This window comes from Kitasatospora sp. NPDC096204 (assembly GCF_044763205.1).
In the GTDB taxonomy this organism is placed as follows: domain Bacteria; phylum Actinomycetota; class Actinomycetes; order Streptomycetales; family Streptomycetaceae; genus Kitasatospora.
Map to the genome: position 1 here is coordinate 1 of NZ_JBIWFT010000003.1, position 57671 is coordinate 57671.

The window sequence follows — 57671 nt, forward strand, 5'->3', positions numbered from 1 at the left end:
CCCGTCATCACCCTCGACGCCCGCCGCCGCGACAGCGCCAAGAGCGCCCTCATCACCCTCGTCGAACACGCCCTCCTCGCCCGACTCCGCTGAACCGGCGGTGCTCGGACAGGGCGGTGGCCCGCGGGACTTCCTCCGAAGTCCCGCGGGCCACCGGTGCGTTCGGGCCGGCTACTCGGTGGGCTCCAGGCCGGCCCGGATGAGGCCGTAGGTGTACGCGTCCTCCAGCGCCAGCCAGGAGGCGGCGACCACGTTGTCGGCCACGCCCACCGTCGACCAGGTGGCGGCGCCGTCGGTGGACTCGATCAGCACCCGGGTCTTGGAGCCCGTGCCGTGCTGGCCCTCCAGGATGCGGACCTTGTAGTCCACCAGCTCGAAGGTGGCCAGCGGCGGGTAGATGCCCTCCAGGGCCGTGCGCAGCGCCTGGTCCAGCGCGTTGACCGGGCCGTTGCCCTCGCCGGTGGCGATCCGGCGCTCGCCCTTGGCCCACAGCTTGACGGTGGCCTCGTTGCCGGTGAACCCGTTCGGGCCCTGCTCGCTGATGGTCCGCCAGGACTCCAGGGTGTAGAAGCGGTCCCGGCTGCCGCGCACCTCGTCGCGCAGCAGCAGCTCGAAGGAGGCGTCGGCGGACTCGTAGGTGTAGCCGAGGTTCTCCTGCTCCTTGACCTTGGCCACCACCCGGCCGGCCAGGTCCCGGTCGCTGGAGAGGTCGTAGCCGAGCTCCTTGCCCTTGAGCTCGACGGAGGCCCGGCCGGCCATGTCGGAGACCAGCATCCGCATGGTGTTGCCGACCCGCTCGGGGTCGATGTGCTGGTACAGGTCCGGGTCGACCTTGATCGCGGAGGCGTGCAGGCCCGCCTTGTGGGCGAAGGCCGAGTAGCCGACGTACGGCTGGTGGGTGGAGGGGGTCAGGTTGACCAGCTCGGCGATCGCGTGCGAGATCCGGGTCATCTCGGCCAGCCGGCCGGCGGGCAGCACCCGGCGGTCGTACTTGATCTCCAGCGCGCCGACCACCGGGAACAGGTTGGCGTTGCCGACCCGCTCGCCGTAGCCGTTGGCGGTGCACTGGACGTGGGTCGCGCCGGCGTCCACCGCGGCCAGGGTGTTGGCCACCGCGCAGCCGGTGTCGTCCTGGGCGTGGATGCCGAGCCGGGCGCCCGTCCTGGCGAGCACGTCGGCGACGATCTCCCGGACCCCGCCGGGCAGCATCCCGCCGTTGGTGTCGCAGAGCACCACCACGTCCGCGCCGGCCTCGTGCGCGGTGCGGACCACCGACACGGCGTACTCGGGGTTGGCCTTGTAGCCGTCGAAGAAGTGCTCGCAGTCGATGAACACCCGCCGGTCCTGGGAGCGCAGGAACTCGACGCTGTCCCGGACCATCTCCAGGTTCTCGTCCAGGGTGGTGCGCAGCGCGAGCTCCACGTGCCGGTCGTGCGCCTTGGCGACCAGGGTGATCACCGGGGCGCCGGAGGTGACCAGCGCGGCCAGCTGCGGGTCCTCCGCGGCCTTGCCGCCGGCCCGGCGGGTGGCGCCGAAGGCGACCAGCTGGGCGTGCTCCAGCTCCAGCTCGGCGGCGGCGCGGGCGAAGAACTCGGTGTCGCGGGGGTTGGCTCCCGGCCAGCCGCCCTCGATGAAGCCGACCCCGAACTCGTCCAGGTACCGGGCGATGGCCAGCTTGTCCGCCACCGTCAGGTTGATGCCCTCCCGCTGCGCTCCGTCGCGCAGCGTGGTGTCGAACACGTGGAAACTGTCATCGGTACGGGTGACCTCGGTCATGACCCCTGGTTCTCCGTTTCGGGGAGGTTGGGTACTGCTCTGCCGGACTTTCCGTCCCGGCTCCACTGTCCATGATCCCGCGCGCGGTCCCGGTGTCCCCGGGCCCCTTGTGGGGGCCGCCGGCCGGTCCGGGAGAAACAAAAAGACCCCTCGCGGGTGCGAGAGGTCTGCGCGCGGGTCTGGACGCTCGTGGTCGCTCCGCATCGGGTCGTGCGGGAAGCGGTCACTGCGGACCGGCGCGCCTGCCGCTAATAATCAGCGAAAGCGAGGACACGTCCGCAGTCTGGCACAGCTGCCCGGGATCCGGCCCACCCGTCTCGCGATGCGAAACGGGGCGGGCCGGACGGGCCGGGCCGGCGGACCGGACGGGCCGTGCGTGATCAGACGATCTTGTGCAGCCACCGGTGGGTGTCCGGGGTCTGGCCGCCCTGGATCGACAGCAGCGCCTTGCGCAGCTCCATGGTGACCGGGCCGGGCTCGCCGGCGCCGACGGTCCAGTCGGCGGCGGCGGACTTCACCGAGCCGACCGGGGTGATGACGGCGGCGGTACCGCAGGCGAAGACCTCGGTGAGGCTGCCGTCGGCGTTGGCCTGCTGCCACTCGTCGGTGGAGATCCGGCGCTCCTCGACCGCGTAGCCGAGGTCGGTGGCCAGCTGCAGCAGCGAGTCGCGGGTGATGCCGGGCAGCAGGGCGCCGGACAGCTCCGGGGTGACGATCTTCGCGTCCTTGCCCTCGCCGAAGACGAAGTACAGGTTCATACCGCCCATCTCCTCGACCCACCGGTGCTCGGCGGCGTCGAGCCAGACCACCTGGTCGCAGCCCTTCTCGGCGGCCTGGGCCTGGGCGACCAGCGAGGCGGCGTAGTTGCCCGCGCACTTGGCGGCGCCGGTGCCGCCGGGGGCGGCCCGGACGTACTCCTTGGACAGCCAGACCGAGACCGGCTTGATGCCGCCCTGGAAGTAGGCGCCGGCCGGCGAGGCGATGATCATGAAGAGGTAGGAGTTCGCCGGGCGGACGCCCAGGCCGACCTCGGTGGCGAACATGAACGGGCGCAGGTAGAGGCTCTGCTCCGGCTCGTTCGGCACCCAGTCCTGCTCCTGGCGGACCAGCAGCTCGACGGCCTCGACGAAGGTCTCCACCGGCAGCTCCGGCATCGCCAGGCGGCGGGCCGAGGCCTGGAAGCGGGCGGCGTTGGCCTCCGGGCGGAAGGTGGCGATGGAGCCGTCGGCCTGGCGGTAGGCCTTCAGGCCCTCGAAGATCGCCTGGCCGTAGTGCAGGGTCATGTTCGCCGGGTCGATCTCCAGCGGCGCGTACGGCGCCAGCTGGGCGTCGTGCCAGCCCACGCCCTCGGTCCAGCGGATGGTGACCATGTGGTCGGTGAAGACCCGGCCGAAGCCGGGGTTGGTCAGCCGGGCCTCGCGCTCCGCTGCGGGCAGCGGGTGGGCGGAGGGCTTGAGGTCGAACGTGATGGGCGCCTGGGTGGCCGTGCTCATGGCTGTTTCCTTCACCGTGGGTTGGTAAGGGCCGCCACCGCCGCGGATACGTTTCGGCGAAATTCACCGGAATGAACGCACAACGGCACGGCCCACTGTCGATACTCGCATCCAGAGGGCCGTGCCGAACAGCTGTCCGCCCCGTTACCGGGGCTGCAGGCTGCGGTTGTGCGCGGTCCGGCCCGCAGGCCGGAGTTCCGCTTCGGGATCCGGCCCCTCAGCCGGAACCTCGTTCTCGGATCCGGCCCGCTAGCCGGATACTCGGGCGGCGAGCGCGTCGCCGACCTGGGAGGTGCTGCGGGTGCCGGAGCGCTCGGCCAGGTCCGCCGCGACGGCGGCCTCGACCGTGGCGGCCTCGGCGGCGAAGCCGAGGTGCTCCAGCAGCATCGCGACCGACAGCACCGTGGCGGTCGGGTCGGCCTTGCCCTGGCCGGCGATGTCCGGCGCCGAGCCGTGCACCGGCTCGAACATGGACGGGAACTCGCCGCTCGGGTTGATGTTGCCGCTCGCGGCCAGGCCGATCCCGCCCGTGACGGCGGCGGCCAGGTCGGTCAGGATGTCGCCGAAGAGGTTGTCCGTGACGATGACGTCGAACCGCTCCGGCTGGGTGACGAAGAAGATGGTCGCCGCGTCGACGTGCAGGTAGTCGGTGGTGACCTCGGGGAACTCCTCGCCGACCTCGGCGAAGATCCGCGTCCACAGGTGCCCGGCGTGCACCAGCACGTTGTTCTTGTGCACCAGGGTGAGCTTCTTGCGCGGCCGCGCCTGCGCCCGGCGGTAGGCGTCGCGCACCACGCGCTCGATGCCGTACGCGGTGTTCAGGCTGACCTCGGTGGCCACCTCCTGCGGAGTCCCGGTGCGCAGCGTGCCGCCGTTGCCGACGTACGGGCCCTCGGTGCCCTCGCGGACGACCACGAAGTCGATCTCCGGCTGACCTGCCAGCGGACCCTTCACCCCGGGGAAGAGCCGGCCCGGACGCAGGTTGATGTGGTGGTCGAAGGCGAACCGCAGCTTGAGCAGCAGCCCCCGCTCCAGCACGCCCGACGGCACGCTCGGGTCGCCGATGGCGCCCAGCAGGATCGCGTCGTGCGACTTCAGCTCCGCCAGCACGCCGTCCGGCAGCGTCTCCCCGGTCCGGTGGTAGCGCCGGGCCCCGAGGTCGTACTCGGTGGTCTCCAGCTTCACGTCGGCGGGAAGCGCGGCACCCAGGACCTTGAGGCCTTCGGCCACCACTTCCTGGCCGATGCCGTCACCGGGGACTACTGCGAGACGAATGGTGCGAGACATGCTCGGACCCTACTCCGCCGTCCCAGGTACTGACACCTCGCGTCCACCATGCGGACGGTCAGGTCGGGTCGATCTCGGCCTCGAACGGCTGGTCGACCGTACTTCCGAGGCTTGGTGTCCCGGTCCCGCACCATGGTTCCTCCCACAGGGGCATCCTGGCGGCCCTCTCGGGCTGCTCGGCCGCGCTTCCCCGAGCGCCACCCTTTCGAGCGAGCGCGTGTGACACGGGGGCGCCGACGGCCTGCTTAGGGTGGCGGGATGCGGATGGGCGAGCGGCGGCGGGAGGTGCTGGTCTGCGGGGGCGCCGCGGGGCTGGCGATGGTCGGGTACGGGCTGGCGGCGGCGCTGCGCGGGCGCTGGCCGGCCGGGGCGGAGGCGGTGGCCGTGCCGTACCACGCCCACCTGTGGGACCTGCTGCACGGACAGGCCGCCGGGGACCTGCTGCTCAACTGGAACAGCGGCTACGGCACCCCGTTCCTGGCGGACTTCTTCGCCTACCTGATGAATCCCTTCTCCTGGCCCGCCGCGCTTCTCCCCCGCGACCAGGGCCGGCTCGCCGTCCTGCTGGTCACCCTGGCCACCATCGGCCTCGGCACGGCCCTGATGACCCGGCTGCTCGGCCGCCTCCACCCCGGCCCGCGCCGGCTGCGGGCGCTCGCCGCCGTCGGGTACGGGCTGTGCGCCTGGGTGCTGGACGTCGGCGCGGCCGCCCCGATGTGGCTCTGGGGCCTGGTGTCGCTGCCCCTGCTCGGCCTGGCCGCCGACTGGTGCCTGCGCGAGCGGCACTGGGTGGCCGGCACGCTGTGCGTCGCGCTCGCCTGGGCCGGCAACCTGTACACCGCCGCGCTGGCCACCCTGGCGGCCGGACTCCTGTTCGCCGTCCGGCTGTTCGCCGCCCCGCTCCCGCTGCGCCGGCGGGTCCGGGCCACCGGCCGGGCGGTCACCATGGCCGCCGCCGGGGTGCTGCTCGCCTCCCCCGTGCTGTTCGTCGCGGTGCTGGCCGCCCGCCGGGCGCAGCCGGAGTCCCCGGTCCAGCCGCTCGGCCCGTCCGGTGTCGGCGGCCACCTCGCCCGGCTGCTGCCCGCCACCCACGGCGGGCAGCAGCTGCCGGACGTGGCGATCGGCGTCTTCGGGCTGCTGGTGGTCTGCGGGCTGCCGTTCAACCGGCGGGTACGGCTCCGGGAGCGCGCCCTGTGGTGCGCGGCGCTGCTGCTGGTCGTGGCCGGCTTCCTCTGGACCCCGACCGTGCTGGTCTGGCACGGCCTGGCGATCCCGGCCGGCGGGCCGTACCGGGTGGCCTTCGTGCTCAGCGGGCTGCTGGTGCTGGCCGGCTGGGTCTCGCTGGCGCACCGCCCGGACCGGCTGACCGTGCTGGGCGGCGCCGCCGTGGTGGCGGTGATCGCCGGCCTGGCGGCGGGCCGGCACTCGGTGCGCCCGGCCACCTGGGTGCTGCTGGCCGTCGGCGGCGCCGTCCTGTCGGCGGCGCTGTGGCTGCTGGACCGCCGGCACGCCGACCGGCGGGCGAACGCCCTCGCCACCTGGGTGATCGGCGGCGCCGTACTGGGCAACGCCGTCTGGTCCGGGTACGCGGCGCTGGGCGCGGCCCCCTCCGCCGGCGTCTCCCCGGCGGCCGTCCGGGCCGGACACGCGGCGCTGCGCGCGGCCGCCGACTGGCCGCGCGGCCGCAGCGACCCGGGCCCGCACGCCTTCACCCCGAACGACCCGCTGCTGCTGAACGGCCAGGGCGGCGGCTACTTCAGCGGCTACCTGCCGACCGTCACCGCCCTGCTGCTGCACGACCTCGGCGCGGGCTGGACGGCCGGCGGGCGGCAGACCGCGAGCGTCACCGACCCGGTCGGGCAGGCGCTGTTCGGCGTCCGCACCCACCTCGACGACGGACCGCCGCCGTACGGCTTCGCCCCCGTCCGGGCGGCCGCCGCGCCGCCGCTGGTCACCGTGCTGCCCCCGGGTGCCCGGACGGAGACCTCCTCGGTCTGGGCCCGGCAGGAGTCGCTGCTGGGCAGCCAGGTGTACGACGCCCCGCTGCCGGTCCCGGCGGGCGGGGCGGTGCCCACGCTGCACGGCACCAGCGGCTGGTCGGTGCCGGGCGGCGCGGAGGGCACGGTGTTCACGGCCGCCTGCACACCGGGCGGGACGGCCTACTTCCACGGGCTCTGGTACCGGGGCACGGTCAGCGGCCTCGGCACCGACTACCGCAGCGACGGCGAGCAGCCCACCACCGCCGTACCGATCCACCGGCTGGGGACCGTCCCGGCGGACGGGGTGGTCCGGGTGACGCTGCGGTCGGACGTGGTGAGCCAGGTCCCCGCCCGCCCGGTCGGCTGTCTGCGGGCCGGCGCCCTGGAGGCCGCCGTCGCCCGGCTCACCGCGACCGGTGCCACCCGGGTGGAGGCCGGCGGGCACACCCTGACGGCGACGCTCCCCGCCGGGTCCACCGGCACCGCGTTGCTCTCCGTGCCGGCCACCGACGGCTGGACCTGCGCGGTGGACGGCGGCCGGTACGCGGCCCCCGTCCCCGTGCTCGGCATGATCGGTGTCCCGCTGGGCGGGGGCGCCTCCCGGGTGGCCTGCGCGTTCCGTCCGCCCGGCCTCACCGAGGGCCTCACCGTCACCTCCGCCATCGCCGCCGTCCTGGCCCTGGTGGCCGTCTTCGCCCGGCTGTCCCGCCGCCCCGCCCGCCTCCCGCGCGGCGACCGCCGCCGGGCGGCCGAGGCTGCGAAGACCTGAACGTTCGCACACGAGGGGGCGGCCCACCGCGGTACCCGGTGGGCCGCCCCTCCCGCCGGGCGCTCAGGGCAGGTCGACCACCTGGGCCCGCCGCTCGGCCGGGTTACGGTGGTACAGCAGCAGGAGCCGCGAGGCGTCGCCCGGCGCCCGGCGCACGTCGAGGACGGTGCCGGGGCCCGTCGGGGCCGCCACCGCGGCCGGACCGTCGGGGCCGGCCCGTGCGGTGAGCGCCGGCCGCAGGACGTCCAGCGGGACGGACGGGGTGGTGCCGTTCAGCCCGATGGCCGAGAAGGCCTCGGCGACGTCCGGCGTGCCGCCGCCGGTGTAGCCGGTCCACACGCCGTAGCGGACGGTGCTGTGCCCGGGCGCGACGCCGGGCAGGGCGCTCAGCCGCACGGGCAGCACCAGGACGTCGCTGTCCAGCAGCCCGGTGTCGGTGTCGCCCCAGTGGGCGTTGAGCGGCTGGACGTCCAGCTCGGCCCCGGTGCGGGCGTCCAGCGCGCGGGAGACCAGGACGTCGCTGCCGGACAGCCGGTCGGCCTTGAGGACGACGTCGGTGCTGCCGTCCCCGTCGGTGTCCAGCGCCACCCGCACCCCGTACAGCCCCACCGGGGTGGCCGCGGGCGCCCACAACCACGCACCCACGTACAGCAGTCGGTCGTCGACGGCGGCACCGGCCGCACGCAGGTCGGCGGACCGCTCGCCCGGGTGCTCGACGCAGACCTCGTCCGCCGGGTCGGTCTGCGCCCCGGTGAGTTCGGGCCGCACGCCCACGCCCGGCGCGACGGCCGCGTCGCTGCCGCCGGGCGGGCAGTCCGGCCAGCGGGCCCCCTCGCCGCCGAGCGCGAAGGCGCTGACCAGCCCCGGCTGTTCGCCGGGCGCGGCGCGGCCGCCGAGGGCGACCAGGGTGGCGCCGCTCGCGGTGCGCACGGCAGCCGTCGCCGCGAGGTCGCCGGTCGGGCGCGGGGCGGCCAGCACCGGGATCCGCAGCTGCGGCAGCGTGCCGTCCCCGACCGGGGTGAGCAGCACCCGCCCGGAGAGCTCGCCCCGGTAGCTGCGGGCGTGGTCGCCCTGCACGGTGTCGATGGTCGGGTCGGGCGCGCGCCCCAGCTCACCGGGTACGGACAGCGTCACCCGCACCCGCGCGGTGCCGCCCGCCGGGACGTCCACCCTGGCCGGCGTCACCCGGTAGGAGGCGCCGGGCAGTCGGGTGGCCGCCGCGTACGAGGTGCGGTAGGCGAGCGGCGAGCCGGAGGTGTTGCGCACCTCGATCTCCCGGGTCCGCGCCGTCGGCCCGGCCACCTCGACCGGTCCGAAGGAGACCCCGACGGCGCCCGCCACGGCGCCCTCCCCCGCCGCGTAGGCGACGGCGGGGGTGCGGACCGCCCCGTCCACCCGGACCCGCCCGGCCCCGGTGCGCTCGGGCCCGTAGGCCGGCCCGCTGCGGTCGTCGCCGAGGAAGGTGTCCACGGTGGTGTTCATCAGCGCGGCCTTGACCTGCTCGACCGGCCAGTCCGGGTGCGCGGCGCGGACCAGGGCGGCGAGCCCGGCCACGTGCGGGGTGGCCATCGAGGTGCCGCTCTCGCGCCGGCCGCCGGTGCCGCTGCCGACCAGGGCGGACCGGATGCTCTCGCCGGGGGCCGCCAGGTCGGGCTTGACCACGCCCGGGACGCCGATGCCGCGTGAGGTGAAGTCGGTCAGGGTGTCGACCCGTTCCGGCTGGTCCTGGGCGACGGAGGCGTGCAGGGTGTTGCCGGGCGCGGCGAGCCGGACCCGCACCGGCCCGGCGACCGCGGCCCGGCGCAGCCGTTCGCCGTCGGCGCGGGCCAGCAGCGCGGCCGGGATCCGGTCGTTGCCGGAGATCTCGGCGAGGTGGTCGGAGTCGGCGGCGTACAGCGCCCCGATCGCGCCCGCGTCGGCGGCGCGGTCGGCGCGCGGGCCGGAGTTGCAGGCCCGGTCGGCTTCGCGGGTGCGCCAGGTGAGCAGCGCGATCTTCCCCTTCAGCCGCTGCCGGTCGGCCTCGCCGAAGTCCGCGCAGCCGTCCGACTGGTCGACGGGCAGGGCGAGTTCACCGCTGACGTCGGCGGTGGACCAGCCCTGGTAGCGCTCGCTCCAGTGCGCCGGGACGACCCCGGCCTGCGGGGCGGGGGCGAGCACGGTGACGCCGTCCACGTCGGCGTGGCCGTGCACCGAGGCGGCGACGGTGATCGCCCGGGCGGCGGTGCCGGGGCTGCCGCCGATGCCGTACACGTCGCCGTCGTTGCCGGCCGCCGCGACCACGGCGGTGCCCAGTTCGGCGAGCCGGTCGACGGCCAGGGCGTCGGTGTCGTCGGTGCTGCCGAAGTGGCTGCCGAGCGAGAGGTTCACGACGTCCAGCCGGTCGCTCAGGTCGCCGTCCCCGTTCGGGTCGGCGACCAGGTCGAGCGCCTCGGTGACCCGGTCGGTGGAGCCGTCGCAGCCGAACACCCGGATCGCGTACAGCTGCGCGCCGGGGGCGGTACCGGGGCCGATCCGGAAGCCGGCCGGGTCGAGCCCGGGCCCGTACGGACCGGTGTACGGGCGGCCGTCGGCGGTGACGCCGTACCCGGCGGCGGTGCCGGCCACGTGGGTGCCGTGCCCGTTGCGGACGCAGTCGATCGGGTTGTCGCTGGGGTGCGGCACCGGCTGGTGGTGCGGGGAGGCCGGGTCGGGGTCGTAGTCGTCGCCGACCAGGTCCCGGCCGCCGACCACCTTGGCGTTGGGGAACAGCGCGGGCGGCGCGGGCTTGCCGCGCTCCACCGAGCGGAAGGCCTCCTCGGTGCCGGGGCCGCCGAAGTCGGCGTGGGTGTAGTCGATGCCGCTGTCGATGATCCCGATCCGCGTGCCCTGCCCGGTGCCGGCCGCCCGGTCGCCCGCCCAGACCTGCGGGGCGCCGGTCAGCGGGACGGAGTGGGCGTTGTCGCGCCGCTTGGCGACGATCGGGTGGACGGCGCGGACGCCCGGCAGCGCCCGCAGCGCGGGCAGCCGGTCGGCGGGCGCGCTGACCGCGAGGCCGGTCAGCACGGTGCGGGTGCGGTAGAGCTCGCGGGCGGCGGGTGCCGCCCGGTGGACGGCGCCGGCCAGCCGGTCGAGCGCGTCCCCGGCCCGGGCGCGCTGGTCCGCGCCGGCTCGCGCGGCCTCCCGGCGGACGGCCTCCGGGGAGCGCTGGGCCCGCCGGGCGCCGTCGGCGGCGCGCCGCCAGGCGGAGCCGGCCGTCTCGGTGGTGAGTTCGAGCAGCACGGAGGCCGTTCGGCCCGGCCCCGGCGGTCCGGCGGAAGGCGGTCCGGCGGAAGGCGGTCCGGCGGAAGGCGGTCCGGCGGCGGGTGGCCCCGCGGTCGGTGGGCCGCCCGCCGCCGGGGTGGCGGCGAGGACGGCGCTTCCGGCCAGCAGGGCCAGGGTGAGGCCGATCCGGGCGGCGGGTCGGCGGACGGATGGCAGACGCACTGGGCCCTCTCCCCCGGCAGGGGGACTGATCCGCACACCGTGTCGCTGACGCCCGCCCACGCGAACGTCGATCACCCCTCCGAGGGCCCCAAATTAGGATGATCGCGCCGCCGGGGACGAGCAACTTCCCTCGGACGGACCGGGGTTGCACTCTACTGGGTGACGTCCTGACGACCCGTACGGCCCAATCGGCGGATGAACGCCACCGTCGGCCGCTCCGCCGGACCTCAGTGGTGGCCGGTCACGCCGCCGTTGTCCCGGCGGTCCAGCGAGCGCTGCAGCGCGGCCGCCGCGAAGGGGTTCCGCTCGGTGGCCCGCCGGCGGCGCGGGGCGCGGACGGGGGCGGCGGCGGGGGCGGACGTGGCGTGACGGTCGGCGGTCGGCGACATACCGGGCTCCTTGGAAGCGGCGCCGCGGGAGGCGGGCGCGAAGAGGGGAAGGGAGCGCGGGAGCAGGGATCGCCTGCTCGTGAAGGCGCACGCCTACACGGGCCGCAGGCCCTGGCTACAGGGGCGGCACACCGTATGGCCCTTCCACGGTAAGGCCACGCCCCGGCCGTGTCTGCACGAATACTTGGATTTCCTACTATCTGAGACGGGTGTCACCCGGGAGAACGCAGCGGGGCCCGGACCACCGTTCGAACGGTGGTCCGGGCCCCGCCGGAGCCGGTGGATCAGCCCAGGTCGACCGAGCGCGCGAAGCGGGCGCCGATCTCGGCGGCGATGGCCGACAGCACCTCCTGCGGGATCTCGGTGTCCACGGTGATGGAGGCCAGCGCGCTGCCGCCGTCGCGGGCGACCTGCATGCCGGCGATGTTGATGCCCGCGTCGCCCAGGTGTCGGCCGAGCACGCCGACCACGCCGGGGCGGTCCTCGTACTTGAAGAAGGCCATGTGGTCGGTGAGCGCCACGTCCACGTCGAAGGCGTCCACGCCGACGATCTTCTGGGTCTGCTTGGGGCCGGCCAGCGTGCCGGAGATGGCGATCTCCTCGCCGCCCGCGAGCGTGCCGCGGACGGTGATCACGTTGCGGTGCTCGGGGCTCTCGCTGGAGGTGGTCAGGCGGACCTCGACGCCGCGCTCCTGGGCGAACAGCGGGGCGTTGACGTAGGACACCGTCTCCGCCACCACGTCCTCGAACACGCCCTTCAGCGCGGACAGTTCGAGCACCTTGACGTCGTGCTGGGTGATCTCGCCGCGGACCTCGACGTCGAGGCGGACGGCCACCTCGCCGGCCAGCGCGGTGAAGATCCGGCCGAGCTTCTCGGCCAGCGGCAGGCCCGGGCGGACGTCCTCGGCGATCACGCCGCCCTGGACGTTCACCGCGTCCGGCACCAGCTCGCCGGCCAGCGCGAGGCGCACCGACCTGGCGACGGCGATGCCGGCCTTCTCCTGCGCCTCGTCGGTGGAGGCGCCCAGGTGCGGGGTGGCGACCACGTTGTCGAAGGCGAACAGCGGGGAGTCGGTGCACGGCTCCTTGGCGTACACGTCCAGGCCGGCGCCGGCCACCCGGCCGTCGCGCAGCGCGTTCGCCAGCGCCTCCTCGTCCACGATGCCGCCGCGGGCGGCGTTCACGATGCGGACGGTCGGCTTGACCTTGTGCAGCGCGTCGTCGCCGATCAGGCCGATGGTCTCCGGGGTCTTGGGGAGGTGGACGGTGATGAAGTCCGAGACCTCCAGCAGCTCCTCCAGCGAGACCAGCTTGACGCCCATCTGCGCGGCGCGGGCCGCCTGGATGTAGGGGTCGTACGCGACGATCTTCATCCCGAACGCGGACATCCGCTGGGCGACCAGGACGCCGATCCGGCCGAGGCCGACGACGCCGAGGGTCTTCTCGCTCAGCTCGACGCCGGTGTACTTGTTGCGCTTCCACTCGCCCTGCTTGAGCGCGGCGTTGGCCGGCGCGATGTTGCGGGCGACGGAGATCAGCAGGCCGCAGGCGAGCTCGGCGGCGGTGACGATGTTGGAGGTCGGCGCGTTGACGACCATCACGCCGGCCTTGGTGGCGGCGGAGACGTCCACGTTGTCCAGGCCGACGCCGGCCCGGGCGACGACCTTGAGCTTGCGGGCGGCGGCCAGCGCCTCGGCGTCGACCTTGGTGGCGGAGCGGATCAGGATCGCGTCGACGTCGGCGATCGCGGTGAGCAGCTCGGTGCGGTCCGCGCCGTTGCAGTGGCGGATCTCGAAGTCGGGGCCGAGGGCGTCGACGGTGGCGGGCGAGAGCTCTTCGGCGATCAGAACTACGCCGGTCTTCGCAGTGGTCACAGTGCTCACGACAGTGGGTCCTTAACTGTCCGGTTCCCCCGGGCACGTGGGTGGCGTGGAGGGCGGGGGAAGGTGGCATGCCGCGTGAGTAGACGCACGACGCTGTGGGCCTGACGCGCACTCGGAGTGTATCGACGGGCTGGGTGGCGGGCTGCTCCCGTCCGGCGAAATCACCCGGACGGGAGCAGCCTACTTGTACAAGCGAGTTACAAAATCAGGGCCCGGAAGGGCCTTGACGAGGTCAGGCCTTCTCGTTGACCCAGCTCATCAGCGAGCGCAGCTTCTTGCCGGTGGTCTCCAGCAGGTGGTCCTCGTCGGCCTTCTTGTACTCGTTGTACTTGGGCAGACCCGCCTTGTACTCGGCGATCCAGGTGTTGGCGAAGGTGCCGTCCTGGATCTCGGCGAGGACCTGCTTCATCGCGGCCTTGGTGTCCGCGGTGATGATCCGCGGGCCGGTGACGTAGTCGCCCCACTCGGCGGTCTCGGAGACCGACCAGCGCATCTTCTCCAGGCCGCCCTCGTACATCAGGTCGACGATGAGCTTCAGCTCGTGCAGGCACTCGAAGTAGGCGATCTCCGGCTGGTAGCCGGCCTCGACCAGGGTCTCGAACCCGGCCTTCACCAGGGCGGCGGTGCCACCGCAGAGGACGGCCTGCTCACCGAACAGGTCGGTCTCGGTCTCCTCGGTGAAGGTGGTCTTGATGACGCCGGCCTTGGTGGCGCCCAGGCCCTTGGCGTACGACAGCGCCAGGGCGAAGGCGTTGCCCGAGGCGTCCTGCTCGACCGCGACGATCGCGGGGACGCCACGGCCCTCCTCGTACTGGCGGCGGACCAGGTGGCCCGGGCCCTTCGGGGCGACCATGCAGACGTCGACGTCCGCCGGGGGCTTGATGAAGCCGAAGCGGATGTTCAGGCCGTGGCCGAAGAACAGGGCGTCGCCGGCCTTCAGGTGCGGGGCGATGTCCGCCTCGTAGACGTCGGCCTGGATCGGGTCCGGCACCAGGATCATGATGACGTCGGCCTCGGCCGCCGCCTCGGCCGGGGTGACGACGCGCAGGCCGGCCTCCTCCGCCTTGGCGCGGGACGTGGACTCCGGCTTCAGGCCGACCCGGACGTCGGCGCCGGAGTCGCGCAGCGACAGCGCGTGGGCGTGGCCCTGGCTGCCGTAGCCGATGACCGCGACCTTGCGGCCCTGGATGATGGACAGGTCGGCGTCGTCTTCGTAGAACAGCTCGGCCACGGGGGCACATCTCCTTGCGTGATGGTTGCCGGGTACGCGGTGTTCACCGTATGCGCACCGGCGGGGGGTTTGGGTCGTTGCTTCGAGGTTTGAGACGGTCGTGGTCTCGCGCTGTTTACGCGCTGCGGTCCAGGGCGCGCAGCGAGCGGTCCGTGATGGAGCGCGCGCCGCGGCCGATGGCGACCAGGCCGGACTGGACCAACTCCTTGATGCCGTAAGGCTCCAGCATCCGGAGCATGGCCTCCAGCTTGTCCGAGCTGCCGGTGGCCTCGATGGTCACCGCTTCCGGCGACACGTCGACGGTCTTGGCACGGAACAGCTGGACGATCTCGACGATCTGCGACCGGGTCTCGTTGTCGGCGCGGACCTTCACCAGGACCAGTTCCCGCTGGATCGCAGCGGACTGGTCGAGTTCGACGATCTTTATCACGTTCACGAGCTTGTTGAGCTGCTTGGTGACCTGTTCCAGCGGGAGGTCCTCGACGTTGACCACGATCGTCATCCGGGACACGTCCGGGTGCTCGGTCGAGCCGACGGCGAGGGAGTCGATGTTGAAGCCCCGCCGGGAGAACAGTGCGGCGATGCGGGCGAGCACGCCGGGCTTGTTCTCGACCAGGACGGAGAGGGTGTGCTTGGACATGGGGTTCCTCAGTCGTTCTGGATAACGGGCAGGGACATCAGTCGAGATCGTCGCCGAAGTCGGGGCGCACGCCCCGGGCGAACTGGATCTCGTCGTTGCTGGTGCCGGCCGCGACCATCGGCCAGACCATGGCGTCCTGGTGGACGATGAAGTCGATGACGACCGGGCGGTCGTTGATCTCCATCGCCTGCTTGATGACGGCGTCGAGGTCCTCGGGGCGCTCGCAGCGCAGGCCGACGCAGCCCATCGCCTCGGACAGCCGGACGAAGTCGGGGATCCGGGTGCCCTGGGCCGGCGGCTCGACACCGTCGTGGCCGGGGCCGGAGTGCAGCACGGTGTTGGAGTAGCGCTGGTTGTAGAACAGCGTCTGCCACTGCCGGACCATGCCCAGCGAGCCGTTGTTGATGACCGCGACCTTGATCGGGATGTCGTTCAGGGCGCAGGTGACCAGCTCCTGGTTGGTCATCTGGAAGCAGCCGTCGCCGTCGATGGCCCAGACCGCGGTCTCCGGCCGGCCGGCCTTGGCGCCCATCGCCGCGGGGACGGCGTAGCCCATCGTCCCCGCGCCGCCCGAGTTGAGCCAGGTGCCCGGCTTCTCGAACCGGATGAACTGCGAGCTCCACATCTGGTGCTGGCCCACGCCGGCGGCGTAGATCGCGTCGGAGCCGACCATCCTGCCGATCCGCTCGATGACCTGCTGCGGCGAGAGCTGCCCGTTCGGGGCCGGCTCGTAGCCGAGCGGGTAGGTCTTCTTCCACTCGTCGAGCCGCTCCCACCATTCGGTGTAGTCGCCCTTGTGGCCGGCGTCGAACTCGGCCTGGACGGCGACGATCAGGTCGGCGAGGACCTCGCGGGCGTCGCCGACGATCGGCACGTCCGCCGGGCGGTTCTTGCCGATCTCGGCCGGGTCGATGTCGGCGTGGACGACCTTGGCGTTGGGGGCGAAGCCGTCCAGCTTGCCGGTGACGCGGTCGTCGAAGCGGGCGCCGAGGGTGAACAGCAGGTCGGACTTCTGGAGCGCGGTGACGGCGGGGACGGAGCCGTGCATGCCGGGCATGCCCAGGTGCTGCGGGTGGCTGTCCGGGAAGGCGCCGAGCGCCATCAGGGTGGTGACGACCGGGGCGCCGGTCAGCTCGGCGAGGATCCGCAGCTCGGCGGTGGCCTGCGCCTTGAGCACACCGCCACCGACGTACAGCACCGGGCGCTTGGCGCCGACCAGCAGCTTCGCGGCCTCGCGGATCTGCTTGGCGTGCGGCTTGGTCACCGGGCGGTAGCCGGGCAGCGCGGTCTCGACCGGCCAGCGGAAGGTGGTGGTCGCCTGGAGCGCGTCCTTGGCGATGTCGACCAGGACCGGGCCGGGGCGGCCGGTGGCGGCGATGTGGAAGGCCTCGGCGATCACCCGGGGGATCTCGGCCGGGTCGGTGACCAGGTAGTTGTGCTTGGTGATCGGCATCGTGATGCCGCAGATGTCCGCCTCCTGGAAGGCGTCGGTGCCGATCGCCTTGGAGGAGACCTGGCCGGTGATGGCGACGACCGGCACCGAGTCCATGTAGGCGTCGGCGATCGGGGTGACCAGGTTGGTCGCACCCGGCCCCGAGGTCGCCATGCAGACCCCGACCCGGCCGGTGGCCTGGGCGTAGCCGGTGGCGGCGTGACCGGCGCCCTGCTCGTGACGGACGAGGATGTGGCGCACCTTGACGGAGTCCATCAGGGGGTCGTACGCGGGAAGGATGGCCCCGCCCGGAATGCCGAAGACGGTGTCCGCGCCCACGGCCTCCAGGGAGCGGATGAGCGACTGGGCGCCGGTCATGGTCTCGACGACGTGCTGGGGAGCGGGAGCGTTGGCGGCCGGGTTGTCCCCGCGGCGGGGGGATGCGGCGTGCTCGGTCATCTGCCTGTCTCTTCTCGGGTTTTGCCGACCCGGTGTGCGGGCCCCGGTGCTGCGAGGGTGGGGTCCCGGTCCGGGTCGATCGCCGGCTCTGCCTCAATCGTCCCGCTTGATCCGACAAGTCGGACTTGCTCGGCGGTCGAGGCCAGGGGTCTTGCGGAGGTGGAACAGCGTCAGTGCAACAAAAAACCCCTCGTGCCCAAGGGCATGCGAGGGGTGGCGCGTCGGTCTGTCACGAGCAGGGCGTACGAGCCCACTCAGCCGACGCGCCCGCCAAGTACGAGAATTCGGGTGCGCATGGCAACGACCTTCCTCCCGTGCGGGGCAACGTGTCAAGCAGGTGGGACGACCGTCTCGCCATGCGGACCCCCCGACGGACCAGTAACGGCACGGTGTCCGGGCAGGTCAGAGCCGCCATGGTGATGTGCGCCACGTCCCGGCGTGGCGTCCGTCCGGCCGTTCGGGCGGCCACCCGTCCGGGTGTCGTCGACGGCCGGCGGGTACGGGCGGCGGACCGGGAGCGGACCCGTCGACGCGGGCAGCGGGTAGTCCCGGCGGGCCAGCGCACGGCGCAGCCGGGGCTCGTCCAGCGGCGGGGCGAAGGCCGAGCCCTGGGCCTGTCCGCAGCCCAGCTCGCGCAGCGCGGCGACCTGGCGCGGCAGGTCCACCCCCTCGGCGGCGGTGACCATCCCGAGGTCGCGGCCGAGCCGCAGCGCGTGCCCGGCGAGGGTGCGGCTGAGCGGGGACTCGCCGAGGTCCTGGACGAGGGTGCGGTCGAGCTTGAGCCCGTCCAGCGGCAGCCGGGCGAGGGCGCCGAGCGAGCCGCCGCCGGCGCCGTACCCGGCCAGCCAGGTGGAGACGCCGAGGCCGCGCAGGGCGGAGAGCCGGCGGCCGAGCTCGTCGGCGAGCGAGTCCGGGCCCATCCGGGCCACCTCGATCACCAGTTCGTCGGCGGGCAGCCCGCTGTCACGCAGCGCCGCGGCCACCGTCTCGTACAGGCCGGGCGAGCAGAGCCGCTCGACGGACAGCCGGACGGCCACCGGGACGGGCTCGGGCAGCCCGCGTCCCCGGCCCGGCAGGCCGCGCCGCTCGGCGGCCGCGCTGACCGCCTCCAGGACCAGCCAGCGGGAGAACCTGGTCGCCGCGTCGCCGTGCTCGGTCGAGCGCAGGAACTCGGCCGGGGTGAGCAGCAGGCCGCCCACCGAGCGCCAGCGGGCCTGGGCCTCCACGCCGGTCACCGCGCCGCTGCCGAGGTCCACCACGGGCTGGTGGAGCAGCGTGAAGCCGCCCTCCCGGACGGCCAGCCGCAGCCGTTCCTCCAGTTCGGTGCGGCGCTCCAGGTCGGCCCGCATGGCGGGGGTGTAGAGCACCACCCGGCCCTTGCCCTCGGACTTGGCCCGGTACATCGCGAGGTCGGCGTTGCGCATCAGCTCGTCGGCGGCGGCCCTGGGGTCGGCCGCCGGGCCGCGCTCGGGGGTGCCGAAGGCGATGCCGATGCTGGCGGCGACGCTGAGTTCGGCGCCGCCGATCCAGTACGGCTCGGAGAGCGCGAGGCGCAGCCGCTCGGCCAGCTCCTGGACCTGGAGGCGGCCGAGCGGGCCGCAGACCAGCGCGGCGAACTCGTCGCCGCCGAACCGGGCGACGGTGTACCCGCAGCGGACGGCGCCCTGGAGCCGGCGGGCGGCCTGCACCAGCAGCTCGTCCCCGACCTGGTGCCCGGCGGTGTCGTTGACCGCCTTGAAGCCGTCCAGGTCGAGGAAGAGCACCGCGATCCCGGCGCCGGTCTCGCCCTGCTGGCCGCGGGCCCCGAGGGCGGCCCGCAGCTGCTGGGTGAACAGCGCCCGGTTGGGCAGGTCGGTGAGCGGGTCGTGGAAGGCGTTGTGGTGCAACTGGGCCTGGAGCATGACGCGTTCGGTGACGTCCCGGCTGTTGAGCAGCAGGCCGTCGCGATGTCTGCTGACGCTGGACTCGACGTGCAGCCACTCCCCCGCGCCGGAGCTGATCCGGCACTCGACCCGGGCGGAGGGCACGGCGGTGCCGGGGCTGCGGTGGGTGGCGAGCCGGACCCTGGCGAGGTAGCGGCGGACCTCGGAGAGCACCCGGCCGACGTCCTCGGGGTGCACCAGGTCCAGCAGGTTGCCGCCGACCAGCTCCTCCGGGTCCCGCCCGTAGACGCCGAGCGCGGCCGGGGAGACGTAGGAGAGCACGCCGTTGGCGCCGGCGATCATGATGACGTCGCTGGAGCCCTGCACCAGGGAGCGGAAGTGCGCCTCCTTGTGGGCGAGCTCCTGGGCCAGCGACAGGTTGTCGAGCAGCATCACGCCCTGCCGCAGGATCAGCGCCAGCCCGACGGTGCAGGCCGCGGCGGCCACCACCCGGTCCAACTCCCGCCCGCCGAGGGCGTTGTAGAGGATACCGGCGGTGCAGACCGCGGCGGCCGCGTACGGGGTCAGCGCACTGAAGGTGGTGGCCACCCGGCGGTGCGGCAGGCCGCCGGCCGAGGGGTGGTCGCGCAGCGGACGGCGCCAGCGCGGCGACCACGGCGCCCAGCCCAGCAGCAGACTTCCGGCGAACCAGCCGGCGTCCAGCAGTTCGCCCGAGTGGTAGCTGCTGCGCAGTTCCGGGGAGGTGAACAGGGCGTCGCAGGTGACGGTGACGGCGAGCGCCAGCATGGCCGTGTGCACCGCCGCCCGGTTGCCGTCCCGACCCCGGAAGCGCAGCCCGACCACCAGGCTGACCAGCAGGATGTCCAGCACCGGGTAGGCCAGGTTGAGGGCCAGGCGCAGCGGTGAGCCGTCCTCCCCGGCCGCGATCCGGCCGAGCGCCAGGCTCCAGCTGAGGGTGAACAGCGAGCCGGCGATCAGCCAGCCGTCGAGCAGCAGGCAGAGCCAGCCGGCCGCCGTGCGCGGGTGCTGGGCGAGCACCAGGACGCCGGTGATGGCGAGCGGGGCGAACAGCAGGAAGGCGTACTCGGCGAGCGAGTCCTGGGGCAGCGGGGAGCGCAGGACCAGCTCGTACCAGCCCCAGGTGCCGTTGCCGAAGGCGACCATGAGCGAGGAGAGGCCGAACAGCAGCCAGGCCGGGCGGGCGTGCCCGCCGACGGTGCAGCCGTACACCAGGCAGGACAGCGCGGCCGCCAGGGCCGCCGCGGCCAGCCCGAAGTCTCCCATGAAGACGGACAGTTGGTGCGATCCCCAGCCCGCGGCGGCGCCCGCGGCGTAGGCCACGCAGAGCGCGCCCAGGACGAAGCCGGGCAGCGTGCGGCTGTCCCGGATCCGGCACAGCCGTCTACAGCGGACGGCCGCGGGCACGTCGACGGCGGACGTGTCGGCGCGCGGTGCGTCCGGCCGTCCGGTTCCGGGCAGCACCGTTTCGGTGGAGCTCACTCGGCCTCTCCCCCTCCGGCCCGGGGCCTCGCGCCCCGGCCACGGACCACCGGCCGCGCACCTCTCGGACGTACGCGGTGGCCTGGTGCCCCGTCAGGACGGCGGCCCAGGGGGCGGGCGGCCTGCCGGACGCCACACCGTACCGATGCTCCCAAAATGGACCCTACACCAATTCCGTCACTCAATGACACACACACTCAACTTAGAGTAATGGCGGAAGGGTGGGGAAATGCCCCCGATTCCTACAGATCGGCCCGGTTGGCGGCGGCGCGCGGGCGGGGGCTCACGCGGCGCGCACGGGAGCACGGGGAGGCGCCCGAACACCGGTGCCAGGGTGGACGAACGGCGGGCCCGGACCGGCCGGAGCCGGTCCGGGCCCGTGCCGGCGCCCCGCTCAACGGCCGGAGGGGGCCAGGTCGTCCGGGAACAGCCGCAGCCGGTGCGCCAGCGCCGCCGCCTCGCCCCGGCCGCCGACCGCGAGCTTGCCGAGGATGTTGGAGACGTGCACGCTCGCGGTCTTCGGAGAGATGTACAGCTCCTCGGCGATCTGCCGGTTGGTCCAGCCGCGGGCCAGCAGTCGCAGCACGTCCCGCTCACGGGGGGTGAGGTTGAAGGAGTCCCCGGCGGCCTGGGCCGGCACCGCGGCCGCCCGCTCGGCCGGGGCGAGGCTCAGCCCGGCCCGCTCGGCCAGCGCGGCGATCTGCCCGCCGAGCGGCCGGTCGTCCCGGACGGCCGCCAGTTCGGCCGCCTCGCGCAGCAGTTCGGCGCCGGCCTCGCGCCGGCCGGCCTGCACCTCGGCCTCGCCGGCCCGCAGCAGGGCGAGCGCCAGCGGGTACGGCAGGCCGGTCGGCCGCAGCGCCTCGACCGCGGCGGCCCACTCCCGCGGGGTGTCGGTGCCCTCGGCCCGGGCCAGTTCGGCCTCCAGCAGCCGGGCCCAGCCGTGGTGCAGCGGCGCCCGGGGCCGCAGCTCGGCGGCGGCCCCGGCGATCGCGGCCAGCGCCCCGGGCCGGCCCGCCTCGGCCTGCGGCAGGCCCCGGCTGTCCGCCTCCACCGCGGCCGCCTCGGCCAGCAACGGGTAGACGTCGGACTCGTTGCCGGTCCTGCCGTCCTCCACGAGCGCGGCGAGCAGTTCGTCCCGGGCCTCCAGCGGCCGCCCGCCGAGCGCCGCGATCCGGATCGCGAGGCGGCTGATCGGCACGCTGTGCTGGACCTGGCCGATCCGGTTGGCGGCCCGGGCCTGCGCCAGCATGGTCGCCGCGGTCGCGAGGTCCCCGGCCAGCACGGCGAGGTCGCCGCGCATCCGGTCCAGGAACTCGGCGTGGGTGCCGGTCAGGCTGGTCGACTCGTAGCCGGCCAGCACCTCGGTGGCCTCCCGCACCCGTCCGAGGTCGGTCAGCGCCTCGACCAGGTTGCCGGTCAGGATGGCGCCGATGTTGCGCAGCAGGCCGTTGCCGTCCGCGAACTCCAGCCCCTCCCGGGCCAGCCGGACGGCCGCCTCGGGCCGGCCCAGCCCGCGCTGCATGCTGGCCAGGTTGTTGATGCCGCGCAGCAGGAGGTCGGGCACGCCCAGCAGGCGGGCCCGCTCGACCGCGCCGGCGAGTTCGGCCAGCCCGCCCTCGGCGTCGCCCTGCACGTCGTAGCGCAGGCCGCCGAGGGTCATCCGGGCGTGCACCTCGACCGAGTGGGCGCCGACCTCCTGGGCGATCCGGATCGCCCGCTCGGCCAGCTCGACGTGCTCGGGGCCCGGGGTCTTGAGCATGGCGGAGTTGGCGCTGAGCGCGAACACCTCGGCCTGTACGGCGGACGGCGGCAGGTGCTCCACCAGCCGGTGGGCGTGGGCGATCTCCTCCTCGTCCCCGGAGCGGCGCAGGCTGCCCAGCATCCGGGCCCGGTTGATCCGGAACCAGGCCGCCCGCACCGGGTGCTCCACCTCGTCGACCAGCCGGATGCCGCGCTTGGCCAGGCTCAGGCCGCGCTCGCGGTCGCCGCTGCGCCGGGCCGCGACCACCGCCTCGGCCAGTACGTCCTCCAGCTGGATCCGGTCGCAGTCCTCGTCGGCGGCGTCGTGGTCCCGGGAGCCGGGCGGGTAGGTCTCGGCCCAGTCGTACGGGCGCGTGTGCGCCAGCACCTCCTCGGAGACCAGGTCCCACAGTTCCAGGGCCCGTTCCAGCATGCCGAGTTGCTCGGCGAAGGCGTTGCGGCGGCGGGCCGCGCGGGCGGCGTCCAGGGCCGTCGGCAGGGCGCGGGCCGGATCGTGCGCGTGGTACCAGTAGTTGGCCAGCCGGGCGGCCAGCGCGTCGCCGGGGACCAGCTGCGGCTGGGCCTCCACGGCGAGCGCGAACTTGCGGTTGATCCGGTGCCGTTCGCCGGGCAGCAGGTCGTCCGAGACCGCCTCGCGGACCAGCGCGTGCCGGAACCGGTAGCCCTCGCCCTCGCTGTCCGGGCGCAGGATGTTGGCGCCGACGGCCACCCGCAGCGCCTCGATCAGCGCCTCCTCGTCGTCCAGGACGGCGGCCAGCAGGGCGTGTTCGACGTGCGAGCCGCCCTCGGCGGCGATCCGCACCACCCGCTGGGCCTCCTCGTCCAGGCCCTCGACCCGCACCAGCAGGATGTCCCGCAGCGAGTCGGTCAGCCCGGCGCCGAAGCCGTCCTCGAAGGCGGTGGCCAGCTCCTCGACGAAGAACGGGTTCCCCTCCGAGCGGCGGTGGATGCGGTCCACCAGCTGGCGGTCGGGGGCGGCGGTGCCGAGGATGCCGGCCAGCTGGGCGGCCACCTCGCGCCGGCCGAACCGCGCCAGCTCCAGCCGCTGGACGGTGCGCAGCCGTTCGAGCTCGGCCAGGAAGGGGCGCAACGGGTGCCGGCGGTGCAGGTCGTCGGTGCGGTACGTGGCGACCAGCAGCACCCGGGAGCGGTGCAGGGTGCGCACCAGGAAGGCGAGCAGCTCGCGGGTGGAGCGGTCGGCCCAGTGGAGGTCCTCGACGGCGAGGACGAGGGTACGCTCCGCGCCGAGCCGCTCGAACAGCCTCGCGGTGTGCTCGAACAGCCGGGCCCGGCTGTACTCGTCGTTGGGTTCGCCGTCCACCTCGCCGAGTTCGGACAGCAGCAGGGCGAGATGGCTCTCGCTGCCGGCCGCGGCGGCCTCCAGTTCGGGGCCGAACGAGCGGTGCAGCCGTCGCAGCGCGGCGGCCAGCGGCGCGTACGGCAGGCCCTCGGCGCCGACCTCCAGACAGCTGCCGAGCGTGGTGACCGCCCCCTGGGCCGCGGCCCGCTCCAGGAACTCCTCCAGCAGCCTGGTCTTGCCGACCCCCGCCTCGCCGCCGACCAGGACGGCCTGCGGACTGCCGGTGCCCGCGCGGCGCAGCGCGTCGGTCAGCTCGGTGATCTCGCTGCCGCGGCCGACGAAGACGGGGCTGACCGATGTCTGCTGCATGGAGGCGAGCATGCCATAGCCGGTGGGGCCCGGCCGAGGGGATATCTCCCGAGGCGAACGGGGTTCCGGGCCCGAACGCCCGGAGGGGGAGACGCCCGTTCGCGGCGTCTCCCCCTCCGGAGCTCCTTCGGCACCGTCGTGGTGCCGGACCGTCAGCATTCGGGCCGACGCACGGGGCGCCGCTGGAAGCGGGCGGCCACCGGGCGCTGCCGCAGTCGGCGGGCCTCCTTGGCCTCGCGCACCAGGCGCTCGTGCTCGGCGCGGGCCACGAGCTCGTGGGCCTGTTGCTGGAAGGTCTGGTACTCGATCATTTCCGGTTCCCCCTCGGGTTCTCACTCCGTCTTGCTGACAGGTAAGAGCTTCCTCCGCCAGTGGGGGGTGCCGCATCGGGAGCCTGCCGCATCTTCCGGGGCCCAGCTGCCTTAGATCGGTCGCCAAGAAAGGTTTAAGGCCCCGCCTCACCTAGATACATAGGTGAGGCGGGGCCTTAGGCCTTACTTAGAGGGCCTTAGATGCCTTAGATGCCTTAGGAAGGCAGGCTTGACAGCCCAGGCGATGCTCAGGCGGAGACGCCCAGCTTCTCCAGGATCAGGTCCTTCACCCGGGCGGCGTCGGCCTGGCCACGGGTCGCCTTCATGACCGCGCCCACCAGCGCGCCCACGGCCTGGACCTTGCCGTCGCGGATCTTGGCGGCGATCGCCTCGTTCTCGGCGATGGCCTGGTCGACGGCGGCGCCCAGCGCGGAGTCGTCCGAGACCACGGCCAGGCCGCGCTTCTCGACGATCTCGTCCGGCTCGCCCTCGCCGGCCAGCACGCCCTCGATGACCTGGCGGGCCAGCTTGTCGTTCAGCTTGCCCTCGGCGACCAGCGCGGCGACCCGGGCGACCTGCACCGGGGTGATCGGCTGCTCGCTCAGCTCGGTGCCGGTCTCGTTGGCGCGGCGGGCCAGCTCGCCCATCCACCACTTGCGGGCCTGGTCGGCCGGGGCACCGGCCGCGATGGTCTCCTGGATCGGGCCCACCGCACCGGCGTTGAGCACCGACTGCATGTCCTTGTCGGACAGGCCCCACTCGGCCTGCAGCCGGGCGCGGCGCACCCGCGGCAGCTCGGGCAGGGCGGCGCGCAGCTCCTCGACCCACTCGCGGGCGGGGGCCACCGGCACCAGGTCCGGCTCGGGGAAGTAGCGGTAGTCCTCGGCGTTGTCCTTGATGCGGCCCGAGGTGGTGGTGCCGTTGTCCTCGTGGAAGTGGCGGGTCTCCTGGATGATGGTGCCGCCGTCGGTCAGCACCGTCGCGTGCCGCTGGATCTCGAACCGGGCGGCCCGCTCCACGCTGCGCAGCGAGTTGACGTTCTTGGTCTCCGAGCGGGTGCCGAAGGTCTCGGTGCCGTTCGGGCGCAGCGACAGGTTGACGTCGCAGCGCATCTGGCCCTTGTCCATCCGGGCCTCGGAGACGTCGAGCGAGCGGATGACCTCGCGCAGCTCGGCGACGTACGCCTTGGCGACCTCGGGGGCGCGCTCGCCGGCGCCGACGATCGGCTTGGTGACGATCTCGATCAGCGGGATGCCGGCCCGGTTGTAGTCGAGCAGCGAGTGGGTGGCGCCGTGGATGCGGCCGGTGGCCCCGCCGACGTGGCTGGACTTGCCGGTGTCCTCCTCCATGTGGGCGCGCTCGATCTCCACCCGGAAGGTCGAGCCGTCCTCCAGCTGCACATCGAGGTAGCCGTTGAAGGCGATCGGCTCGTCGTACTGCGAGGTCTGGAAGTTCTTGGGCATGTCCGGGTAGAAGTAGTTCTTCCGCGCGAACCGGCACCACTCGGCGATCTCGCAGTTCAGCGCCAGGCCGATCTTGACGGCCGACTCCACGCCGACCGCGTTGACCACCGGCAGCGAACCCGGCAGGCCCAGGCAGGTCGGGCAGGTCTGGCTGTTCGGCTCGGCACCCAGCTCGGTCGAGCAACCGCAGAACATCTTGGTCTTGGTACCCAGCTCGACGTGGACCTCAAGGCCCATCACCGGGTCGTACGACGCGAGAGCGTCCTCGTAGGAGACCAGGTTCATGACGCTCACAGCGTCCCTTCTCACTTGAAGCTTGGGAGGTACGGGCCCGGCCGCCGCATCGCGCGGGGCCGGGCCGGGGCGCTCAGCTCGGCTCAGCCCAGCAGCACGTCGTCGGAGCCCAGCCGGCGCAGCTCGCGCACCAGCAGGGCCGTGCCGGTGACCAGCGCGGCCGCGCCGACCAGGGCGTTGACCAGCTTGAGGGTGTCGCTCTCCTCGCGGGCCCTGCGGACGTCCTTGACGACGGAGATCGCGCCGAACGCGCTGGTGCCGATGGACAGCCACAGGCCGGGCTTGCTGTGCTTGAAGCCCTTGAGCGACGTGGACTGGGCCTTGGCCTTCTCGATCTTGCTCACAGTGCCGGTGCCTCCTCCAGCAGGGTGTGCCCCCACTTGTCGTTGAGCGCGGCCTCGACGGCACCGCCCACGCGGTACAGGCGGTCGTCCGCCATCGCGGGTGCGATGATCTGCAGGCCGACCGGGAGATTGTCCTCCGGCGCCAGGCCGACCGGCAGCGACATGGCCGCGTTGCCCGCGAGGTTCGACGGAATCGTGCACAGGTCGGCCAGGTACATCGCCATCGGGTCGTCGGCGCGCTCGCCGATCGGGAAGGCGGTGGTCGGCGTGGTCGGCGAGACCAGGACGTCCACGCCCGCGAAGGCGGCGTCGAAGTCGCGCGAGATGAGCGTGCGGACCTTCTGGGCCGAGCCGTAGTAGGCGTCGTAGTAGCCCGAGGACAGCGCGTAGGTGCCCAGGATGATGCGGCGCTTGACCTCGGGGCCGAAGCCGGCCTCGCGGGTCAGGGAGGTGACCTCCTCGGCCGAGCGGCTGCCGTCGTCGCCGACCCGCAGGCCGTAGCGCATCGCGTCGAAGCGGGCCAGGTTGGAGGAGCACTCGCTCGGCGCGATCAGGTAGTACGCCGGCAGCGCCAGGGTGAACGACGGGCAGGAGACCTCGACGACCTCGGCGCCCAGCTCGCGCAGCAGCTCCACCGACTCGTTGAAGCGCTGCATCACGCCGGCCTGGTAGCCCTCGCCGGCGAACTCCTTGACGACGCCGATCCGCATGCCGCGGATGTCGCGCATCTTCGCCGCCTCGACCACGGCCGGGACGGGCGCGTCGATCGAGGTGGAGTCCAGCGGGTCGTGCCCGGCGATGGCCTCGTGCAGCAGGGCCGCGTCCAGCACGGTGCGGGCGCACGGGCCGCCCTGGTCCAGGCTGCTGGAGAACGCCACCAGGCCGTAGCGGGACACCGAGCCGTAGGTCGGCTTGACGCCGACGGTGCCGGTGACGGCGCCGGGCTGGCGGATCGAGCCGCCGGTGTCGGTGCCGATCGCCAGCGGGGCCTCGAAGGCGGCCAGCGCGGCGGCCGAACCGCCGCCGGAGCCGCCGGGGATGCGGGAGAGGTCCCACGGGTTGCCGGTCACGCCGTACGCGGAGTTCTCGGTGGAGGAGCCCATCGCGAACTCGTCCATGTTGGTCTTGCCGAGGATGACGACGTCGGCGGCCTTGAGACGGCTCGTCAGCGTGGCGTCGTACGGCGGGATCCAGCCCTCGAGCATCTTCGAACCACAGGTGGTCGGGATGCCCTTGGTGGTGAAGACGTCCTTGAGCGCGAGCGGGACGCCGGCCAGCGGGCCCAGCTCCTCGCCCCTGGCGCGCTTCTCGTCGACGGCCCTGGCCGCGGCCAGCGCGCCCTCGGTGTCGACGTGCAGGAAGGCGTTGACCTTCTGGTCGACGGCCTCGATGCGGTCCAGGTGGGCCTGCGCGACCTCGACGGCGGACACCTCGCCCTTGGCGACGGCGCTCGCGGTCTCGGCGGCGGTGAAACGGATCAGCTCGGTCATCTCGGTCAGTCCTCCCCGAGGATCTGCGGCACACGGAAACGCTGCTCCTCGGCGGCGGGGGCGCCGGACAGCGCCTGCTCCGGGGTGAGCGACGGCCGCACCTCGTCCGCACGCATGACGTTGGTCAGCGGCAGCGGGTGGGAGGTCGGCGGGACGTCCTGTCCGGCGACCTCGGAAACGCGGGCGACCGCGCCGATGATCACGTCGAGCTGCTCGGCGAAGTGGTCCAGCTCTTCGGGCTTCAGCTCAAGACGCGACAGCCGGGCGAGGTGGGCGACCTCCTCGCGCGTGATGCCAGGCATGCAGCGATCCTCAGGGTGAGTTCTGGTGAGACCCGGCGGTGCCTTGCGGGCGGTGCCGGGCCCGGGCAGGAGCAGCCGGGTTCGGCGCTCCGTCCTCGTGGTCTTTGGACCCCATCCTATGGGGCCCGTCCCCCACCCCGGCCAACGAGTGAGCCGAGGCGCCCGTCACCGGTCGCCCACCGGGTCGCCCACCGGGCCGTCCACCGGTCGCTCCACCCGTTCGTCCACCGCCTCCGCCACCGGTCCGTCCACCGGTCGCCGTCACCGCCGGACGGCGGCGTCCGGCGGGCGCTGCTGCGGCTGCGGGAGGGCGGCGGCGCACCCCTGCTGCTCGACCTCCCGGTGCGCGGCCTGCACCATCTGCGCCACCGGCGGCAGCGGGGGCGGCGTGACCGGCGGCCGGACGGGCGGGAGCGTCGGCGGCAGCACCGGCGGCCCGGCCGGCTGGGCGACCGGCTTGGCGCCCTGGCCCGGCCGGAAGCCGGCGTGCAGCTGGGGCGGCACGCCGAGCCGCTCCACCGGCGGGGCGCCGGTGCGGTGCACCCGCAGCCAGGCGGTGGCCTGCTCGGCCGGCAGCGCGGCCGACACCAGCCAGCCCTGGACGGCGTCCACGCCCATGCAGTGCAGCCGCTCCCAGGTCTCGTCGTCCTCGACGCCCTCGGCGACCACCGTCAGGCCCAGCGAGTGGGCGAGCTCCACCGAGCACCGGACCACGGCCGCGTCGTGGTCGTCGGCGACCATCCGGGAGACGAAGGAGCGGTCGATCTTCAGCTCGCCGACCGGCAGGCTGCGCAGCCGTACCAGCGAGGAGTGCCCGGTGCCGAAGTCGTCCAGGGACATCCCGACGCCGTAGCCGCGCAGCTCGGCCAGGGTGTCGGCGGCCCGCCGGGAGTCGTCCAGCAGCAGCCGCTCGGTGATCTCCAGCTGGAGCGCGTGGGCCGGCACCTGGTGGCGCACCAGGTGGCCGGCCACCCGCTGGGCGAAGCCCGGGTTGAGCACGTCGCGCGGCGAGACGTTGACCGCGACCTGCACCTGGAGGCCCTGGTCGCGCCAGTACGCGAGCTGGCCGACGGCGGCCTCCAGCACGTAGTCGGTGAGCCGGGGCATCAGTCCGCTGGACTCGGCGAGCCCGACGAACTCGTCCGGCGAGACCTTCCCCTGGCCGGGCCGCTCCCAGCGCAGCAGCGCCTCCAGGCCGACCACCCGGCCGTCGAAGGCCACCTTCGGCTGGTAGTGCAGCTGCACCTCCCCGGTCTCCAGCGCCCGGCGCAGGTCCCCCAGCAGTCCGATCCGGTACGGCGTGTCGGCGTCCTGGGTCTCGTCGTACTGGGCCACGCCGCTGCACCCGCGCTGGGCGTGGCCCATCGCGACGTCGGCCCGGCGCAGCAGCGCCTCGGCGTCCTGGGCGTGCTGCGGGTAGACGCAGACGCCGGCGCTGGCCTCCAGGACGAGCAGCAGCCCGTCCAGCCGGATCGGGGCGGCCAGTTCGGCGATCAGCGCCTTGGCGACCCGCTCCAGGCTGTCCGGGCAGTTGATGCCGGGCAGCAGGACGGCGAACTCGTCGCCGCCCATCCGGGCCACCATCGGGCGGCCGCGGCGGTAGTGCCGGGGCAGCCCGGCGAAGACGTCGTCGATGGACTCCCGGGTGGCGCTGCCGGCCGGGCCGCCGGAGCGCAGGGCCCGGTGCAGCCGGCGGGAGATGTGAACCAGCAGCCGGTCACCAGCCGTATGACCGAGTGTGTCGTTGAGTGATCGGAAGCGATCGAGGTCGAGCAGGATGAGACCGACGCTATAGCCCTGCTCACACTCCGCGATCGCCTCCTGGGCGGCCAGCAGCAGGGCCTGACGGTTGGGCAGATCCGTCAGCGGGTCGCTCAGCTGGTCCCGGGCCCGGTCCCGGGCGATCCGCCAGGCCGCCACCAGCACCGCCAGGGGCACGGCGAACAGCGGCAGCAACTCGGGTTCGTACCGGTAGACCAGGACGGCCAGCGGGATGAGCGGCGCTGCTCCGGCCAGCAGCACGCCGAGCAGCAGGACCGCACCCGCCACCCCCTGCGGCGGGCGTGTGGGCGCACCGCCGGTCGTACGATCCATAAGCCCTGTCCTCCGTCGGGCCCGCCCCCGTCAGGCCGCCGTACGGTGAGGCACCGTGCCGGTACCGACAGCTGCCGGGCATGGAGCGACCCCCGGGAGCACCGGCCCAGCCGGTGCCCCCACCCCTGCTGACACTCTGTTGCGCTCCAGGGTATGCCGGGCTGCACCCGGTGGGCAGACTTTCGGACAACCGGAAACGCGCCACCACACTCGGGTGTCACACAGTGACACAATGCCCGCTTTCACTGTGTGGCACCCGGTGACGCTGCATCAGGACGATAACAACACCGATCCGGTCACGGACCGCTCGGGTCGGCTCGGGATCAGTCCTCGACGGGCTTCTTCTCCGCCTCCACGGCCCCCTCCGGCTCCGGAAGTCCCAGGTGGGCACGGGCGGCGGCCGGCCCGTCGGCGAGCAGCACGGCGAACCCGGCGTCGTCCAGGACGGGCAGGCCGAGCTGAACGGCCTTGTCGTACTTGGACCCTGGGTTGTCACCGGCGACCACGAAATCGGTCTTCTTCGAAACCGAACCGGTCACCTTCGCTCCGCGCGTGGTCAGCGCCTCCTTGGCGCCGTCCCGGGTGTGGCCGGCCAGGGTGCCGGTCACCACCACGGTCAGGCCCTCCAGCGGGCGCTCCGCCTCGTCCTCGTCGGCGAACTCCTCGGTGAAGCGGACGCCGGCGGCGCGCCACTTCTCCAGGATCTCCCGGTGCCAGTCGACCTGGTACCACTCCCTGATCGAGCGGGCGATGGTCGGGCCGACCCCCTCCGCGGCGGCCAGTTCCTCCTCGGTGGCCGCGAAGATCCGGTCCAGGTCGCGGAACTCCCGGGCCAGCACCTGCGCCGCGACCGGGCCGACGTGTCGGATGGACAGCCCGTTGAGGTAGCGCCAGAGCGGCCGGTCCTTGGCCTTGTCGAGGTTCTCCAGCAGCAGCCCGGTGGTCTTCTTCGCCGCGCCCGTGGTGGTCGCGAAGAAGAACACCTCCTTCTCCTCGCCGGTGACGTCGTCCAGCTTCGGCATGCCCGTCTTCTGGTCGCGCACCAGCACCTTGATCGGCAGGAGCTGCTCCTCGGACAGCCCGAAGATGTCCCCCTCGTTCCGCACCGGCGCCTCGGCCGGCTCCAGCGGCTGGGTCAGCGCGGTGGCCGCGACGTAGCCGAGCCCCTCGATGTCCAGGCAGGACCGGCCGCCGAGGAAGGCGATCCGCTCCCGGATCTGGGCCGGGCAGAACTGCGCGTTCGGGCAGCGCAGATCGATGTCCCCCTCGGACATCGGCCGCAGCTCGGTGCCGCACTCCGGGCAGTGCGAGGGCATCACGAAGGCCTGCTCGGTGCCGTCCCGCAGGTCGTACACCGGGCCGAGGATCTCCGGGATGACGTCGCCGGCCTTGCGCAGCACGATGGTGTCGCCGAGCAGCACGTCCTTGGCCTTGACGACGTCCTGGTTGTGCAGCGTCGCGTACTGCACCATCGAGCCGGCCACCTTCACCGGCTCGGCCAGCACCGCGTACGGGGTGGCCCGGCCGGTGCGGCCGACGCCGACCTTGATCTCGGCCAGCGTCCCGGTGACCTCCTCCGGCGGGTACTTCCAGGCGATCGCCCAGCGCGGGGACTTGGAGGTGGCGCCGAGCCGGCCCTGCAGGGCGATCTCGTCCACCTTGACGACCACGCCGTCGATCTCGTGCTCGACCGAGTGCCGCTGCTCGCCGAACTGCTTGATGAAGGCCCGCACCTCGGCGAGCGTCCCCACCACCTTGTTGTGCCGGGCGGTCGGCAGACCCCAGTCGTGCAGCAACCGGTAGGCGTGCGACTGGTTGTCGATGTCGAAGCCGACCCGGGCGCCGATGCCGTGCACCACCATGTGCAGCGGGCGGGAGGCGGTGACGTGCGGGTCCTTCTGGCGCAGCGAACCGGCGGCGGCGTTGCGGGGGTTCATGAACAGCCGGATCATCGCCCGGGGCCGCTTGCCCTCCTTGGCGCGCTCCTCGTTCTCCTGCCGGCGGCGCTCGTTCTCCTCCGCGAAGGACGCGTTGAGCGCGTCGAAGGCCTCGGTCGGGAAGTAGACCTCGCCGCGGATCTCCACCAGCTCCGGGATGTTCTCGCCCTTGAGCTGGTGCGGGATCTCCCTGATGGTGCGGACGTTGGCGGTGATGTCCTCGCCGACCCGGCCGTCGCCGCGCGTCGCCGCCTGCACCAACTGGCCGTTCTCGTAGGTGAGGTTGACGGCCAGGCCGTCCACCTTGAGCTCGCACAGGTAGTGGTAGTCGATGCCGTGCAGCTCGGTGGCGACCCGCTCGGCCCAGGCGGCCAGCTCCTCGTCGTCCATCGCGTTGTCCAGGCTGAGCAGCCGCTCGCGGTGCTCGACCTCGGCGAACAGCCCGGTGGCGGCCCCGCCGACCTTCTGGCTCGGCGAGTCCGGGGTGACCAGGGCCGGGTGCTCGGCCTCGATCGCCTCCAGCTCCCGCATCAGCGCGTCGAACTCGGCGTCGCTGACGACCGGCGCGTCCTGCTCGTAGTACCGGGCCCGGTGGTCGGTGATCTCCTTCGACAGCTCGGCGTGCCGCCTGCGCACCTCCGCCGGGACGTCCTCCCAGCCCTCGACAGCCGTCACCGCAAGCCTCCTACGTTCTCATTCCGGGTTGTCCACCAGGCTCTGCGCCGCCCGCACCGCGGACGACAGCGCCCTGCGCGCGTACGCCGGGGAGGCCCCGGCCAGCCCGCAGGTCGGCGTCACCAGTACGCGACGGCCCAGCAGCTCCGGGGCGAACCCGAGCCTGCGCCACAGGGTCCTGACCCCCTGGACACTACCGGCAGGGTCGGACACTGCCTGGTCAGTGGCGGGGACGACACCAGCGAGGATCATCGTGCCGCCCTCCACGGCCTCGCCGAGGTCGTCGTCCTGGCGCTCGGTGAGGAGGGAGAAGTCGAGGGAGATCCCGGCGACCCCGGCCCGTCGCAGCAGCGGAACCGGGACGTCCGGCGCGCAGCTGTGCACCACCACGGGCGCGTCCACACCGCGGACGGTCTCCCGCAGGACCTCCTCGGCGACCTGCCGGTCGACGGCGCGCAGCCGCTGGAAGCCGCTGGCGGTCTTCACCGACCCGGCCAGCACGGCGGGCAGCGAGGGCTCGTCCAGCTGCAGCACGACCTCGGCACCGGGCACCCGCTTGCGGACGTCCGCGAGATGGCGGCGCAGGCCCTCGGTGAGCGAGCCGGCGATGTCGCGGCAGGCGCCGGGGTCGGAGAGCGCCTTCTCGCCGTACTTGAGCTCGATGCTCGCGGCGAGCGTCCAGGGGCCGACGGCCTGGACCTTGAGCGCGCCCTGGTAGCCCTGGGTGAACTCCTCCAGCGCGTCCAGGTCCTCGCCGAGCCAGGAGTGGGCGCGCCGGGTGTCCCGGCCGGGGCGGTCGGTGAACCGCCAGCCGCTCGGCTCGGTCTGCGCGAACAGCTCGACCAGCAGGCCGGCGCCGCGGCCGATCATGTCGGCGCCCGGCCCGCGCGCGGGCAGCTCGGGCAGGAACGGCAGGTACTCCAGGGCACCGGTGGAGGTCTTGGCGGCCTCCCGGGCGTCGGTGCCGGGCAGCGAGCCGACGCCGGTGGCGGCGCCGCGCAGGTCGGGGAAGGGGTGTGGGGTGCTCACCCGCCCGAGCCTACTCAGTCGGACGGCCCCGGCTGAACGCGTGGGAAGTCGGCCGGGCCGACTTCCCACGCGGCGGCCTACCGCCCGGGGCGGACGGTGATGTCGGTGATCTCCGCGTCCCGCGAGGCGTCCAGGGCGGCGAGGATCGCCTTGACGACGGACTGCGGCTCGATCCAGCGGTCGGCGTCGTACTCCTTGCCCTCCTGCTGGTGCACCTTGACCTGCATCGCGGTGGCGGTGCGGCCGGGGTAGACGGAGGTGACCCGGACCCCGTTGGCGTGCTCCTCCTGGCGCAGCGAGTCGGCGAGCGCCTTCAGGCCGTGCTTGCTGGCCGCGTAGGCCGACCACTCGGCGTGGGCGTTCAGGCCGGCGCCGGAGTTGACGAACAGGACGTGACCCTTGGCGAGCCGCAGGGACGGCAGCAGCAGCCGGGTGAGCTCGGCGGGGGCGATCAGGTTGACGTTGAGCGTCTCCTGCCAGGCCTTCGGGGTCAGGTCGCCGACCGTGCCGAGTTCGACCATGCCCGCGACGTGCAGCAGCGAGTCCAGCCGGACGGGCAGCTGCTGGTGCCCGAGGGCCCAGGACAGCTTGCCCGGGTCCCCCAGGTCGCCCGCCAGGGTCTTCGCCCCGGGGAAGCGCTCCCGCAGCGCGGCGGCCCGACGGGCGTCGCGGGCCAGCAGCCAGAGCTCGTCCCCGCGCTCGGCGAGCTTCTCGGTCAGGACGGCGCCGATGCCGGAGCCGGCGCCGGTGATCAGATGTGCAGCCATGGTCTTGATCTAATCAGGCCTTGAGCTGGGCGAAGACCTCGGCGGGCGTGTCCGCGAAGGTGATCAGCTCGGCGAGCGGGCGGGGCAGGAAGCCCTCGGCGTCCATCCGCTCCATCTGGGTGCGCAGGCCCGCGTAGAAGCCCTCGGTGTCCAGGACGACCACCGGCTTGTCGAAGCGGCCGTGCTTCTTGAGCTCCAGCACCTCGGTGACCTCGTCCATGGTGCCCAGCCCGCCGACCAGCACGACGATCGCGTCCGCCCGCGAGGCCAACTCCGCCTTGCGCTCGGAGAGGTCGGCGGTCCACACCAGCTCGTCGGCGCCGACGTACGCCTTGTGCCGCAGCATCTCGACCATCACCCCGACGGTCCGGCCGCCGGCGGCCTTCACCTCGTCGGCGAGGAGGCCCATCAGCCCGGCGTTCGAGCCGCCCCAGACAAGGGTGTGCCCGCCCTCCCCGAGGAGCCGGGCGAACTCCGCGGCGGGAGCGGAGTAGCGGTCGTCGAGGGAGTACGCGGAGCAGAAGACACAGATATTCATGATGTCGTCTGGTCTATCACGCCCCGCGGCACCACTTCACCGGCATTACGGTCCGGCGGCCTACGAACACGGCAGGTCGAGGACCATCACGTCGTGCCGGGCGGCACCCTCCCACGGGATCGCCGCGCCGACGCGCCGGTAGCCCCAGGCCCGGTAGGAGGCCTGGGCCGCAGTCGCTTCTGGTCGGCTGTTCAGCATCACCCGCTCGTTGTCGAGCCCTTCGACGAGGGTGCGGTGCATGCAGGTGGCAATGCCCCGGCGACGCCAGGGAGGCCGGACGGCCAGCTCGAAGAGACCGAAGGTGCGCCGGCCGTCCTCATGACGGAGGTCGTCGGGGACGGGATCGATCAAGGTGCCCCACCACCCGGTGTCGGCCGAGAGCGGATAGCCGTACGCCATGCCGACGACGGTGTCGCCATCGAAGGCGACCGCTGCCCGGAACCCCCGCCGCCGCGCCTGCGAACGGAACCGCCGAAACGCCCGCGCCACGTCATCCGGCCCGTCGCCATACGGAGGCTCCGCGAACGCCTCGGCGAACACCTCCCGCAACTGGCCTTCCAGGGCTGCCGTCCGCTCACCGGTCAGGGCGAAAGTCCTCACCGAAGCGTGCCCCTAACGTCGACAGACGAGAATTCCACCCAAGCAGGTGATCTTGAATGAGCCCTGGTTCGAGATGGCCTCAACAGCGATCTCACGTGCCCTGTGCACAGTCTCCTGAAACGGGACGCCACACTGTTCGGCCCACGCCTCATAGGAAGCCAGATGAGCAACCAGCGGGGCCGGATCACGGAGTTCGATGATCCCGGGCAGTTCCCGGATCCGGACCCCGCCGAACGCCGCCCCGAGATAGTCGGCTGCCTTCTCCAGGGAGAAGCGTGCGCTGAGGGAGACCCGCGGCGGCCCCTCAGGGATACCCAGAACGTCGCCGGCCGCCCTCCTCCAGAGCTGGTCGAGTTCGTGCTTGTCGGTGTCACTGTTGGTGGAGGCGAGGAGCACACCGTCCGGGCGCAGGACCCGGGCGAGATCCTTGATCGTGGCCTCGATGTCACCCACGTGGTATAGCATGTGCAGGGCCAGCACGGCGTCGGCGCTGTCATCCGCGAAGGGCAACGACTGGGCGTCGGCGACCAGCACCGGCTTCTCCACCTCGGCGAGGATGCCCGCCGAGATGTCCACCCCCACGACTCGAAGGTCCGGACGGTCCTGGCGCAGCCGGTCGGTGAACTTGCCGTTCCCACAGCCGATGTCGAGCACGGTGCCGGTGGTGCCGGCCAGTTCTTCGAGGACGATTCCCGGCATGTCGTAGTGCGGCTGCTGCCATCGGTAGATCGACTGGCGAGCGGCCAGGTGCCGCCCGTCGGCGTAAGCACTTTGGGCAAGTACTGCCCTGTCGGTGACTGCAGCGTCCTGCTGCGCGGTGTTGCTCGTCATGCAGCTGACTCCGAACGGCTCGTGAGGGCAGGCGACAACTCAAGATCAGCGGGGCTCTCGATGCCCGGCGGCCTGCTCGACGAGCAGGCCGCCGGGTCAGAGCAGGTGCCGGCCGTCGTGGGCGCGCAGGGCCGGTGTCGTGTCGTCCCGGAGCGCATCCAGCACGCGCACGGCGCAAACGTCGGCCATCAGGTCGGAGACCTCGGCCGGGGTGAGCCAGGCCACTTCGGCTGACTCGTCCGAGAGTTGTTCGGCGCCGCCCTCCGGTCGGCAGCGGAAGACCAGCGCGACGATTCCGCGGCTCATGTTCTTGTACACGCCGGTCAGCCGCTCCACGCCGACCTTGATCCCGGTCTCCTCGTAGACCTCCCGGCGCACGCCGTCCTCGACGGCCTCCGCCAGTTCGAGGACCCCACCCGGCGGCTCCCAAGTCCCGTTGTCGACTCGGCGGATCGCCAACACCCGCCCGTCCTCACGGACCACTACCCCGGCGACGGACACCGAGTGGAGCGCGGCTCGCCCAGCGCTGTCACTCACGGACCGGACCGTCCTTCTGCCGCAGCGCCGGGCGAAGCAGATCGAGGACGTGAGTCCAGTTGTACTTGTCGCGGCCGCCGCCGGACTTGGGCTTGTGCGGTACGTAGTCGCCGATCAGGACGCCCATCGAGCGGAGGCGGGCCAGGCTCTCCGGGTAGGCCGGTGGGCGGCCGCGATCAACTCGCCCACTCCGTCGGCGATCCCAGAGGCGCAGACGACGATGCAGAGGAACGACTCCCGGTGCTCGGTCAATCCGAACTCCCAACCCCTAGCGGAAGCGATGCTCCGGTGCGCTTCCACCGCCACCTTCGGCGAGTATCGTCCGCAGTGGTCGCTACGAACGGAGTCTCCGTATGCCCAGGCACACCTCCGAGCACACCGGCGAACGCATCGCCCAGTATCGCAAGCTTCGCCACCTGACGCAGCGTGAACTGGCTGCTCGCGCACACATTTCGTACAGCATGCTCACGAAGGTCGAGCAGGGAGCCAAGCCGGCCACACCCGCCGTGCTCGCCGCAGTCGCGCGGGTCCTCTCCGTGCAGACCGTCGACCTCACCGGCCAGCCGTACCTGACCGAGCTGCGGCAGGACGAGCTCGATGTGCTGATCCAGCCGATCCGCGAAGCACTCGACCTGTACGACCTCGGAGCCGACCCCGATGTCGCCGCCCGCCCGATGAGCGAACTCCACACCAATGCTGAACAGTTGTGTGCCCTGGTCCGCGAGACACGCATCAAGGACGCTGCCCGCGCGCTGCCTGCCCTGATTGCCGAGGCGACGACGGCCGCACACCTGGCGCCCTCCGAGAAGGCGTGGCAGGTGCTGGCCAGCACCTATCGCACGGCCTATGACATCACCACGAAGCTGGGTTTCGCAGATCTGTGCGTGGTGGCCCTGGACCGGATGGCCTGGGCGGCCGAGCGCGGATCCGACCCGGTGCTCGCGGGAGTTCGCCAGTATCTCCGCTCGCTGGTCTACCTGCGCTCGGGCCAGTACGAGATGGGGGAGCGACTCGTCGCGGTCGGCGCCCACACCCTCGAACAGGCAGACTCCGGACGAGTCCGGGACGTGGCGGTGGGCCAACTCCACCTCGGCGCGGCTGTCCTGGCCGCACGATCCGGGGATGGCGACACGGCCGCAGGACACATCTCGGAGGCGGCGCGGATCGCCGAGATCACGGGCGAGGCCACACGGGTGCACTGGCTCTCGTTCGGTCCGACCAATGTGGCCGTGCACCAGGTGGCGACGCTCTCCGAGCAGTACCGCTACGCGGAAGCCGTACGGGCCGCAGAGCAGATCCAGATGCCTGCGGAGTGGCCGGCTTCACGGATCGCCGCCCACATCGCCGAGGTGGCCCGAGCCCAGCTGTGGATCGGCCGCTCCGACGAGTCGCTGAAGTCCTTGCAGCACGCACGGGAACTCGCACCCCAGCAGATGCGCTACCACCCGATGGTGCGGGAGACGGTCGCCGGGCTCGTCTCCGCACGCCGGTCGACGCCGGGCACGCTCAGCAGCATGGCGCACTGGGTCGGCATCTGATCATCACTTATTGGAGCCGGACTATCACCAGAGAGTGACAGTCCGGCTCTCCTGCTGTGGCGATGCTCTCCGTAGCGAGATGACTACGCCAAGGAGAAGTACTGATGACCCTCCTCTCCAACGTCGCGAGGGGCAACGCCGCCCTCCCGCCCCCGGAGCCGGCGACCATCTGCCTTCCCTACCTGCCGGAATCGGTGGGCGTTGCCCGCCGCTTCGTCTCCGGCAAGCTGCGGGAGTGGGGGCTGGACGACCTCGTGGACGACGCCTCTGTGGTCGTCAGTGAACTCGCCACCAACGCTCTCAAGACCGGCTGCCAAACCCGCATGGTCATTGCCGTGCGCCGCCCCGCCTCCCGCACCCTCCGCATCCTCGTCGGGGACGGCTCCCGTGCGATGCCGGTGCTGGTCAAGTCCCCGCCCGGAGCCACCTCCGGGCGGGGACTCTCCATGATCCACCGGCTCACCGACGGCCGGTGGGGTGTCACGCCCCTCCCCTTCGGCAAGGTCGTTCACGCCGACCTCTCGACACCCCACTGACCCCGCCCGCCCGCGCCGCCGGGCCGGCGGCGCGGGCGGGACCACCAACCCCACCTCTCCCCACGCGAAGGAGCACCGCCATGCCCAGCCGCGAACCGAAGCCTCCCCCTTCCAGACCGCCGCACCCGCCCACGCCCAGGCCGCCGGACCGGTAGCCACCAACCACCAAGGAGCACCCATGACATGGGGAACCGACAAGCCCAGCGACGGCAAGCACGGCGGCAAGAAGGACCCGGGCACCACCAAGCCCTCCCCCGACAGCGCCCGCCCCGCACCTGAGCCGAAGCACCAGAAGAAGGACGAGAACAACAAGTGACGCATCGACCGGAGCAGGCCGCGAACAGCGCCCTGCTCCGGGCCGTCGAGGCTTCCCTCGACGGCCCGGTCCCCCGCGAGTGGCAGGCGGCCATCACCGCCGTCCCCCGCCACCACTTCCTCCCCCACCGCATCTGGCTGCAGAACCCCCAAGGCGACTACGAGCCCTGCGACCTCTCCACCGACCACGACCGCTGGTTCGAGGCCGCCTACGCCGACGTCCCGATCGTCACCCAGGTCAACGACGGCGACCCGCCCCCCGACCCCGCCGACGCCTGGCCGTCCTCCTCCGCCTCCGCCCCCTCCATCGTCGTCCGCATGCTCAGCGACCTCGACGTCCGCCCCGGCATGAACGTTCTGGAGATCGGCACCGGCACCGGCTGGAACGCCGCTCTCCTGGCCCACCGTCTCGGCGCCGGCCACGTCGCCTCCGTCGAGGTCGACTCCGACATCGCCCGTACGGCCTGGGCGTCCCTCAACGCATCGGGCCGCAACGTCGAGGTGATCTGCGGGGACGGCGCCGACGGCTGGCCCCTCCGCCAGCCCTACGACCGGGTCGTCTCCACCTGCTCCGTCCGCCGCGTCCCGTGGGCCTGGATCGAGCAGACCCGCCCCGGCGGCACCGTCCTCACCCCCTGGGACAACCCCATGCTCTGCTGGGGCCTGCTCAAGCTCACCGTCGAACCCGGCCGGGCCCTCGGCCGGTTCAGCCCGCACTCCGCCTTCATGCTCATGCGCGGCCAGCGGCAGGACCTGCGGATCTTCCGCGACGTCGTCCGTGACGAACACGTTCCGGACGAGTCCCGGACAACGCTCTCCCCGCACGACATCACCGGCGACAACTGGGAGGCCCGGTTCGCCCTCGGCCTGCACCTCGGCGACGCCTGGACCGCCTGGAACGCCGACGACGACCGGCTCTGGGTCGCGACCACCGACACCCGCTCCTGGGCCGCCGTCGACACCGACGGCGACCACCCCACCGTCTGGCAGTACGGCCCGCGCCGCCTCTGGAACGAGGTCGAGGCCGCCCACCGCTGGTGGGAGGAGCACGGCTGCCCCGGCCCCGAGCGCTTCGGGCTGACCGTCACCGAGGAAGCACAGTGGGCCTGGCTGGACCGGCCCGCCCAGGTGCTCCCGCTCAGGCGGTGACGGCCGGACGCTCCGTCGTGGCGATGGTGGCCGAGCCGACGACCCGGGTGCCGTCGTACAGCACCACGGCCTGGCCGGGGGCGATGCCCCGCACCGGGGTGTCCAGCCGGACCCGCAGCTCGCCGTCGACCACCGAGGCGCTCACCGGCACCTCCTCGCCGTGGGCCCGCAGCTGGGCGGTGTAGCGGCCGTCGGCCAGCGCTTCGGTGCCGCACCAGCGGGGGCGGATGGCGGTCAGCCCGGTGACGTCGAGGCCCTCGACCGGGCCGACCGTCACGGTGTTGTTCACCGGGGAGATGTCCAGGACGTACCGCGGCTTGCCGTCGGCCGCCGGGCGGCCGATCCGCAGGCCCTTGCGCTGGCCGATGGTGAAGCCGTACGCACCGTCGTGCTCGCCGAGCTTGGTGCCGTCGACGTCGAGGATGTCGCCGGTCGCGGTGCCGAGGTGCTTGGCCAGGAAGCCCTGGGTGTCGCCGTCGGCGATGAAGCAGATGTCGTGGCTGTCGGGCTTCTTCGCGACGGCCAGACCGCGGCGCTCGGCCTCCTCGCGGATGGCTTCCTTGGTGGTGTCGCCGAGCGGGAAGAGCGAGTGGGCGAGCTGGTCGGCGTCGAGGACGCCGAGCACGTAGGACTGGTCCTTGGCGGCGTCGACGGCGCGGTGCAGCTCGCGCGAGCCGTCGGGCAGGTCGACGATCCGGGCGTAGTGGCCGGTGCAGACGGCGTCGAAGCCCAGCGCGATCGCCTTGTCCAGCAGCGCCGCGAACTTGATCTTCTCGTTGCAGCGCAGGCACGGGTTGGGGGTGCGCCCGGCCGCGTACTCGGCGACGAAGTCGTCGATCACGTCCTCGCGGAAGCGCTCGGCCAGGTCCCAGACGTAGAAGGGGATGCCGATCACGTCGGCCGCCCGCCAGGCGTCCCGGGAGTCCTCGATGGTGCAGCAGCCGCGGGCGCCGGTCCGGAAGGACTGCGGGTTGGCGGAGAGCGCCAGGTGGACGCCGGTCACCTCGTGCCCGGCTTCGACGGCGCGGGCGGCGGCGACGGCGGAGTCGACTCCGCCGGACATCGCCGCGAGCACGCGCAGGCGGCCGGTGGACGGAGTGGTCGGGGCACCAGGGAAGTCAGTCATGGTGACTACAAGCGTACGGGGCTCCCGTACATGCCCTACCGCCGGACCGAGGCCAGCCCCGCGTTGCGCGCCCGCTGCACCGCGGGCCCGATGGCCTGCGCCAGCGCCGTGACGTCCTCCCGCACCGAGGTGTGCCCGAGCGAGAACCGCAGCGAGGCGCGCGCCAGCAGCGGGTCGACGCCCATCGCGAGCAGCACGTGGCTGGGCTGCGGCACCCCGGCCGAGCAGGCCGAGCCGGTGGAGCACTCGATGCCCTGGGCGTCCAGCAGCATCAGCAGCGCGTCGCCCTCGCAGCCGGGGAAGGAGAAGTGCGCGTTGGCGGGCAGCCGGCCCTCGGCCGTCGGGTCGCCGTTGAGGATCGCGTCCGGGACGGCGGCCAGCACCGAGGCCACCAGCTCGTCGCGCAGCGCGCCCAGCGTGACGGCGTGCTCGGCCCGCCGCTCCACGGCGAGCGCCGCGGCGGCCGCGAAGCCGGCCGCGCCGGGGGCGTCCAGGGTGCCGGAGCGCACGTCGCGCTCCTGCCCGCCGCCGTGCAGCAGCGGTACGGGCGAGGCGCCCCGGGAGAGCAGCAGCGCGCCGATGCCGAACGGGCCGCCGATCTTGTGCCCGGTGACGGTGAGCGCGGTGAGGCCGGACTCGGCGAAGGAGACCGGGACCTGACCGAGCGCCTGCACCGCGTCGGCGTGCACCGGGATGCCGTACTCGGCCGCCACGGCGGTCAGTTCGCGCACCGGCTGGACGGTGCCGACCTCGTTGTTGGCCCACATCACGGTGACCAGCGCCACGGCGGCCGGATCCCGTTCGATCGCCTCGCGCAGCGCCTCGGGGTGCACCCGCCCGTACTCGTCCACCGGCAGGTACTCGACGTCGGCGCCCTCGTGCTCGGAGAGCCAGTGCACCGCGTCCAGCACCGCGTGGTGCTCGACCGGGCTGCACAGCACCCGGGTGCGGGCCGGGTCGGCGTCCCGGCGGGCCCAGTACAGGCCCTTGACCGCCAGGTTGTCGGACTCGGTGCCGCCGCCGGTGAACACGATCTCGCTGGGGCGGGCGCCCAGCGAATCGGCCAGCGATTCCCGGGACTCCTCGACCACCCGGCGGGCCCGGCGGCCGGCCGCGTGCAGGGCCGAGGCGTTGCCGACCACCCCCAGGTGCGCCGTCATCGCGGCGATCGCCTCGGGCAGCATCGGCGTGGTCGCCGCATGGTCCAGGTATGGCATAACCATCCGATTGTAGAGCGCCCCGTGGCGCGCTCCTCCAGCCCTACGGACCGATCAGGCCACCGGCCGCGAACGCCCCTGGCCGGGGCCGGCGCACCGCTGCCGGACGGCCGCGTCCGGCACGGGTTTGCACCACTGCGCCACCCAGCGGTTAGCCTGACGCCACCAGTCAGCCGGATCCACGGGAAACGCCATGTCGCAGTCGGTCGACCGCGCGCTGACCCTGCTCGACGCACTCGGCGACGCGCCGCTCTCGCTGGAGCAGGCAGCCAGCAGCCTCGGGGTGCACAAGTCCACCGCCCTGCGGCTGCTGCGCACCCTGGAGGAGCACGGCTTCGCCCGCCGCCAGCCGGACCGGCGCTACCGGATCGGCGGCCGGGTGCTCTCCCTGGCCCACCGCGCGCTGGAGGACTTCGACGTCCGGCAGGTCGCCGCGCCGTACCTGGCCGCGCTCAACGCCCGCTGCGGCTACACCGTCAGGCTGGCCGTGCTGCACGACGGCGAGGTGCTCTACCTGGACGAGGTGGCCGGGCCGCCGGGTGCCGAGCCGTCCCGGATCGGGCGCCGGGCCCCGGTCGACGGGACGGCGGTCGGCCGGGTGCTGCTCGCCGGCCTGTCCGCGGACGGCGAGCGCGAGGAGCCCGAGCTGGCGGCGGTGCGCCGCCGGGGCTGGGCGGCCGAGTCCTTCGAGCACCGGGAGCCGGTGACCTGCGTGGCCGCGCCGGTCGCGGGCAGCGGTGGGCGGACGGTGGCGGCCTGCGCGCTGAGCGCCCCGGCGAGCGAGGTGCCGCCGGCCGAACTGGCCCGGATGGTGCCGGAACTGCTCTGCACCGCCGAGGCGATCTCGCTCGCGTACGGCGGCTCGCCTACTCCTCGCTGGTGCGAGAACCGTTGCGGTGCCACGCCCGCGGGGCACGCCAGCCGTACTTCAGCGCGAGCATCCGCAGCCCGAAGGCGGTGAGCGCGGCCGCGGTGCCGGTCACGCCGGTGAGCCGGTTCGCGCCGATCAGCAGCGCGACCACGGTGGCGCCGACCAGGGCCGGGACGGCGTAGATCTCGCGGTCCCAGCGCAGCAGCGAGGGGATCTCCCCGGCCAGGACGTCGCGGATCACGCCGCCGCCGGCCGCGGTCACCATGCCGAGCGCGATCGCCGCGACCGCGCCGAGGCCGTAGTCGTGCGCCTTGGCGGTGCCGGTCACGCAGAACAGCCCGAGCCCGAGCGCGTCCAGGGTCTGCACGGCCCGGTTGATCCGCTCGACCTCCGGGTGCAGGAAGAACACCACCAGTCCGGCGGCGAGCGGGGTCAGGAAGTAGCCGAGGTTGGTGAACGCGGCGACCGGGGTCGCGCCGATGACCAGGTCGCGCATCACCCCGCCGCCGAGGGCGGTGGCCTCGGCCAGTACACAGATTCCGAAGATGTCCATGTTCTTGCGGACGGCGAGCAGGCCCCCGGAGAGGGCGAAGACGAAGATGCCGACGAGGTCCAGCGACTGCTGCACGTCGGACGGGAAGAGCTGGGATGTCACCGTCCATGTGTACCCGATGTCCCGGAGTGCTCCGGTTGGCGCTCATGATCCGGATACGCACGTCTCGACGAAGAGGCCGCCCGGCCCGGGAACCCGGGTGGGCGGCCTCTTTCGAACCGGGGCCTCAGGCCGGAACAACCGGGGCCTCAGGCCGGAGCGTTCTCCGGGAAGTGGCACGCCACCTGGTGCCCGGTCCCAAGCGTCACCAGCGGCGGCTCCTGGCTCGCGCACACGTCCTGCGCCTTCCAGCACCGGGTGCGGAAGCGGCAGCCGCTGGGCGGGTTGATCGGCGAGGGGACGTCGCCCTTGAGCAGGATCCGCTCGCGGCCCGCGCGCTGGCGGCGGCGCGGGTCGGGGACGGGCACGGCGGACATCAGCGCGGTGGTGTACGGGTGCTTCGGGCTGCGGTAGAGCGAGTCCCGGTCGGCGATCTCCACGATCTTGCCGAGGTACATCACCGCGACCCGGTCCGAGACGTGCCGGACCACCGAGAGGTCGTGCGCGATGATCAGGTAGGTCAGCCCGAGCTCCGCCTGGAGGTCGTCCAGCAGGTTGACCACCTGCGCCTGGATCGAGACGTCCAGCGCGGAGACCGGCTCGTCCGCGACGATCATCTTCGGCTTCAGGGCGAGCGCCCGGGCGATGCCGATGCGCTGGCGCTGGCCGCCGGAGAACTCGTGCGGGTAGCGGTTGTAGTGCTCGGGGCTGAGCCCGCACAGGTCCAGCAGCTCCTGGACGGCCTTCTTGAGTCCGCCCTCCGGCACCGCGTCCTGGAGCCTGAACGGCGCGCCGACGATGGTGCCGACGGTGTGCCGGGGGTTCAGCGAGGAGTACGGGTCCTGGAAGATCATCTGGATGTCGCGGCGCAGCGGCCGCATCGCCCCGGCGCCCAGGTGGGTGATGTCGGTGCCCTCGAACTCGATGGTCCCGCCGGTCGGTTCGTCGAGCCGGGTGACGAGTCGGCCCATGGTCGACTTGCCGCAGCCGGACTCGCCCACGACGCCCAGGGTCTCGCCGGCGTTGACCGTGAAGTCGATGCCGTCGACGGCCCGCACCGCGCCGGTCTGGCGCAGCATCAGCCCGCTGCGGATCGGGAAGTGCCGGGTCAGACCGGCCACCTTCAGCAGCGGCTCGCGGCCGGGGGCGGGGGTCGGCGACGGGATCGAAGCGGCCTGAGTGTCCGTCATCGGTTCTCTCCAGAAAGGTGGTACGAGGCCGGGCTCACAGCCGGGGCGCGATCTCTTCGGCGAAGATGCGGTGCCGCTCGCCGGCCGCCAGGTGGCAGGCCGCGAAGTGCCCGGGCGCGGCCTCGGCCAGCACCGGGACCTCGCTCGTGGAGCGCCCGTCGGTCAGGGCGGCGTACGGGCAGCGCGGGTGGAACGCGCAGCCGGACGGCACGTTGATCAGGCTGGGCGGGGTGCCCTTGACCGGCACCAGGCGGTCCTGGAGCTCCCGGTCCAGTCGCGGCATCGAGCCCAGCAGGCCCCAGGTGTAGGGGTGTTCGGGAGCGTCGAAGAGGGTCTCGGCCGGGCCGCGCTCGACGCACTTGCCGCCGTACATGACCAGGATGTCGTCGGCCAGTTCGGCGACCACCCCGAGGTCGTGGGTGATGATGATGACGGCGGAGCCGAACTCCTCCTGGAGGTCGCGGATGAGGTCCAGGATCTGCGCCTGGACGGTGACGTCCAGGGCGGTGGTGGGCTCGTCGGCGATCAGCAGCGAGGGGTCGTTGACCAGCGCCATGGCGATCATCGCGCGCTGGCGCATGCCGCCGGAGAACTGGTGCGGGTAGTCGTCCACCCGGCGGTCGGGCTGCGGGATGCCGACCCGGTCGAGCATCTCGACGGCGCGGGCCCTGGCCTGCTTCTTGGAGGCCTGGGGGTGGTGCACCCGGTAGGCCTCGACGATCTGCTGCCCCACCGTGTAGTAGGGGTGCATCGCGGTCAGCGGGTCCTGGAAGATCATCGCCAGTTCGCGGCCGCGCAGTTGGCGCACCCGGTCCGGGCCGGCCGCGATCAGGTCCTCGCCGTTCAGCCGGATCTCGCCGCTGATCCGGGCCCGCTTGGAGCGGTGCAGGCCCATGATGCCCAGCGAGGTGACGGACTTGCCGGAGCCGGACTCGCCGACGATGCCGAGGGTGCGCCCCTTGTGCAGGTCGAAACTGACCCCGTCCACCGAGCGGACCAGGCCGTCGTCGGTGTCGAAGTGGATCCGCAGGTCGCGCACGGAGAGGAAGGGGTCGCCGGACGGGCCCTGCGCGGTGTCCGCCGGGGTCTTCTGGAGGTCGGTCACGAGATCCTCACCCGGGGGTCGACGAGCGCGTACAGGAGGTCGACCACGAGGTTGCAGACGACGATGAAGAAGGCGGCGAGCAGGGTGACGCCGAGGATCTTGGGCAGGTCGTTGTCGGTGATCGCCTGGACGGCGAACTGGCCGACGCCCTGGAGCGAGAACACCTGCTCGGTGATCAGCGCGCCGCCGAGCAGCAGCCCGAGGTCCATGCCGAAGATCGTGACGATCGGGGTGAGCGCGGCGCGCAGCCCGTGCCGGGCGACGACCTTGCCCTCGGCCAGGCCCTTGGCCCGGGCGGTGCGGATGTAGTCCTCGCTCATCGTCTCCAGCATCCCGGCGCGGGTGAGCCGGGCGTAGAGCGCGGAGTAGAGGAAGGCCAGCGAGATCCACGGCAGGATCAGGTTGCGGGCCCACATCAGCGGGTTGTCCGTGAAGTCCACGTACTGCAGGTTGTCCAGGATCGGCCACTCGTAGCTGAACAGCGTGAGCAGCAGCGCGCCGGTGAAGAAGACCGGCAGCGAGACGCCGGCGAGCGCGATGCCCATGGAGAGCCGGTCGAAGATCGACTTCGGCTTCAGGGCGGAGACGACGCCGGTGGCGACGCCGGAGACCAGCCAGAGCACGGCCGCGCCGGCGGCGAGCGAGATGGTCGTCGGGATCCGCTTGGACAGCTCGGGCCAGACTTCGAGGTGGTTCTTGAAGGAGTAGCCGAAGCAGGGCACGTGGCAGGTGGCCGGTTCCGGCCCGAAGTTGTACTCGGCGCCGGCGACCAGGCCCTTGAGGAACTTCCAGTACTGGGCGTACAGCGGCTGGTCGAGGCCGAGGTTCTGCTTGACCGCCGCGATCGTCTCGGGGGACGGGCTCTTCCCGATGAACTGGGCGGCCAGTTGGTCGGCCGTCTCACCGGCGATGCGCGGGAGCAGGAAGAAGATCGCGAAGGTGACGGCGCTGACGACCAGTAGCAGCACCAGGGCCGCGAGGATCCTGCGGATGATGTAGGCAAACACAGTTGGGCGGCTCCGGCGGCCCGCCGCCGTCCGGGGTCTTCCGGACGGCGGCGGGCGCCGCTGCCTTCACCTGCCTTCAGGGATGCGGAGCCAGGCTCTTACTTGGTGGTGCCGATGTTCAGGTAGTCGTACTGACCCGAGAACGCCGACGTGGAGGCCAGGTTGGTGGCGTTGGACGGGCGGTACAGGAAGACCTTGAAGTAGGTCAGCGGGACGTAGACCGCCGAGTCCATGACCTTCTTGTCGATGTCCGCGTAGATCTTCTCGCGGGCCGCCTTGTCCGAGTTGACGGCGGCGTCGTCGATCAGCTTGTTGACCGCCGGGTCGTTCAGCTGGCCCAGGTTGTTGTTGCCGGTGTCCTTGACCGCGCGGCCGTCGACGATCTGCTGGAGGAAGCCGTAGCCGGTCGGCCAGTCGGCGCCCCACTGCATCATCATCAGGCCGATGTTGTGGTCCGCCGCGAACTTCGGCGAACCGGCGTTGTCGGTCAGGTACTTGGACGACGGGTACTGCTGGATCTCGGCGTTGATGCCGACCTTCTTCAGCGCCGCCTGGATCGAGGTCGCGCCGGCGATCTCGGTGGCGCGCTCGGTGCGGGCGGAGATGACGGTGTTGAAGCCGCCCTCCTTGCCGCAGGCCTTCAGGGCGTCCTTGGCCTTGGCCTCGTCACCCTTGTTGTCCTTGGTCTCGAAGGTGTTGAAGTCCTGGTGGCCCGGGATGTCCGGCGGGAGCACCGAGTTGGCGACCTGGCCGCGGATCGGGCCGCCCAGGGCGGTCTGCACCGAGACCTTGTCGACCGCGTACTGGACCGCCTTGCGGCACTCGACGTTGTCGAACGGCGCGAGCTTGGAGTTGATCGCCAGGTAGACCAGGCGGCCGCCGTAGGCGTTGTCCGTGTTGGCCTTGAGCTTCGGGTCCTGGAGGATCTGCGCCTGGGTCTGCGGGTCGACGCCGCCACCGCCGAGGTCGACCTGGGCGTTGCCGGCCAGCAGGTCCTTGTCGATGGTGGCCTGGTCGATGTTGAACCGGAGCACGATCTTGTCGCCGAGCTGCTTGCGGATCGGGTCGGTGCTCTTGTCCCAGTTGGGGTTCGGCACCAGGACGGCCTGCTTGCCGTCCTCGTAGGACTCGAACTTGTAGGAGCCCGAGGACACGATGTGCTTGACGTAGTCGGCGCCGGTGTCCTTCGCCTGCGGGACCGGCGCGGTCTGCGGGGTGGCGACCAGGTAGTCGAAGTCCGCGAACGGGTGCTGGAGGTGGAAGACGACGGTGAGGTCGTCGGGCGTCTCGATCGAGTTGAGGCCGCCCTCCTTGTCCTTGAACGGACCCTGGTACGGCGTCGGGTTGTCCACCAGCAGGTTGCGGAAGTACGTCGGGCCGTTGGTGAGCACGTCCGTGAAGTTGGAGCGCTCGACGGCGTACTTGACGTCCTTCGAGGTGATCGGGGTGCCGTCGTCGTACTTCAGGCCCGCGCGCAGCTTGTACGTCCAGGTCAGGCCGTCCGCGCTCGGCTTGCCCTCCGACTCGGCGAGGTCCGGGACGAGCTTGTTGCCCTCCTCGCCCGGTGCCGGGTTGAAGGTGGTCAGCGAACGGGCGTACAGACGCGAGAAGTTGTAGATGTACGCGTAGTACGTGTTGCCCGGGTCGAGCGAGTCCGGGGTGCCCTTCATCTCGAAGGTCACCGTCCCGCCCTTCTTGTCCGAGGCGTTGACGATGCTCTTGGTGGCCGCGTTGGCGCCGCCCCCGGCGGAGCCGGAGGCCGAGGAGGAGCCGCCGTCCTTCGACGAGCTGGTGCAACCGGTCACGACCAGGACCGCGGCGGCAGCCGCCGCGGTCAGGGCGACGGTACGGGACCTACGCATGGGTGAGATCAACCCCTTGGGGATGTGGAGGCGGTGGAGGGTCCTGACGCGAGGTCAGTCGATCGTTCAGGGCCGTTCGATGACGCTCGGTCAGTTGCTCTTGGGATCGAGGGCGTCGCGCAGGCCGTCGCCGAGCAGGTTGAAGGCGAGCACGGTGACGAAGATCGCCAGGCCGGGGACCACCATGTACTGGGGGTCCACCTGGTAGTACCGGATCGCGTCCTGGAGCATCCCGCCCCAGGAGGCCTGCGGGGGCTGGATGCCGACGCCGAGGAAGCTCAGCCCGGCCTCGAAGAGGATGTTGGTCGGGATCAGCAGGGTCGAGTAGACCAGGATCGGACCGACCAGGTTGGGCAGCAGCTCCTTGAACAGGATGAACGGGCCGCGGGCACCGAGGCTGCGGGCCGCGTGGACGAACTCGCGCTCGCGCAGCGAGAGCGTCTGGCCGCGCACGATCCGGCCCATGTAGGGCCAGTTGAAGAAGCCGATCACGAAGATCAGCACCAGGATGTGCAGCGGCAGGCCGTGCAGGCCGAACGCCCCGCCCTGGAGCGAGGTCGAGATCGCGATGGCGAACAGCAGCAGCGGGAACGCCAGGAAGACGTCCATCACCCGGCTGATCACGGTGTCGACCCAACCGCCGTAGTAGCCGGCCATGATGCCGAGCACGGTGCCGATGGTGTTGGAGAGCACGGTCGCGCCGAAGGCGACCAACAGGGAGACCCAGGAGCCCTCGATGACGCGGGTGAGCAGGTCACGGCCCTGCAGCGGGTCGACGCCGAGCGGGTGGTCCATGCTCATGCCGCCCCAGTCGCCGAACGGCAGACCGCCGAGGTCGGCGTCCAGGAGGTCCTGGTTGAGGGCGTCCGGGTCGAGCCCGAACAACGACTCGATCGGCTTCGCCAGCAGGGCGAGCAGGATCAGCAGGATCACCACGACGCCGCCGGCGACGGCGGCCTTGTCCCGCTTGAAGCGGGTCCAGGCGATCTGGCCGAGGGAGCGGCCCTCGATCTTCTTGGCCGGGCTCTCGGCGGCTGGTGCCTCCGGTTCGTTCCCGGCGGTGGTCACGGATGCGGTCATGGTCAGTTGGTCCCCTCGCCGACGGTGGCCGGCCCACGGGTGCCGGTCGCCGGCTTCGGCGGTGCGGCTGCGGACGTGCGGAAGTGCTGTGGAGGAGCGGTCTTGACGGCAGTGCGTGGTGCACGGGCACTGCCACCACGCGGGATGGGCGTCGCGTGGGCGGGACTGTCGGCGTGCGCGCTCACCTTTGTGGGGTTCCAGCACGCGCGGTGCGTTGCGCAGAACTCTCTGCCATCCGAACTGGCTTGCGCCAGCCCTGCCAACCGACAGATGCCCAACTGTGATCTGCGCACATGCACCTCCCCGATCTTCGGCATATACCTCTTCACATGGCTGTAACTGCCATGTCAAGATGACCGGAGCACACATCCGGAAATTCGTCCGGAAAGCATCGAAGCCGACTTGATGGACAATCAAGTCGGCTTCGTGGAATGGGTTTTGGGGATCAGCGCCCGGGGTAGCCGGGCCACGGCCGCTGCGGCTGCTGCTGCCAGCCCTGGGCCGGCGGCTGAGTGCCGTACGCATAGCCCGGCATCGACTGCCCGGGGTACGGCGGCGGGGGCACCGGCGGGTACGGGCCGGTCGGCGGACGCCCCGCCTCCCGGTCGAAGAACGGCCGCGCGTTGGCGCGCATCCACAGCGCCACCGGGTCGTACTCGTCCGACATCGCCACCGTGGACACCGCGAGCCCCTCCGGGGCCACCGCGATCGCGCGCTGCATCAGCGCCCGCACCGCCTCCACGGCCGGCGGCGAACTCTCGTACAGGTCAAGGCCGATGGCCAGGTACGGCTCCCCCACCGCGGGCTGCACCCAGGCCCGGCGCAGCGCCCGCACCGGGCGCACCTCGACGGCCTGCCGCTCCAGCAGGGCGAAGAACGGCTGGGCGTTCAGCTGCGGCTCGCTCAGCTTCAACGGCCCGGCCGGCAGCCGGTCCAGGCCCGCGGCGATCCGCCGGAGGTCCGCCCAGGGCACCCCGACACCGCCGCCGGGCGCGTGCGGGTTGAGCCACAGGCCCCAGCGGGTGCGGTACAGCGAGGCCGCGATCTCCCGTCCCGAGACCACCTCGTGGGCCCGCGCCCAGCCGGAGGCGGTCAGCTGCTCGGACGAGGTGACGGCCGGCGCGTAGCCGTGGCCGCTGATCTCCATGTTCCCGTACTGGGCGTCCGGGCTGCCCGGCGTGCCGTGCCACAGCAGCATCCAGACCTGACCGTCCGCCAGCGCGTGCAGCAGCCGCTCGTACGCGTCGTAGCGCTCCGGCGCGACGTCGCGCAGGGCGCGCTCCAACGCGCCGGGATCAGCTCCCGGGCGCCCGGCCGGTGCCTGGCCCCAGGGCCCCGGCACACCGCCCGCTCCCGTTCCCGCACTCATGCGCCCACCTCGCCGCGCCTCTTTCTTTCAACCCGCCGACCCGTCGGCCGTCTGCACGCACCCTATGGCGCGGCACCGGCCACCGCCACGGCGACGTGCCTTTGACACTGACCCCGCTCAGACCCGCGCGTAGAACGGCTGTACCCGGGTGAGCAGCCACTCGACCACCGGGTCGTCGGCGAGGTCGAGCAGTACGAGGTGGACGCCGCCGGGCAGCGGCGCGGTTCCCAGGGCTCGCCCGAGTGCCTCGTTCACCGCGGCCGGATCGGCCGGGGCCACCGGGTCCAGCTGGACACCCACGAACATCACGGTCGGCTCGCCCTCGATGCTGGCCAGCGCCCTGCGGGCGGTCAGCACCCCGGGCAGCGCCGACAGCTCGCTCCGGCAGGCGGCCAGGAAGTGCTCCGGGTCCTCGCCCGGCACCGGCTCGCGCAGCGCCACCCGCCCGCCGGTCGGCTCCGACGCGTCGCCGGCGCCCTCCCAGCGGTCCGCGCGCGGGCCGCGGCGCAGCTCGGCGACCCCCTGCGGCGGCACCGGAATGCCCACCGCCGCCTCCGGGTTCACCGCGATGCCCAGGCCCAGCGGCAGCCCGCGGGCGAGCTCCCACACCGGCGCGATCGCGAAGGCCATCCCCGGCGCCTGCTGGAGGAACACCTCCTGCGAGGAGAACACCGGCACGTACGGGTCGCCGCCCAGCTCGATGGTCGGCAGGTCCAGCGACTGCCCCTGCGGGTCGGCCCCGGCCGGCAGCGGCACCCACACCTGGCTGCGCGCCAGTACCTCGATCACCCGCGGCGTCGCGCCCGGGTCCCCCAGGGCCGCGGTCAGCACCTGCTCCAGCTCGTTGGCCGGCCAGGAGCCGCCCGCCGGCGCCTCCTCCGGTCCGCCCCACCCCTGCTGCTGCTCCACCGGGTACCCCATGCGCCGCCGATTCCGCCCTCTGCCGGTCGGCCGCCCACTGCTGCGCCGACGCGCAGCAGTCTAGGGCCCCGGGGCCTTCCTCTTTAGGGCTCGTGTTCGGGTGGCCCTCGGAGCTCGTGCGGGTGGCCCTCGGAGCTCGCGTTCGGGTGCACCCCGGGGCTCGTCCTCGGGACGCGCCCCGGGCCCCGCCTTCGCGCGCCGTGCGGTGTGACCGGGTCCCCCCTCCCCTCGTCGCCCGGGACGTGCCATGATGTGCCCGTCCGACGGCATGCGCCGCGGGCCCCCACAACTCCACACCGGCCGCTCGAACCCGCGCGGGAGAGCCCGGAGTGCCGTTCAGGCACAGCCGGCGCCGAAGGAGCAAGTCCTCCCCGGAATCTCTCAGGCACCCCTACCGCACGGGTTAGGCACATCTGGAAAGCGGCGCACGGCCCTGTCGTGCGCCCACCCACGGTGCAAGCCGCCCTGCTGTCCCCCAAGCTGGAAACGGCTGCGGGCGGCGGGCGGTGAAGCTCTCAGGTTCGACGACAGATGGGGAGACCCACGCCGCCGCATGCCCGCGCGCAGGGTCGGCCCCCGAGCGGGTCCGGTCCGGCGCGTGCACCCCTGAGTGCCCCGACCGAGGAGTTCCTGGCCATGTCGTCCCTCCGCCTGACCGCGCTCGACGCGCTGCACCGCGCCCTCGGCGCGACCATGACCGACTTCGCCGGCTGGGACATGCCGCTGCGCTACGGCAGCGAGCGCGAGGAGCACCTCGCCGTCCGCACCAAGGCCGGCCTGTTCGACCTCTCGCACATGGGCGAGATCACCGTCACCGGCCCGCAGGCCGGTGAGATGCTGGACCACGCGCTGGTCGGCTTCGTCTCCGCGCTCGGCGTGCTGCGCGCCCGCTACACCATGATCTGCGCCGAGGACGGCGGCATCCTGGACGACCTGATCGTCTACCGCCTGCGCGAGGACGCCTTCCTGGTCGTCGCCAACGCCTCGAACGCCCAGCTGGTCCTCGACGAGCTGATCGCCCGCGCCAAGGGCTTCGACGCCGTCGTCACCGACGACCGCGACACCTACGCGCTGATCGCCGTCCAGGGCCCGGAGGCCACCGGCATCCTGGCGAAGACCACCGACGCCGACCTGCCCGGCCTGAAGTACTACGCGATCCTCCCGGCCCAGGTGGCCGGCCGCGACGTGCTGCTCGCCCGTACCGGCTACACCGGCGAGGACGGCTTCGAGATCTTCTGCCACCCGGTCGACGCCGAGCCGGTCTGGCAGGCGCTGACCGCCGCCGGCGAGGGCCACGGCCTGATCCCGTGCGGCCTGTCCTGCCGCGACACGCTGCGCCTGGAGGCCGGCATGCCGCTGTACGGGCACGAGCTGTCCACCGAGCTCACCCCGTTCGACGCCGGCCTGGGCCGGGTCGTCCGCTTCGACAAGACCACCAACGAGGGCGCCTTCGTCGGCCGCAAGGCGCTGGAGCAGGCCGCCGCCGCGGCCGAGACCAACCCGCCGAAGAAGCTGGTCGGCCTGGTCTCCGAGGGCAAGCGGGTGCCGCGCGCCGAGTACACCGTGGTCTCCACCGAGGGCGAGCCGATCGGCCGGATCACCTCCGGCGCGCCGTCCCCGACGCTCGGGCAGCCGATCGCGATGGCCTACGTCGACGCCGCCCACGCGGAGCCCGGCACCACCGTCGCGGTGGACGTCCGCGGCAAGCACGAGCCCGTCCAGGTCGTGGCGCTTCCGTTCTACAAGCGCGCCCGCTGAGCCTTCGTCCCGCCCCCGTTTTTCCCATTCACGCACGTCGCAGCCGTCCGCGCGGCGGCCCGCTTCGTCGTGCCCGCTTCCCATCCTGGAGAATGACGCCATGAGCAACCCCCAGCACCTGCAGTACACCAAGGAGCACGAGTGGCTGACGGCCGCCGAGGACGGTGTCTCCACGGTCGGCATCACCGAGCACGCCGCCACCGCGCTCGGTGACATCGTCTACGTGCAGCTGCCCGCGGTCGGCGACACCGTGACCGCCGGTGAGACCTGCGGCGAGCTGGAGTCCACCAAGTCGGTCAGCGACCTGTTCTCCCCGGCGACCGGCGAGGTCACCGAGATCAACCAGGACGTCATCGACGACCCGGCCTCCGTGAACGCGGACCCGTTCGGGAGCGCCTGGCTGTTCAAGGTGCGCGTCGAGGCCACCGACACGCTGCTCAGCGCGGACGAGTACACCGCCCTCATCGGCGGCTGACCAGCCCGTGACCGGGCGGGCCGCTCGCCGGCCCGCCCCACCGTCCCTCCGCTCTCCTCCACCGGGAAGACCACACCATGACGGTTCTCAACCAGTCCCTGCACGCCCTCGACCCGGAGATCGCCGCCGCGGTCGACGCCGAGCTGCACCGCCAGCAGACCACCCTGGAGATGATCGCCTCCGAGAACTTCGCCCCGGTGGCGGTCATGGAGGCGCAGGGTTCGGTCCTCACCAACAAGTACGCGGAGGGCTACCCCGGCCGCCGCTACTACGGCGGCTGCGAGCACGTCGACGTGGTCGAGCAGATCGCGATCGACCGCATCAAGGCCCTGTTCGGCGCCGAGCACGCCAACGTCCAGCCGCACTCCGGCGCGCAGGCCAACGCCGCCGCGATGTTCGCGCTGATCCAGCCGGGCGACACCATCCTGGGCCTGAGCCTGGCCCACGGTGGCCACCTGACCCACGGCATGAAGATCAACTTCTCCGGCAAGCTCTACAACGTGGCCGCGTACCACGTGGACGAGAAGACCGGCCAGGTCGACATGGCCGAGGTCGAGCGCCTCGCCAAGGAGCACCAGCCGAAGCTGATCATCGCCGGCTGGTCGGCCTACCCGCGCCAGCTCGACTTCGCCGCGTTCCGGCGGATCGCCGACGAGGTCGGCGCGCTGCTCATGGTGGACATGGCGCACTTCGCCGGCCTGGTGGCCGCCGGGCTGCACCCGAACCCGGTGCCCTACGCGGACGTGGTCACCACCACCACCCACAAGACCCTGGGCGGCCCGCGCGGCGGCGTCATCCTGTCCAAGGCCGAGTACGCCAAGAAGATCAACTCCGCGGTCTTCCCCGGCCAGCAGGGCGGCCCGCTGGAGCACGTGATCGCCGGCAAGGCGGTCGCCTTCAAGGTCGCGGCCTCCGAGGAGTTCAAGGAGCGCCAGCAGCGCACCCTGGACGGCGCCCGCATCCTCGCCGAGCGCCTGCTCCAGGCCGACGTGGCCGAGGCCGGCGCCAGCGTGCTCTCCGGCGGCACCGACGTCCACCTGGTCCTGGTCGACCTGCGCAACAGCCAGCTCGACGGCCAGCAGGCCGAGGACCGGCTGCACGAGGTCGGCATCACCGTCAACCGCAACGCGATCCCGAACGACCCGCGCCCGCCGATGGTCACCTCGGGCCTGCGCATCGGCACCCCGGCCCTGGCCACCCGCGGCTTCCAGGCCGAGGACTTCCGCGAGGTCGCCGACATCATCGCCGAGGCGCTCAAGCCCGCCTTCGACGAGACCGTCGCCGCCGCCCTCAAGGCCCGGGTCACCGCCCTGGCCGACAAGTACCCGCTGTACCCCAACCTGGCCAACCAGGAGTAGTCCTTCCGGGGCCCGGTCGGGCTCAGGATCAGGTGACCGGCCTCACCCCGCCGGCGTACCTGGGGACCCCGGGGCACCGCGCACACTGGACAGTGCGTGCGGTGCCCCGTCCCGTGTCAGCCCTCCCCTGCCTGCAAGTCCTTCCACGAGACCAGACAAGGACGTCCCCCGTGGCCATCAGCGTCTTCGACCTCTTCTCCATCGGCATCGGCCCGTCGAGCTCCCACACCGTGGGCCCGATGCGCGCCGCCCGGATGTTCGCCCGCCGACTGCGCACCGAAGGCCTGCTGGACGGCGTCACCGGCGTGCGCGCCGAGCTGTACGGCTCGCTCGGCGCCACCGGCCACGGCCACGGCACCCCGAAGGCCGTCCTGCTGGGCCTGGAGAACGCCTCGCCCCGCACCGTCGACGTCGACCAGGCCGACAAGGACGTCGAGCGGATCATCGTCGAGAAGCGGATCAGCCTGCTCGGCGAGCACACCATCGACTTCGACCCGGACACCCAGCTGGTCCTGCACCGCCGCCGCTCGCTGCCGTACCACGCCAACGGCATGACCCTGTGGGCGTACGCGGCGGACGGCTCGACCCTGCTGGAGAAGACCTACTACTCGGTCGGCGGCGGCTTCGTGGTGGACGAGGACGCCATCGGCGCGGACCGGGTCAAGCCCGACGACACCGTGCTGAAGTACCCCTTCCGCACCGGTGACGAGCTGCTGCGGCTCAGCCGGGAGACCGGGCTGTCCATCTCCGGCCTGATGCTGGAGAACGAGAAGGCCTGGCGCAGCGAGGAGGAGATCCGCACCGGGCTGCTGGAGATCTGGTCCGTGATGCAGGAGTGCGTGCGGGCCGGCATGACCCGCGAGGGCATCCTGCCGGGCGGGCTGAAGGTCCGCCGCCGGGCGGCCGCCGCGGCGCGGACGCTGCGCGCCGAGGGCATCGGGCCGGCCAACGCGATGGAGTGGGTGACCCTCTACGCGATGGCGGTCAACGAGGAGAACGCCTCCGGCCGCCGGGTGGTCACCGCGCCGACCAACGGCGCCGCCGGGATCATCCCGGCCGTCCTGCACTACTACCTGAACTTCATCCCGGGCGCCGACGAGGACGGCATCGTCCGCTTCCTCCTCGCGGCCGGCGCCATCGGCATGCTCTTCAAGGAGAACGCCTCCATCTCCGGCGCCGAGGTCGGCTGCCAGGGCGAGGTCGGCTCCGCCTGCTCGATGGCCGCGGGCGGCCTCGCCGAGGTCCTCGGCGGCACCCCCGAGCAGGTCGAGAACGCCGCCGAGATCGGCATCGAGCACAACCTCGGCCTCACCTGCG

Annotated in this window: 45 protein-coding genes, 1 pseudogene and 1 riboswitch (1 of these 47 running past the window's edge); of the genes and pseudogenes, 11 read left to right on the top strand and 35 right to left on the bottom strand. The window is 72.7% G+C overall.

The window, feature by feature from the left end:
• Positions 1–93 (top strand): annotated as a pseudogene (locus tag ACIQ87_RS03520) (ATP-binding protein); the annotation flags it as partial.
• A gap of 78 nt (positions 94–171) precedes the next feature.
• On the opposite strand, the gene cimA reads toward ACIQ87_RS03520, so the two are convergent.
• The 3 genes from cimA to ACIQ87_RS03535 all read right to left on the bottom strand — a co-directional run bounded on the left by cimA (position 172) and on the right by ACIQ87_RS03535 (position 4556).
• A complete protein-coding gene (gene cimA, locus ACIQ87_RS03525) occupies positions 172–1776 on the bottom strand; it encodes a citramalate synthase (RefSeq protein WP_402400937.1) in 1605 nt (534 codons plus the stop codon).
• A 380-nt stretch (positions 1777–2156) separates the two neighbouring features.
• Positions 2157–3269, bottom strand: a complete 1113-nt coding sequence (locus ACIQ87_RS03530; RefSeq protein WP_402400940.1) for a branched-chain amino acid aminotransferase — start codon at positions 3267–3269, stop codon at positions 2157–2159.
• Positions 3270–3518: 249 nt separating this feature from the next.
• Positions 3519–4556 carry a 3-isopropylmalate dehydrogenase gene (locus ACIQ87_RS03535; RefSeq protein WP_402400942.1) on the bottom strand — a complete coding sequence of 346 codons (1038 nt, stop codon included), beginning with the start codon at positions 4554–4556 and terminating at the stop codon, positions 3519–3521.
• 258 nt (positions 4557–4814) lie between these two features.
• On the opposite strand from ACIQ87_RS03535, the gene ACIQ87_RS03540 reads away from it, so the two are divergent.
• Entirely contained in the window at positions 4815–7304 is a 2490-nt protein-coding gene (locus tag ACIQ87_RS03540; protein WP_402400945.1) for a YfhO family protein, read from the top strand.
• Between the two features lie 63 nt (positions 7305–7367).
• Here ACIQ87_RS03540 and ACIQ87_RS03545 read toward each other — a convergent pair whose 3' ends face one another.
• From ACIQ87_RS03545 to ACIQ87_RS03650, 22 genes are all read right to left on the bottom strand, one after another.
• On the bottom strand, positions 7368–10766 hold the full coding sequence (locus tag ACIQ87_RS03545) for a S8 family serine peptidase (protein ID WP_402400948.1): 3399 nt from the start codon (positions 10764–10766) through the stop codon (positions 7368–7370).
• Positions 10767–10993: 227 nt separating this feature from the next.
• Entirely contained in the window at positions 10994–11155 is a 162-nt protein-coding gene (locus ACIQ87_RS03550; protein ID WP_402400951.1) for a hypothetical protein, read from the bottom strand.
• Between the two features lie 284 nt (positions 11156–11439).
• Complete coding sequence (gene serA / locus ACIQ87_RS03555) at positions 11440–13029, bottom strand: phosphoglycerate dehydrogenase (protein ID WP_392874189.1); 1590 nt, start codon at positions 13027–13029, stop codon at positions 11440–11442.
• A gap of 241 nt (positions 13030–13270) precedes the next feature.
• Complete coding sequence (ilvC, locus tag ACIQ87_RS03560; RefSeq protein WP_402400954.1) at positions 13271–14269, bottom strand: ketol-acid reductoisomerase; 999 nt, start codon at positions 14267–14269, stop codon at positions 13271–13273.
• 115 nt (positions 14270–14384) lie between these two features.
• A complete protein-coding gene (gene ilvN, locus ACIQ87_RS03565; RefSeq protein WP_049657946.1) occupies positions 14385–14909 on the bottom strand; it encodes an acetolactate synthase small subunit in 525 nt (174 codons plus the stop codon).
• A gap of 37 nt (positions 14910–14946) precedes the next feature.
• On the bottom strand, positions 14947–16800 hold the full coding sequence (locus tag ACIQ87_RS03570) for an acetolactate synthase large subunit (RefSeq protein WP_402400957.1): 1854 nt from the start codon (positions 16798–16800) through the stop codon (positions 14947–14949).
• A 329-nt stretch (positions 16801–17129) separates the two neighbouring features.
• Entirely contained in the window at positions 17130–20081 is a 2952-nt protein-coding gene (locus tag ACIQ87_RS03575) for a putative bifunctional diguanylate cyclase/phosphodiesterase (protein ID WP_402401822.1), read from the bottom strand.
• 496 nt (positions 20082–20577) lie between these two features.
• Positions 20578–23613, bottom strand: a complete 3036-nt coding sequence (locus tag ACIQ87_RS03580) for an AAA family ATPase (RefSeq protein ID WP_402400958.1) — start codon at positions 23611–23613, stop codon at positions 20578–20580.
• 152 nt (positions 23614–23765) lie between these two features.
• Complete coding sequence (locus ACIQ87_RS03585) at positions 23766–23924, bottom strand: hypothetical protein (protein ID WP_158077676.1); 159 nt, start codon at positions 23922–23924, stop codon at positions 23766–23768.
• Positions 23925–24172: 248 nt separating this feature from the next.
• The gene (gene gatB, locus ACIQ87_RS03590; protein ID WP_402400962.1) at positions 24173–25681 is read right to left on the bottom strand and encodes an Asp-tRNA(Asn)/Glu-tRNA(Gln) amidotransferase subunit GatB; all 1509 of its coding nucleotides are present in this window, start codon (positions 25679–25681) and stop codon (positions 24173–24175) included.
• A gap of 83 nt (positions 25682–25764) precedes the next feature.
• Positions 25765–26025 (bottom strand): hypothetical protein, encoded by a 261-nt coding sequence (locus ACIQ87_RS03595; RefSeq protein WP_392872845.1) that lies wholly within the window; start codon positions 26023–26025, stop codon positions 25765–25767.
• Positions 26022–27515 (bottom strand): Asp-tRNA(Asn)/Glu-tRNA(Gln) amidotransferase subunit GatA, encoded by a 1494-nt coding sequence (gene gatA / locus ACIQ87_RS03600; protein ID WP_402400965.1) that lies wholly within the window; start codon positions 27513–27515, stop codon positions 26022–26024. The genes ACIQ87_RS03595 and gatA overlap by 4 nt, the downstream gene beginning before the upstream one ends.
• A gap of 5 nt (positions 27516–27520) precedes the next feature.
• Complete coding sequence (gene gatC / locus ACIQ87_RS03605; RefSeq protein ID WP_030057414.1) at positions 27521–27817, bottom strand: Asp-tRNA(Asn)/Glu-tRNA(Gln) amidotransferase subunit GatC; 297 nt, start codon at positions 27815–27817, stop codon at positions 27521–27523.
• Positions 27818–28078: 261 nt separating this feature from the next.
• Positions 28079–29911: a putative bifunctional diguanylate cyclase/phosphodiesterase gene (locus ACIQ87_RS03610; RefSeq protein WP_402400967.1), complete on the bottom strand. Its 1833-nt coding sequence runs from the start codon at positions 29909–29911 to the stop codon at positions 28079–28081.
• Positions 29912–30234: 323 nt separating this feature from the next.
• Entirely contained in the window at positions 30235–32523 is a 2289-nt protein-coding gene (ligA, locus tag ACIQ87_RS03615; protein ID WP_402400969.1) for an NAD-dependent DNA ligase LigA, read from the bottom strand.
• Between the two features lie 18 nt (positions 32524–32541).
• Positions 32542–33552, bottom strand: a complete 1011-nt coding sequence (locus ACIQ87_RS03620) for a methionine synthase (protein ID WP_402400971.1) — start codon at positions 33550–33552, stop codon at positions 32542–32544.
• A 77-nt stretch (positions 33553–33629) separates the two neighbouring features.
• Positions 33630–34319, bottom strand: coding sequence for an SDR family oxidoreductase (locus ACIQ87_RS03625; protein ID WP_402400974.1), 690 nt, complete (start codon positions 34317–34319; stop codon positions 33630–33632).
• 13 nt (positions 34320–34332) lie between these two features.
• Positions 34333–34857 carry a TIGR00730 family Rossman fold protein gene (locus ACIQ87_RS03630; protein WP_402400977.1) on the bottom strand — a complete coding sequence of 175 codons (525 nt, stop codon included), beginning with the start codon at positions 34855–34857 and terminating at the stop codon, positions 34333–34335.
• A 60-nt stretch (positions 34858–34917) separates the two neighbouring features.
• Positions 34918–35457, bottom strand: a complete 540-nt coding sequence (locus ACIQ87_RS03635) for a GNAT family N-acetyltransferase (RefSeq protein ID WP_402400980.1) — start codon at positions 35455–35457, stop codon at positions 34918–34920.
• A gap of 12 nt (positions 35458–35469) precedes the next feature.
• Positions 35470–36288, bottom strand: coding sequence for a class I SAM-dependent methyltransferase (locus ACIQ87_RS03640; RefSeq protein ID WP_402400983.1), 819 nt, complete (start codon positions 36286–36288; stop codon positions 35470–35472).
• Between the two features lie 96 nt (positions 36289–36384).
• A complete protein-coding gene (locus ACIQ87_RS03645; RefSeq protein ID WP_402400986.1) occupies positions 36385–36825 on the bottom strand; it encodes an NUDIX hydrolase in 441 nt (146 codons plus the stop codon).
• A complete protein-coding gene (locus ACIQ87_RS03650) occupies positions 36818–36952 on the bottom strand; it encodes a hypothetical protein (RefSeq protein WP_402400989.1) in 135 nt (44 codons plus the stop codon). The genes ACIQ87_RS03645 and ACIQ87_RS03650 overlap by 8 nt, the downstream gene beginning before the upstream one ends.
• Before the next feature lie 226 nt (positions 36953–37178).
• Between ACIQ87_RS03650 and ACIQ87_RS03655 the strand changes: the two genes are divergently transcribed.
• The 4 genes from ACIQ87_RS03655 (at position 37179) to ACIQ87_RS03670 (ending at position 40363) form a co-directional block, all read left to right on the top strand.
• Positions 37179–38363: a helix-turn-helix domain-containing protein gene (locus ACIQ87_RS03655; protein WP_402400991.1), complete on the top strand. Its 1185-nt coding sequence runs from the start codon at positions 37179–37181 to the stop codon at positions 38361–38363.
• Between the two features lie 104 nt (positions 38364–38467).
• Positions 38468–38899, top strand: a complete 432-nt coding sequence (locus ACIQ87_RS03660) for an ATP-binding protein (RefSeq protein WP_402400993.1) — start codon at positions 38468–38470, stop codon at positions 38897–38899.
• A gap of 178 nt (positions 38900–39077) precedes the next feature.
• Positions 39078–39215 carry a hypothetical protein gene (locus tag ACIQ87_RS03665; protein ID WP_402400995.1) on the top strand — a complete coding sequence of 46 codons (138 nt, stop codon included), beginning with the start codon at positions 39078–39080 and terminating at the stop codon, positions 39213–39215.
• Complete coding sequence (locus ACIQ87_RS03670) at positions 39212–40363, top strand: methyltransferase domain-containing protein (protein ID WP_402400998.1); 1152 nt, start codon at positions 39212–39214, stop codon at positions 40361–40363. Before ACIQ87_RS03665 ends, ACIQ87_RS03670 begins: the two co-directional genes overlap by 4 nt.
• Here ACIQ87_RS03670 and mnmA read toward each other — a convergent pair.
• Together mnmA and ACIQ87_RS03680 are read right to left on the bottom strand one after the other, a co-directional pair.
• Entirely contained in the window at positions 40353–41489 is a 1137-nt protein-coding gene (gene mnmA / locus ACIQ87_RS03675; protein ID WP_392872879.1) for a tRNA 2-thiouridine(34) synthase MnmA, read from the bottom strand. The two genes, ACIQ87_RS03670 and mnmA, sit on opposite strands and share 11 nt — an antisense overlap.
• Positions 41490–41524: 35 nt before the next feature.
• A complete protein-coding gene (locus tag ACIQ87_RS03680) occupies positions 41525–42706 on the bottom strand; it encodes a cysteine desulfurase family protein (RefSeq protein ID WP_402401002.1) in 1182 nt (393 codons plus the stop codon).
• A 193-nt stretch (positions 42707–42899) separates the two neighbouring features.
• On the opposite strand from ACIQ87_RS03680, the gene ACIQ87_RS03685 reads away from it, so the two are divergent.
• Positions 42900–43667, top strand: coding sequence for an IclR family transcriptional regulator (locus ACIQ87_RS03685; RefSeq protein ID WP_402401005.1), 768 nt, complete (start codon positions 42900–42902; stop codon positions 43665–43667).
• On the opposite strand, the gene ACIQ87_RS03690 is transcribed toward ACIQ87_RS03685, so the two are convergent.
• From ACIQ87_RS03690 to ACIQ87_RS03725, 8 genes are all read right to left on the bottom strand, one after another.
• Positions 43573–44232 carry a trimeric intracellular cation channel family protein gene (locus ACIQ87_RS03690; protein WP_402401008.1) on the bottom strand — a complete coding sequence of 220 codons (660 nt, stop codon included), beginning with the start codon at positions 44230–44232 and terminating at the stop codon, positions 43573–43575. The two genes, ACIQ87_RS03685 and ACIQ87_RS03690, sit on opposite strands and share 95 nt — an antisense overlap.
• 146 nt (positions 44233–44378) lie before the next feature.
• Entirely contained in the window at positions 44379–45419 is a 1041-nt protein-coding gene (locus ACIQ87_RS03695; RefSeq protein ID WP_402401011.1) for an ABC transporter ATP-binding protein, read from the bottom strand.
• Positions 45420–45453: 34 nt separating this feature from the next.
• A complete protein-coding gene (locus tag ACIQ87_RS03700) occupies positions 45454–46524 on the bottom strand; it encodes an ABC transporter ATP-binding protein (RefSeq protein WP_402401013.1) in 1071 nt (356 codons plus the stop codon).
• Positions 46521–47531 (bottom strand): ABC transporter permease, encoded by a 1011-nt coding sequence (locus ACIQ87_RS03705; RefSeq protein ID WP_402401016.1) that lies wholly within the window; start codon positions 47529–47531, stop codon positions 46521–46523. Before ACIQ87_RS03705 ends, ACIQ87_RS03700 begins: the two co-directional genes overlap by 4 nt.
• 98 nt (positions 47532–47629) lie before the next feature.
• Complete coding sequence (locus ACIQ87_RS03710) at positions 47630–49393, bottom strand: ABC transporter substrate-binding protein (protein WP_402401019.1); 1764 nt, start codon at positions 49391–49393, stop codon at positions 47630–47632.
• 90 nt (positions 49394–49483) lie between these two features.
• Complete coding sequence (locus tag ACIQ87_RS03715; protein WP_402401022.1) at positions 49484–50473, bottom strand: ABC transporter permease; 990 nt, start codon at positions 50471–50473, stop codon at positions 49484–49486.
• Positions 50474–50918: 445 nt separating this feature from the next.
• Positions 50919–51842, bottom strand: coding sequence for an enhanced serine sensitivity protein SseB C-terminal domain-containing protein (locus tag ACIQ87_RS03720; protein WP_402401025.1), 924 nt, complete (start codon positions 51840–51842; stop codon positions 50919–50921).
• A gap of 117 nt (positions 51843–51959) precedes the next feature.
• Positions 51960–52763: an enhanced serine sensitivity protein SseB gene (locus ACIQ87_RS03725; protein WP_402401028.1), complete on the bottom strand. Its 804-nt coding sequence runs from the start codon at positions 52761–52763 to the stop codon at positions 51960–51962.
• Between the two features lie 305 nt (positions 52764–53068).
• Positions 53069–53170, top strand: a riboswitch (glycine riboswitch).
• A gap of 229 nt (positions 53171–53399) precedes the next feature.
• On the opposite strand from ACIQ87_RS03725, the gene gcvT reads away from it, so the two are divergent.
• The 4 genes from gcvT to ACIQ87_RS03745 all read left to right on the top strand — a co-directional run.
• Positions 53400–54521: a glycine cleavage system aminomethyltransferase GcvT gene (gcvT, locus tag ACIQ87_RS03730; RefSeq protein WP_402401031.1), complete on the top strand. Its 1122-nt coding sequence runs from the start codon at positions 53400–53402 to the stop codon at positions 54519–54521.
• A 100-nt stretch (positions 54522–54621) separates the two neighbouring features.
• Positions 54622–54996 (top strand): glycine cleavage system protein GcvH, encoded by a 375-nt coding sequence (gcvH, locus tag ACIQ87_RS03735; protein WP_402401034.1) that lies wholly within the window; start codon positions 54622–54624, stop codon positions 54994–54996.
• A gap of 77 nt (positions 54997–55073) precedes the next feature.
• Positions 55074–56354, top strand: a complete 1281-nt coding sequence (glyA, locus tag ACIQ87_RS03740; protein ID WP_402401037.1) for a serine hydroxymethyltransferase — start codon at positions 55074–55076, stop codon at positions 56352–56354.
• A 170-nt stretch (positions 56355–56524) separates the two neighbouring features.
• Positions 56525–57671, top strand: the 5' portion of a protein-coding gene (locus ACIQ87_RS03745) for an L-serine ammonia-lyase (protein ID WP_402401040.1). It continues 221 nt past the right edge of the window; 1147 of the gene's 1368 nt are visible here — the first part of the coding sequence; the start codon lies at positions 56525–56527; its stop codon lies beyond the right edge, outside the window.

What these genes read in the sequence shown, in the direction of transcription:
- cimA (WP_402400937.1), bottom strand. Translation starts at nt 1,776, where the DNA reads ATGACCGAGGTCACCCGTACCGATGACAGTTTCCACGTGTTCGACACC.
- ACIQ87_RS03530 (WP_402400940.1), bottom strand. Translation starts at nt 3,269, where the DNA reads ATGAGCACGGCCACCCAGGCGCCCATCACGTTCGACCTCAAGCCCTCC.
- ACIQ87_RS03535 (WP_402400942.1), bottom strand. Translation starts at nt 4,556, where the DNA reads ATGTCTCGCACCATTCGTCTCGCAGTAGTCCCCGGTGACGGCATCGGC.
- ACIQ87_RS03540 (WP_402400945.1), top strand. Translation starts at nt 4,815, where the DNA reads ATGCGGATGGGCGAGCGGCGGCGGGAGGTGCTGGTCTGCGGGGGCGCC.
- ACIQ87_RS03550 (WP_402400951.1), bottom strand. Translation starts at nt 11,155, where the DNA reads ATGTCGCCGACCGCCGACCGTCACGCCACGTCCGCCCCCGCCGCCGCC.
- ilvN (WP_049657946.1), bottom strand. Translation starts at nt 14,909, where the DNA reads ATGTCCAAGCACACCCTCTCCGTCCTGGTCGAGAACAAGCCCGGCGTG.
- ACIQ87_RS03570 (WP_402400957.1), bottom strand. Translation starts at nt 16,800, where the DNA reads ATGACCGAGCACGCCGCATCCCCCCGCCGCGGGGACAACCCGGCCGCC.
- ACIQ87_RS03580 (WP_402400958.1), bottom strand. Translation starts at nt 23,613, where the DNA reads ATGCAGCAGACATCGGTCAGCCCCGTCTTCGTCGGCCGCGGCAGCGAG.
- ACIQ87_RS03585 (WP_158077676.1), bottom strand. Translation starts at nt 23,924, where the DNA reads ATGATCGAGTACCAGACCTTCCAGCAACAGGCCCACGAGCTCGTGGCC.
- gatA (WP_402400965.1), bottom strand. Translation starts at nt 27,515, where the DNA reads ATGACCGAGCTGATCCGTTTCACCGCCGCCGAGACCGCGAGCGCCGTC.
- gatC (WP_030057414.1), bottom strand. Translation starts at nt 27,817, where the DNA reads ATGCCTGGCATCACGCGCGAGGAGGTCGCCCACCTCGCCCGGCTGTCG.
- ACIQ87_RS03610 (WP_402400967.1), bottom strand. Translation starts at nt 29,911, where the DNA reads ATGGATCGTACGACCGGCGGTGCGCCCACACGCCCGCCGCAGGGGGTG.
- ACIQ87_RS03625 (WP_402400974.1), bottom strand. Translation starts at nt 34,319, where the DNA reads ATGGCTGCACATCTGATCACCGGCGCCGGCTCCGGCATCGGCGCCGTC.
- ACIQ87_RS03630 (WP_402400977.1), bottom strand. Translation starts at nt 34,857, where the DNA reads ATGAATATCTGTGTCTTCTGCTCCGCGTACTCCCTCGACGACCGCTAC.
- ACIQ87_RS03640 (WP_402400983.1), bottom strand. Translation starts at nt 36,288, where the DNA reads ATGACGAGCAACACCGCGCAGCAGGACGCTGCAGTCACCGACAGGGCA.
- ACIQ87_RS03650 (WP_402400989.1), bottom strand. Translation starts at nt 36,952, where the DNA reads ATGGGCGTCCTGATCGGCGACTACGTACCGCACAAGCCCAAGTCCGGC.
- ACIQ87_RS03655 (WP_402400991.1), top strand. Translation starts at nt 37,179, where the DNA reads ATGCCCAGGCACACCTCCGAGCACACCGGCGAACGCATCGCCCAGTAT.
- ACIQ87_RS03660 (WP_402400993.1), top strand. Translation starts at nt 38,468, where the DNA reads ATGACCCTCCTCTCCAACGTCGCGAGGGGCAACGCCGCCCTCCCGCCC.
- ACIQ87_RS03665 (WP_402400995.1), top strand. Translation starts at nt 39,078, where the DNA reads ATGACATGGGGAACCGACAAGCCCAGCGACGGCAAGCACGGCGGCAAG.
- mnmA (WP_392872879.1), bottom strand. Translation starts at nt 41,489, where the DNA reads ATGACTGACTTCCCTGGTGCCCCGACCACTCCGTCCACCGGCCGCCTG.
- ACIQ87_RS03680 (WP_402401002.1), bottom strand. Translation starts at nt 42,706, where the DNA reads ATGCCATACCTGGACCATGCGGCGACCACGCCGATGCTGCCCGAGGCG.
- ACIQ87_RS03685 (WP_402401005.1), top strand. Translation starts at nt 42,900, where the DNA reads ATGTCGCAGTCGGTCGACCGCGCGCTGACCCTGCTCGACGCACTCGGC.
- ACIQ87_RS03695 (WP_402401011.1), bottom strand. Translation starts at nt 45,419, where the DNA reads ATGACGGACACTCAGGCCGCTTCGATCCCGTCGCCGACCCCCGCCCCC.
- ACIQ87_RS03710 (WP_402401019.1), bottom strand. Translation starts at nt 49,393, where the DNA reads ATGCGTAGGTCCCGTACCGTCGCCCTGACCGCGGCGGCTGCCGCCGCG.
- ACIQ87_RS03715 (WP_402401022.1), bottom strand. Translation starts at nt 50,473, where the DNA reads ATGACCGCATCCGTGACCACCGCCGGGAACGAACCGGAGGCACCAGCC.
- ACIQ87_RS03720 (WP_402401025.1), bottom strand. Translation starts at nt 51,842, where the DNA reads ATGAGTGCGGGAACGGGAGCGGGCGGTGTGCCGGGGCCCTGGGGCCAG.
- ACIQ87_RS03725 (WP_402401028.1), bottom strand. Translation starts at nt 52,763, where the DNA reads ATGGGGTACCCGGTGGAGCAGCAGCAGGGGTGGGGCGGACCGGAGGAG.
- gcvT (WP_402401031.1), top strand. Translation starts at nt 53,400, where the DNA reads ATGTCGTCCCTCCGCCTGACCGCGCTCGACGCGCTGCACCGCGCCCTC.
- gcvH (WP_402401034.1), top strand. Translation starts at nt 54,622, where the DNA reads ATGAGCAACCCCCAGCACCTGCAGTACACCAAGGAGCACGAGTGGCTG.
- glyA (WP_402401037.1), top strand. Translation starts at nt 55,074, where the DNA reads ATGACGGTTCTCAACCAGTCCCTGCACGCCCTCGACCCGGAGATCGCC.